Here is a 54,977-nt window from a genome sequence, read left to right as displayed (position 1 = left end):
GGGCGACCGCGCCCAGGCCGTCCGCAGCTGGGAACGCGCCCTGGCGCACGGCACGGACTGCCGGCCCCTCTACTGCCTCGCCGTCGCCGAGGAGACCGCCGGTGAGACGGAGCGCGCGGCACAGCGCTTCGCGGAGGCGCTGGCCTGCGTACCCGACGACGGCCCCGCGGACGCGGACGCCACGGAAGACCTCGCGCCCCTCCTCCCGGCCCTGGTGCGCGCCGCCGTCCCCGCCCTGCTCGCCGCCGGCCGCGCCGACGAGGCCGCGGCCGCTCTCGCCCGCCTGCCCGAGGCCACCCGCACCGACGGCCGCTTCGCCCTGCTGACCGCCCAGGTGTCCCTCGCCCGCGGCGACGCGGCGGCGGCCCGCGCCGTCTTCGACCGCGGCTTCGAGGTCCCCGACCTCCGGGAGGGCGACGAAATCCTCAGCGACACCTGGTACGCCATCGCCGAGGCCCTGGTCGCCGGCGCCGGTGCCGGCACCGATCCGGTCACGCCGGCCGTCCGGGCGAGAGCCCGTGCGGAGCATCCGCTTCCGGAGCGTTACGAGTTCCGGATGCGGGAGGTGTGAGGGGAGGGCGCCGCTGGGAGCCGCGTCGCTGATCCGCCGTGGCGCCCCGGCGGGCGGTGAGGCGGTCAGGCGGCGAGGTAGTCGTGGACCGGCTCGGCGGGGGCGAGGGTGAGGTCGGTCAGGATGTGGGTGGCGTCGACGACCTCGTGCACGGGCAGGTCGGCCAGGGGTGCCATGACGTGCTCGAAGAGCTGGAGGCGGGCCGGGCCGCGCCACGCCTCCTTCACGGTGACGTCGGTGATCTTCGTCCGCACCAGGTCGCAGACGCGAGGCCGGAAGTCGTAGCCCGGGACCGTCTTGACGGCGAAGGTGGGCACCGTGATCCGGTCGCGGGCCTCTTCCGGGGCGAGCGGCTGCCACTTGTAGGCCATGGTGGCGGTGGCGACGCGCTCGCTGCCGTAGGCGAGGGTGCCGATGAGGGCGCCGCGCTCGTGGCGCAGCGCGGGCTCGCCGGCGACCTTCGGATAGGCGCTCAGTTCCCGGCCGGCGGCGGTGGCGCCGAAGGAGTCGAGGTACATGGCGTGCAGGTACTCGCCGTGCTCGGCTCCGTGGCGTACCGGGATCACCTGGCCGCACTCCGTGTACGGGCCGTAACCGTCCACCTCGCCCATGCGCATGACCTCGAAGCGCACCAGCGGCTCGTCGATCTCCAGCGGTTCCGGGACCACCGCGCGCAGGGCGTCCGGATCGGTCCGGTACACGACGTTGAAGTACTCGCGGTCGGTGAAGCGGGTGGGGCGCGGCGGGTAGAGCGGGACGGTCAGGGGGGTGGTCACTGCGGCGGTCACCTGGTCGGCGCGCATGGGTTTCCTCCTCGGCAAGGGGGCGACGGGCGCCCGGTGGGCGTGCCCCTTCACTTGCATACACGGTGTATCGGATACACGCTGTATCGAGAAGTTGAGTGGTACATCCACTCGCCCCCGGCCCCGCTCCCGCTCGCCCCGCGGGGCCACGAGACAGGAGCAGTCATGGCCTTCACCCCTCCCTCCGACCACCAGGACCGGCCGGTCGCCGTCATCGGCGCGGGCACGCTCGGCCGCCGTATCGCCTTGATGTTCGCCACCCGGGGCGGCCTGGTCCGTATCTACGACCCCGCCGCGGAAGCGGGCGCGGCGGCCCGCGCCTACGTGGCCCGTGAACTGCCCGAGGTGGTGCGGACCATCGACGGCGGCCGGCCCGGCACCGTCGAGGCCGTGACCGACCTGTCGCGCGCCCTCGCGGACGCCTGGCTGGTCATCGAGGCGGTACCCGAGCGCCTGGAGCTGAAGAAGCGGATCTTCGCGGAGCTGGACGCGCTCGCCGCGCCGGACGCCGTCCTGGCCAGCAACTCCTCGTCGTACGCGACGAGTCACCTGGTCGACAGCGTGCGCACGCCCGAGCGCCTGCTGAACCTGCACTTCTACATGCCGCCCCGGCAGAACGCCGCCGACGTGATGTCCTGCGGCCGCACCGACCCCGGCGTCGTCGCGCTGCTGCTCGAGGTGCTGCCCGCTTACGGCATCCACCCGTTCGAGGCCCGCCGGGAGAGCACCGGCTTCATCTTCAACCGCGTCTGGGCCGCCATCAAGCGGGAGAGCCTCGCCGTGGTCGCCGAGGGCGTCTCCACGCCGGCCGACATCGACCGGATGTGGCAGGTCAACACGGACGCCCCGGCAGGACCGTTCCGCCTGATGGACGCCGTCGGCCTGGACGTCGTCCTGGACATCGAGAACCACTACGCGGCCGAGCGCCCCGGGCTGCCCGAAGGCCCCCGTGAGCTGCTGCGGAAGTACGTGGACGCGGGCCGTCTCGGCGTCAAGACGGGAGCCGGCTTCTACGACGATTACCAGCGCCAGGACTGAGGGCGGGCCCGGCGCGGGCGGGCACGTACCCTTCGGGAGGAACCATCACCTCCAGGGAGCGGTACGTGCCCAAGTCACCCACCAAACGCCGGCCGGCCACGGTCGCCGCGCTCACCGACAGCGCGCTCGCCCTCTTCGCCGAGCGCGGCTTCCACGCCACGTCGATCAGTGACATCGTCCAGCAGGCCGGGCTGACCCGCGGAGCCTTCTACTCCAACTTCCGGGACAAGGAAGAACTCTTCCTCGCCCTGTACGACGCGCACACCGACCGGCTCCTGGCCGACCTGCGGCACCAGGTTGAGGCCTTCACCGACGACGCCGACCCGGTGGCACGCGTCTTCGACCTCCTGGCCACGCACGACGCGCGGGAGCGCTCCTGGTTCCTGGTCTCCATGGAGTTCACCCTGCACGCGGCGCGCCACCCGGCCGTCGCGCGCGCCCTGGCCGAACACGAAGAGCGCCTCAACACCGGCCTGGCGGAGATCCTGGACCGCTGTCTCCAGTCGTCCGGAGACGCCCCGGACGTCTCCGCCGCCGCCCTCGCCCGCCTGGTCGTGGCTCTCTACGAAGGCCTCACCGCCATGCGCGTCACCCACCCCGCCGCCGACACCGACCCCACCCCACTGGCCCGCCGCGCCCTTCCCCACCTCGTGCGGGCCCTCGGCGCACCGCGGGACTGACGGCGACCGCGGCTCGGCCGCGGACCGTCCCGGTGCACGCCGCGGCCGATAACGCGTTGTCGCGCTCAGCTGGTCCGCGAGAACATCCAGCGCATGGAAGAGCCTGCCGAAAGCATCCGTTCCGGCCAGGTCGTCGTACGCCGGTGGCGGCCGGGCGATCTCGACGCGCTGGAGCGGGCGATCCGCGAATCCCTGGACCACCTGGTGCCGTGGATGCCCTGGGCAGCCGATCCCGGCCGCCGGCAGACCGCCGAATACCTCGCCCGGAGCGAGGAGGAGTGGGAGACCCGGCAGGCTTTCGGTTACGCGATCACATCGGGCGCCGCGGTGATCGGCAGCTGCGGCCTGATGCGCCGCATCGGAACGGGCGGCCTCGACATCGGTTACTGGCTCCACCCGCACTGGACCGGCCGGGGCCTGGCCACGACGGCCGCGGGGGCGCTCGTCCGTGAGGGCTTCCGGCTCACGGGCACCGACCGCATCGAGATCCATCACGACGCCGCCAACCCTGCCAGCGGCGCCGTCGCCCGCCGCCTGGGCTTCACCGAGGTCGAGCGCGTGCCGGCACCTGAAGGGCCCGCCGCTCCCGGTGAGGTGGGCATCCATGTCATCTGGCGGATGACGGCGGAGCGATGGAGGCAGACGACACAGGAGCGGTTCCGGCGGACGGACTGAGTGGCGGCGGCCCCGACTGACGGGGGGCACCCGCCTGCTTGCGGCCGCTGCGTCCGTGGGCTTCTGGCGGTGCTGACGGACGGCTGATGCCGGCACGCGGGCCACGCGGACATCCTCCGGGAACTGATCGACGGCTCGACCGGCCGCTGACCGCCCCTCCGGCGCGGGCGCCGGACCGTACCCGGCCGCGTCGCCGGGTGCCGCGAGCCCGCGCCGCCCGGTCCTCGTGTGCCGAAGAGGCCGCTCTACGTGGGGATTACGTAAGGCGCTACGTAGATCACTTGCGGACGGCGCCAACCGGCCGGGCCCGGACGTACCGTCGACGACGGCAGAGAAAAAACCTCTGCGCGGAACTCGGCTCCCACTCAAGAAACGAGCAAGGATGTGCGTATGACGTCATGGCGCACCCGCGTCGCTCTCGGTCTCGCCGTCGGCGCCGCGGCGCTCACGGTCCCGCTGACCGCCACCCCGCTGCCGCCGCAGACTGGAAGGTCGCGGGCGGCGGAAGGTACTCCTCGGAGCAGGCCCGCGAAAGCGAGGCGCGCCAGGATTACGTCGACAGCGGCCAGTACAGCGAGGTCGACTGCGTGAACAAGGGCGTCTCCTTCTACGGGATCTGGGTGCGTTGATACCCGGCCGGGAAACCCGGCGCTGTTCCCGTGGTGAAGTGTGCAGCCGCGGTGCCCATTGCCCGGCCGTGGGGGGGGCGGGCGGCGGGCGCCGCGGCGCTGCGGTCGGTGCGTACGCACGGGAACTCCCGGCTCGGAAACACCCGGATCCGCACCGCCGGCCGCAGACCTGGAGCCGCCGTGAGCTTACAGACAGCGATCACCGCTGAGCCGATCCCTTCCCATGTGTCCGCACTCGATTACGTCATCGGCCCGGCCCGCGCACAGGGCCACGATGTCACGCTCCATGCCCCCCTCATGTTCCGTCACGAAGCCCGGCGGCGAGGAGTGACATTCCACAAGGCCGGAACGGACTCGACCTGTGATCCGGCCGTACAGCGGAAAGCGAGCACGGTCTGGGCCGAAAAGGGAAACACGTCTTTCAACCGGTACGTCTTCGGCCGGCCGTCCGGACCGCTCGTCCTCCCCGCGCCCTCTGGTCTACGCGAGCCTCGGCACCCTGACCACCGCCATGTCAGGGCTGCGTACGGCGGTCACGGACCTGTACCGGGAGATCATGGCCGCGCTCTCCGCCCTCGGCTGCGACGCGATCGTGTCCGCGGGCAGCCTCGCGGAGCGGTTGCGCGGTACGGACCCCCGCGTCACTGTCGTCGAGCACGTCCCGCAGCCCGCGCTCCTGTGCCGGGCCGACCTGTTCGTTACGCACGGCGGCCGGGCTTCCCTGCTCGACGCGGTGCAGGCCGCAACGCCCGTGCTGGGGCTCGGCATTCTCGCCGACCAGCCCGGCAATGCCGCCGCGTTCGCGCGGCGTGGTCTCGGCCGTGCGCTGCAATGGACGGCGACACATCAGGAGACCGCCGACGCCATGACGGCCGTCCCCGGCAATTCCGGCTACAAGGGCGCCATGGCCGGCGCCGGCGCCGAGCTGGCCCGGCTGCCACCACTCGACATCAGGGACTCGACATCAGGGAACTGATGACGCAACCCACGGGCCAATTCACCCCTCTGTAGGAGTGGCAAGGCCCAGTTGCCTGATGAAGCAACTCTGTTGACGGCCCGTCACCTTTCGCGTGTGCGAAAAAATGACCCGTGGTGCCACGCGACATGCACAGGAAAGGGAAATCCATGACCAGGACGATGAAGACCGGGACGGGGAACGAGAGGAGGACCGGGACGAAGAGGTCCAGCCGGCGGCGCGTGGCCGTGACCGGTGGGCTGGGGGTGGCCTTGCTGGCACTGGCCGCCGTGCCCGCGCAGGCCAAGGGCTCCCTGGACCTCACGGCGCCGCGCACGGCCACGGTCGGCAAGGCGTTCACCGTCACCGCGCAGGGGAACGACGACGCCGCCCCCTACCAGCGGATATGCCTGGAGGACCGCAACGGTGCGCAGGCATGGCGCCAGCTGGCCTGCGGCACCACGGTGGCCAGGGAGGACGGCGGGGACGTGCAGGCCACGGCTCAGGTCAAGGCCGCGCAGCGCGGCCCGCTGCAGCTCCGTGCGGTGCTGTACGGGATGACCGGCCCGAGCGACCAGCACCCCGTGCGCTACCGGGCCTCGGACGTGGCGACGGTACAGGTCCGCTGACGGGATTCCGCTGAGATTTCCCGAGCGGTATCCGTGACGCGGGGGCGCGTGGCCGGCCGCATTCGGTGTGCCGCGCGCCCTTCAGGAAACACCGTGGCCACCGGCGGTGCCGGCACGGGATTCCGCACGGAAGAACCGGAAAGTGCTGACAACTGCTCCGGCGGGCGAGTCGCCGCTCGGCCGTGGAGCAGGCAGGATCGTTCTGCGGCCCTCTCATTCAGGAGACGTCATCATGAAGGCAGTCATCACGCACAGCTACGGCGACCCCGAACAGCTGACCTACAGCGACCAGCCCGATCCCAAGGTGGCGCCGGACGCGGTGCTGGTGCGGGTGAAGGCGGTCGGGGTCAATCCGGTCGACTGGAAGGTCCTCGCGGGCTATCTCGACCCGCTGATGCAGGTGCACTTTCCGCTGATCCCCGGCTGGGACGTGGCCGGGGTGGTCGAGCGGAACGGTGTGGACGCGACCGAATTCGCCGTCGGTGACGAGGTCATCGGGTACGTCCGCAAGGACGAGGTCCAGCACGGCACGTTCGCCGAACTGGTCTCCGCTCCGGTACGGACCCTGGCGCGCAAGCCCGCCGCGCTCAGCTGGCAGCAGGCCGCCGGACTGCCGCTCGCCGGCCTCACCGCCCTCCAGGCCATGGACCGGATCGGCGTGACCAAGGGCGACACGGTCCTGGTGCACGCCGCGGCGGGCGGCGTCGGCTCGCTCGGTGTGCAGATCGCGGTGGCCCGAGGCGCCCGCGTCATCGGTACGGCCGGCGAGCACAACCACGATTTCCTGCGCTCCCTGGGCGCCGAGCCGGTGACCTACGGCGACGGTCTGGCCGGCCGGGTGCGTGAGCTGGCGCCCGACGGGGTGGACGCGGCCCTGGACTTCGTCGGCAACGGCGTCATCGACGTCTCGCAGGAACTGCTGCGCGACCGCTCACGGGTCGCCTCCATCGCCGACGACGACGTCAAGGAGAAGGGCGGGCACCTCGTATGGGTGCGCCCGGACAGCGCAGGCCTGGCCACGCTGGGCGACCTCGCCGACGCCGGGAAGCTCACCGTGCACGTCGACACGGTGCTGCCGCTGTCGCAGGCGGCCGAGGCGTTCCGCCGCAGCCAGGAGGGCCGGACGCGCGGGAAGATCGTGCTGGAGGTCTCCTGAAACGGCGGTTCGCGCTGCCCGGGAACGTCAGGCCGCTTTCCGGTCGACGTACTCGAAGACCGAGCCGTCCGGATGGCGGGCGACGAGGTTGCGGCCGATCGGGGTCGGCAGCGGGCCCGCGATGATCTGCGCGCCGACCGCCGTCAGATCGGCCACCGCGTCGTCCACGTCCTTGACGGCGAGCGTCGCGGTGATCTTCCGCAGGACGGACAGCTGCGCCTCCGGGCCGCTCATCAGGAAGAAACAGCCGACGGCCGCGACCGAGACGCCGCCGTGCTCGAAGCGCATCGCCTCGGCCCCGGTCAGCCGTTCGTACACACCGATCGCGGCGTCGAGGTCGGTCACGCACACGCGCAAAGAGGTCCCCAGAATGTCCATGGGACGAGCGTAGTTGGGGCGCCTCGCCGTACGCGATCAGTTGCGGAATCCGGTGCGGACCGGGGTGCCGGGCCGCCGTCCCGGCCGGCCGTGCGCCCGCCCCGGCGCCGTCAACCCGTCATCGTCAGCCCGTCGTCGGCCGCGCCCCGCGAGAGGACCACGTCGCGCACGGCGTCGCGGGCGCGGGCGTGTGCCGAGCCGCCGGGAGCGCCGGCGGTCAGCGGGACGACGCGGAACGCGTGGTCGACGTCGGTGAGTTGCGGGGTGAACTCCGCCTTGGTCACGGTCCAGCGCCGGCCCGCCGCGCCGGGCGGAGCGAAGGTGAAGCGGGCCATCGAGCTCTGGTTGCCGCGGGGGTCGACCGCGCCCCGCGGGTTGTACATGTAGCCGGCCAGCTGATCGCCCATCCCGTAGACGACCCAGGTGCCGTTGACCTTCTCGTACGCCTGTGGGACATGGGCGTGGGTGCCGAGGATCAGGTCGATGTCGGTGCGGTCGCCGGTGCGGGCGGCGGTGAGGGCGTGGGCGAGGGTGCGCTGCTGCTCGTCGGGCTCCTGCTGCCATTCGGTGCCCCAGTGCAGGCTCACCACGACCACGTCGGCGCCCGCGCGCCGGGCGGCCCGCGCGTCGGCGAGGATGCGGTCCCGGTCGATGAGGTTGACCGACCAGGGCTGCCCTTCGGGTACGGCGATGCCGTTGGTGCCGTACGCGTACGCGAGCTGCGCGACCTTCGCCGGGCCGGCCGTGAGGAGGGTGGGGCGGGCGGCCTCGCCGGCGGTGCGGGCCGAGCCGGCGTGCCGTACGCCGGCCGCGTCCAGGGCGTTCAGGGTGCGCCGGATCCCGGCGGGACCGTCGTCGAGGGTGTGGTTGGAGGCGGTGGAGCAGGAGTCGTACCCGGTGGCCTTGAGGGCGGCGGCGACCTGCGGGGGTGCCTTGAACGCGGGATAGCCGGTGAACGGCCCACCGTCCTCGCCGTACACCGTCTCCATGTGGCAGATCGCCAGGTCGGCGCCGGAGACCAGGGGCCGGACGCCGGCGAGCATGGGGCCGAAGTCGTGGCCGCGGCCGTGCGCGTCCTTGCGGGCCTGCTCGATGATCTCGGTGTGCGGCAGCACGTCGCCGGTGGCCAGGAGGGTGAAGCCGCCGGGGGCCGCGGCGGTCGCGGGCTGTCCCGGGGTGGTGCGGTGGCGTCCCGCGGCGGGCTGCTGGGGGCCGCAGCCCGCCGCCAGGAGTGCCAGGGCCAGGAGGGCGGCCGGTCCGTACGTACGTCTCACGGAATCTTCATACCGCCCGGGACGGGATAGTTCGCGCCGGCCGTGGCGGTCGGGGCACCGGCAGGCCGCAGTGGGCCGCGCCCGGCCGGGGCGTGGCGCGGTCCCTCACACCCGGCACCGGATCTCGCCGTGCAGCACGCCGAACCAGGCGTCCTCCCGCGCGCCCCACGCCCGCCACGCCCGGGCGATCCGCTCCAGTTCGGCCGGGGTTGCGTGGCCGCCGTCGACCGCGAGCCGGGCGTACGCGGAGGCGACCGTCCGGTCCGCCCACAGGCCGCTCCACCAGGAACGTTCCTCCGGGGTCGCGTAGCTCCACGCGCTCGCCGTCGAGGTGATCGCGGCATCGGCGAACCCGGCCTCCAGGGCCCAGGCGCGCAGCCGCCGTCCCGCGTCCGGCTCGCCGCCGTTGGCGCGGGCCACCCGGCGGTACAGGTCCAGCCAGCCGTCCATGCCCTCGACCGCCGGGTACCAGGTCATGGCCGCGTAGTCCGCGTCCCGTACGGCCACGACGCCGCCCGGCCGGGTGACGCGGCGCATCTCGCGCAGCGCCCGGACCGGGTCGCCCACGTGCTGGAGGACCTGGTGGGCGTGGGTGACGCAGAAGGAGTCGTCGGGGAAGTCCAGTGCGTGGACGTCGCCGGTCACGAAGCGGACGTTGGTCAGGCCGCGTCCCTCGGCGGTGGCCCGCGCCTGCTCCAGTACGTCCGGTGCGTGCTCCAGCCCGGTGACCCGGCCGTCCGGCACCAGCGCGGCCAGGTCGGCCGTGATGGTGCCGGGGCCGCAGCCGATGTCCAGGATGTCCATGCGCGGCCGGAGCGCGTCCAGCAGGTACGCCGCCGAGTTGGCGGCGGTGCGCCAGGTGTGCGAGCGCAGCACGGACTCGTGGTGCCCGTGGGTGTACACGGCGGACTCGCGGTGGTGGTGCGGGCGGTCGGCGGACGTGCGGCTCTGGGCGTGGACGGCGGACTTGTGCGGCATGGCGGACGGCTCCTTCGCGCTCCCGGTCGGCAGGTGTGAGCACCGTACGCCGGGCGACCGCATCATGAGAACGCCGTCTCGCTATTCGGGCAGCAGGCGGTATACGGTCAGCGCCTCGTTCTCCTTGCAGATCGTCAACTCACGCGGCGCCGGGCTCACTTCACCGTCGTACGCCAGCACACCGCCCTCCGCGAGACCGCCGATCCGCACCGAGCGCAACCGGGACTCGCTCAGCACGGGGGAGTGCCGCAGCGCGCCCGTCAGAGCCGCGGTCAGCAGCCGCGTACGGGCCAGCCGCCCGCCGTGCACCACGCGCACGTCCAGCACCCCGTCCGCCAGGTCGTGCCGGCGCACCGGCGCCAGGCCCAGCCCCCGGTACGCGCAGTTGCCCGCGAACAGCAGCCACACCTCCCGCCGCTTCCCGTTGACCTCCACCGTCACCGGGTCGGCCGTACGCAGCACCTTCCAGGCGGCCAGCACCCCGGCCGGCCAGGCGCCGATCCGGCCCGCCCACTCCTCCCGCACGCGCACCAGCTCCGGGTACGCGCCGATGGAGAAGGTGTTGAGGTAGTACGTGGGGTCCTGGCCCGGCGCGGTACGGAACCCGGCCAGGTCCACCGCGACCGCCTCACCGCTCTCCACCGCCCGCCCGGCGTCCGCGAGCGTCTCGATGCCCAGGTCGTACGCGAAGTGGTTGCGGGTGCCGCCGGGCAGCACCGCCAGCGGCAGACCGTGCCGTACGGCGACCGCCGCCGCGGCGCAGACGGTACCGTCCCCGCCCAGCACCCCCAGCGCGCCACCGGCCTGCTTCGCCTGCTCGGCGGCCTCCTCCAGGGCCTTGTCCAGCGGCGGCGACTCCGGATCGCCGCACAGCACCACCTCGGCCTCCGGCAGCACGCCGCGCACCTCCTGCACCCGGTCGGGGCGCGGGCCGGTGCGCTGCCCGGAGGCGTGGTTGGCCACCACGAACAGCCCGCGTCCCCGCGGCAGCGAGGGCGCGTCGGCCGCCGGCCGCGCCGGGGGCGCCAGCTGCGCCCGGGTCGGCGCGAGCCCGCGCACGGCGAGCGCCGCGCCCACCCCGAGCGCGGCCCCCGCCAGGACGTCACCCGGGTAGTGCACGCCCGTGTAGACGCGGGAGAACGCCACGGAGGCGGCGACCGGCGCCAACGCCAGGCCCCACCACTTGTTCTCGAACGCGACGCCGGTGGCGAAGGCCGCGGCCGAGGCCGCGTGGCCGGAGGGGAACGACGTGGTGAACGGCTGCCGGTGCAGCTGCCGTATCACCGGCACCGCGTCCAGCAGCGGCCGGTTGCGCCGCACCGAGCGCTTGCCCAGCGTGTTGACCGTCGCCGACGCCGCCGCCAGTGAGGCCACCCCGCGCAGCGCGGCCCGGCGCATCGGCCGCCCGCCGAGCGCGGCCGCGCCCGCCGCGATGCCCATCCACAGCAGCCCGTGGTCGGCGGTGCGGGTCAGTTTCGGCAGGACGCGCTGTGCGCCCGGCCAGTGCCGTGACGCGACGCTGTCGAAGATCGCCCGGTCCCAGGTACTCAGCAGCTTTCGCATGGGCCACCTGTACCCCGAAGAACGGGGCGCAGACAGCGGCCCCACGGTTCCCCGCGCCGTCCGTCGCATCCGCGGCCGTTCCCGTCGGTCGGACCGGTGGGCCGGGACCGGCGGACCGGCGGACCGGCGGACCGTGGCGTCCGCCCCGGACCCGGCCGGGCCTCAGGCCGGTCCAGGGCCCGGGTGCCCGCCGTCCGGCCAGCTGTCCGGGGCGGCCCGGCTGATGTCCGCGAGCGCCGAGTCCGGTTCCTGCGCACGGGCCAGGTCACCGATGCTGACCACGCCCACCGGTGTCCCGTTCTCGACCACTGGCAGCCGCCGTACCGCGTTCGTCCGCATCAGCGTGACCGCCTCGCTGATGTGGTCGTCGGGGCCGACACAGACCGGCTCGGGGGTGCACACCGAGCGGCAGGACACGGCGAGCGGGTCGACCCCGTCGGCCACTGCCCGCAGCGTGATGTCGCGGTCGGTCACCACCCCCAGCAGCACACCGTCCTGCGTCACCAGCACGTCCCCGATGTCCTGCGCACGCATCAGCTGCGCCGCCTCGACGAGCGAGGCGTCCGGCAGGACCGCCGCGACGTCCGGGGTCATGACGTCCCTCACGAACTGTGCCATGGCTGTTCGCCTTCTCTCGGTCGGGCCGGCGCGCAACGGGAGAGCCGCGCGGGGCCGGGCCCCGGGGCAGGGGAGCGCCCGGGGCCCGTCACCCCGGGGCGTCGTGGAGCGCGCCGGCGGCACCGGTCACGTGGGGGCGGCGCCGGTCGCCGCGCCGAGCCTGAGCGGTCCTCGTACGATCGAAGGAGGCGACCGGGCGGACCGGGTGGTCCGAGGTGCCGGAACGGCCCGCGGAGCCGGGGCCCGGCCTGGTAGTGAGTGGGGTGAGGAATCCGAGTTCCATGCCTGCCTCCGGGGCTCGCAGCGAGCCTGCCGCCGGACGTGTCCGGGTGGTTGTGCGAGCGGGTACCCGAAGGGACGCACCCGACACGGAGGGAGAAACCCCGATGCCGTCCCACGACACGCCCACCGACGTCCCGCAGCCCGCGGGGACGGAGGCCGCCACGCCGGTCTCCGCCACGTTGGGGATCCCGCCCGCCCGGCTCGACGAGCAGCAGCTGCTGCGCGAGCTGGAGACCATCCACCGCACCCGGCACGACACCCTCCTGCACGGCTCCACCGACGCGCTCGCCACCCACAACGCGCGCATGGCGGAGCTGGAGGGCGAGTACCTGCGCCGCCACCCGCGCCGCTGGGTCGCCTCCGGCCGGACCCGCTCCGGGGCCCGCGCCCGCACCGGCTGACCACGTCGCGGCCACCGGCCGGTGAGATCGGTACGTTTGACCTGGCGCCGCCCAGGTACCCGGTGACCGGCCGAGCGGCCACGGAGAAGCCCCGAACGGCAGGGGAAGGGGCAGTGGGGAGAAACGCCCGGGCGCGGAATGTGGGGTTCCGCGCCTGGGCCACTCCTGCGCCACCGGCAGCACATCCCACGGCCCGCCGCTCCACGGCACCCGGTACCTCACAGCACCCGGTATGGCGTCGCCTCCTCATGGTGGAACCGCAGGCCGTGGCCCGGCAGTTGCTTCGCGCCGGGGCGGATCGTGCCGCCGGACGGGTCGAGGCCGCCGTCGAAGAACATCGACTCGATGCGTACGTGGTCGTGGAACCACTCGATGTGCCGCAGGTTCGGTACGCACGCGGCCGGATGGGCGTGGACGTGCGGGGCACAGTGCGCGGAGACCTCCAGGCCGTGTGCCTCGGCGAGGGCCGCGGCGCGCAGCCAGACCGTCAGACCGCCGCACCGGGTGGCGTCGATCTGGAGGCAGTCCACGACCGGGGCCAGCCGGGCGAAGTACGGCAGGTCGTAGCCGTACTCACCGGCCGTCACGTCACACACCACCAGGTCGCGGACGACCCGCAGGCCCTCCAGGTCGTCGGAGGAGACCGGCTCCTCGAACCAGCCGACGCCCTGGTCGGCGAGTTCCCGGCCGACCCGTACGGCCTGCTTGCGGGTGTAGGCGCCGTTGGCGTCCACGTACAGTTCGGCGCGCGGTCCGATGGCCTTACGGGCGTTGCGTACGCGGGACAGGTCGCGCTCGACGGCCCGGCCCCACTCCTCACCGATCTTGATCTTGACCCGTTCGATGCCCTGCCCGTGCACCCACCCGTTCAGCTGCGTCGCCAGGTGGGTGTCGTGGTACGTGGTGAAGCCGCCCGAGCCGTAGACCGGCACCGCGCTGCGCACCGCGCCGATCAGATGCAGCAGCGGCAGGTCCAGCAGCCGCGCCTTGAGGTCCCACAGGGCGATGTCCACCGCGGACAGCGCGCAGGCGACCAGCCCGGGCCGGCCGGCGTTGCGCACCGCGCGGCTCATGGCCTCGTAGGCGCCCTGGACGTCCAGCGCGCTGCGGCCCAGGACCGGGCGGGTGAGCAGGTCGCGGACGACCGAGCCGGTGTCGGCGGCGGCGTAGGTCCAGCCCAGGCCGGTGGTCGTACCGGAGCGGGCCTCGACGACGATGACGGTGGTGGTGTCCCAGGCGAGCGTGCCGTCGGCTTCCGGCGCGTCGGTGGGGACGGTGTAAGCGGTGACGTCCAGCCGCTCGACTCTCATGTGACCAGGGGCTCCTCTTCGGTCTCGGTGCGGACCCGGGGCTCGTGCCCACGTCCTGCCGCGCCCGCCGCTCGCAGGGCTCCCGGCCGGTGCGCGTGCGGCGCCGGCCGGCCGGACCGCACGTCCGGCCGGTGACGGGGGGTCAGCGATCCGTCCCGCACGGGTTACCTGACCCGCGGGCCGGAAACCTCCCGGGGCGGTGCCCGCCGCGCCCGATTCGCCCCGGGAGGCGTTTACCGGGAAAGGCTCCGGGCACGCGATCCGTGTGCTTCGGACCGGAGGCACGCCCGTGGGAGTGAACTGTTCCGCGAGCGTGCTCTCCGGCTGCGCTCCCACGGAGGACCCCAGTCCACCGATCAGGGAGCCGAGACCATGCCCTCTGTACGCACACCCCATTCCGCGAACACCCAGCGCGCCCGGCCCGCCGAACGTCCGACGGTCGTCCGCCGCACCCAGAAGAAGCACCCGCACGACGACGCGCCGGACACCGGCGCCGACTTCCGCAAGCTGATGGCGCTGCCCGACGGGCCGGAGCGGGACGCGCTGCGCCAGAGCATCGTCTGCGCCTGGCTGCCGATGGCCGAACGTCTCGCGCGCCAGTTCCGCAACCGCGGCGAGACCACCGAGGACCTGACCCAGGTCGCCTCGCTCGGCCTGGTCAAGGCCGTGGACCGGTACGACCCGGACCGCGGCTGCGCCTTCGAGAGCTTCGCCGTGCCGACCATCGTCGGCGAGATCAAGCGGCACTTCCGCGACCACATGTGGGGCCTGCACGTGCCCCGGCGCGTCCAGGAACTGCGCAACCGCGTCCGTACGGCCACGCTGGAGCTCACCCACGCGCCCGACGACCACCGCCCCGCCGCCCAGGACATCGCCCGCCACACCGGCATGACGCTGGAGGAGGTGCTGCTCGGCATGGAGGCCCTGGAGAGCTACGCGACGCTCTCCCTGGACGCCGAACTGCCCGGCGCCGACGACGGGTACGCCCTGGTGGACACCCTCGGCGGCCCGGAGCCCGGCTTCGACCTCGTCGTCGACCGCGAGGCGGTCCGGCCCAAGCTCCAGATGCTGCCCGAACGCGAGCGGCAGATCCTCTACCTCCGGTTCTTCTGCGACATGACGCAGAGCCGGATCGCCGACCGGCTCGGCATCTCACAGATGCACGTCTCCCGGCTCATCAACCGCACCTGCACCCGCCTGTGCGACCAGGTGGGCGGACGCCGAGCGGCCTGAGATCGGTGACGGGGCCACGGGGGAACAGGGGCGACGGTGCGGTGTCGCAGGGCGCAGTGCCCCAGGGCCGCGGCGTCTCAGGGGCGCAGCGCGTGCCCCAGGTGGCGGGCCATCCGGTCGACGGTACCCGCCTCCGCCAGGCTGAAGGCCCGCCGCCCGCCCGTGCGCAACAGCGTCAGGACGCCCCGCACGGGCCCCGCTTTCGCCCGCAGCGGCACGCACAGCAGCGAGGTCACCTCGGCGCGGGCCAGGATCGGCGCTCCCGCGGCGTCGTGACCGAACGCGCCGAGGTCCTCCGGGCGCACCTGGAGGTGGGCGTTGCCCGCGCGGGCCGCCTCGACCACGACCGGGCAGTCCCCGGGGGGCTGGGCGGCGAGGGTGGCCGTCAGGCTGTCCGGGGCGGGCGGGCCGCCGGTGGTGCCGCGCGGGCCCGTCGCGGTGTCCGCCGCCGTGCCGTACGCCTCGTCCCCGGCGTACGGCACGGGTCTCTCGGCCCCGTGGACCGCCACCCGCACCAACGGCCCACCGCCCCGGGTCACCAGATCGGCCGTCACCCAGTCGGCGAAGCGGCCGCGCAGCACCCGGCAGGCCCGGTCGAGCACGGCGGTGGGCTCGCGCGGCGACTCCAGCAGCGCCATGGTCATGTCGTCGAGGAGATCCATCAGTTCGGTGTTGCGGGTCACCTCGGACAGGCCGGGCCGCGCGGTGCCCGCACCGCCCGCGTCCTGCGTACGGTCCGCATCCCCCGTACGGTCCGCGTCGCCGGTGCCCTCCGCCGTGCCGGGCCGGTCCGCCGCCAGCGCGTCCGGACCGGTGAGGAAGACCGTGAGCACGGACGTGTTCGGCTCGCCCTGGGGCCGCAGCGCGGTCATCGTGGCCCGTGACGCATCGCCCGCGCGCCGGACCCCGTCCGGCGGCGGCAGCAGCCGTACGACCAGGCTGCGGTCGCCCTCGTTACGGGAGACCGCAGCCACCTGGGAGCGGAAGGCGGCCCGCTCCTCGGGGACGAGCGAGGCGGTCAGCGGGCGGCCCGCCGCGTACCCGGCACGCATCCCGAACAGCCGGGTGCCGGCGAAGTTCAGCCGCCGTATCACCGCGTCCGGATCCAGCAGCACCACCGGGAACGGCATCCGCTGGAACAGCGCGCGCAGCAGCTGCTGTTCGTCGGCGGCCCGCCGCACGCCGTTGTCCCGCTCCGCCGGCAGGCCCCGTTCCAGGCGGGGCAGGAGCACGTCGACCACGTGCTGGAGCTCGAAGAGAGCGGCGTCCAGGACGGACAGCCGCTCGGTGGAGGGCAGGGCGCGGGCGGCGCGCAGCTCTTCGACTCGTCTGCGGAAATCCGCGAGTTCCGCGGCGACGCGCTCGACCTCGGCCATGCTCACACGCTATCCGGTGCGCCGTCGGACCGTACCCGTGTGGCGGCAAGCCGACCGGCCGGCGGCCCCGGGCATCCCAACTCGACGGGAATCCGGCGTTTTCCACCGTACGCACCGGGCAGCCGAACTGGTGCGGGGTCCTCGACTTCCGTCTACGGACCCGAAGGGACTGACCACACAGTGGACGTGACAACGCCGACCCGCACCCGTTTCGAGACCGGGGCGTCCGACCTCACCGCTGGGCCGTCCGCCCGCGACCTCGCCCACCTCGCCGAACAGGCCGCCTGGTGCACCCCGGACAGCTGCGGCGCCGCCGCGACGGTGAGCACCGGCGACGGCACCGCCGAAGGACCGACCGCGGTGACCCACCCCGACCTGTCCGCCCTGGTCAGCGTGCAGTGGGAGTCCGGAGAAGGGCCCATCCCCGCGGCCCTGGACACCGGCCGGGCCACCGGCGCGGACGACCTGCTGCACGAGAGCCGCTGGCCCGAGTACCGCGCCAAGGCACTGGAGGCCGGGGTACGTTCCAGCGCCACCCTCCCGTACCGCCGCGACGGCATCACCCTCACCCTCACCGTCTACGGCTTCCGGCCGGGCCTGACGGTCGAGAAGGGCTGTACGGCGACGGACGTGCTCGGTGAGCTGGCCGCGACCGGACTGGCGCGGGAGCGCCGCTACCGCGAGGCGCTCGTCGAGGTGGACCAGCTCGACACCGCCCTGCGCACCCGGCCGGTGGTCGACCAGGCATGCGGCATCCTCATGTACGTGCTGGGCTGTGACGCGGACACCGCCTTCGACACGCTGCGCCGGCTGTCCCAGCGCACCAACCGCAAACTGTCCGACCTCGCCGGCGCCCTGGTCCGCACCCGCGGGCACGGGCTGGAGGCGGAGCTGCGGTGCCTGGGGAGAAGACCCGGCGCCCGCACCGCACGGCCGCCCGGGGCCGGCGCACGGACGGCGCCGACCCCGCCGCGCCGGACGCCGGCCACGTGCCGTAGGGCGGACGGAACCGCTTCCTCCCAGGGCCCCGCGCCCGGTTCCCGCCGCGCCCGGACACCGGCACTCGGCCGACCGGCGACGTGTCGCCCCGCCTCCCGGCCCCGGTGATCTGCAAAGGTGGTCGGGGCCCGCACTCATGTGATGGGCCCACGATCGACCTGCCGTGGAGTGTGGAGGTACGGATGCAGCGGACCGCCCTGGATCCGGATCCGGCCCCGGAGCCGGATCCGCCGGCGGGGCTGCCGGTCCTCCCGGAACTCGCCGCGCACCTCGCCGCCGCCGCGGACCGCACGGAACCCGAGCCGCCCGGCGGCTCCCGGCCGCTGCGCGCCGCCGCCTGCGACTACTGGGCGCGCCGCGGCCTGCCGACCGCGCCGGAGCGGGTGCTGGCCGCGCCGGGCGCGCCCGCCCTGCTCCTCGCGCTGCTCGCCGCGGCCGGCGGCGACGTGCTGCTGCCGCGCCCCTGCGCCGAGTGGTACGCGCCGGCCGCCGGGCTGCTCGGCCGGGCGGTGCACCGGATCCCCGTACCGGCCGAATCCGGCGGCGTACCGGACGCGTTCACGCTGCTGGAAGCCGTACGCCGGGCCCGGCTGACCGGCGCGGGGCCGCGGGTCCTGCTGATCTCCGTCGCCGACGACCCCAGCGGCACCTGCCCGCCGCCCGAGCTGGTGCACGAGGTGTGCGAGGCGGCAGCGGCGGACGGACTGTGGGTCGTCAGCGACGAGACCGGCCGCGACCTGCTGCACGACCCGCACGACACGGTCGTCCTGAGCCCGGCCGAGATGCTGCCGGACGACGTCGTCGTCCTGGCCGACCTGCGGGCCACCCTCGTACCGGCCTCCTGGCCCGCCGCGCTGGCCCGGTTCCCGGACACCGCGCGCGGCACCGCGCTGCGCGCCGCGGTCCTGGAGCGGCTGGCGGCGCTGCGCACACCGATGGCCGGGCCGGTCGCGAACACCGTCGCCCACGCGCTCACCGAACCGGAGCCCGTACGGGCCCGCACCGCCATGGCCGCCCGGGCGCACGGCGCCCTCGCCAGGGCCCTGCACCGCGCCCTCACCGCAGGGGGCGCCGTCTGCCGCCCGCCGCACGCGGGCAGCCACGTCTACGCCGACTTCGACCCGCTGCGCCCGGCGCTGGCCGCCCGGGGCATCACCGGCCCGGAGCAATTGGAGCGCGCCCTCGCGCCCTGGGCGGCGCGCGGCGGGCACCGCTTCGGTGACGATCCGCGCGCGCTGCGCGTACGGCTGAGCACCGAGGCGCTGCTCGGCCCTGACGCCGCCCGCCGCCGGCAGGTCCTCGACGCCCCTGACGCGCTGCGACTCCCGCACGTGGATGAGGCGTTGAGCGCGCTGTCCGCCACGCTCGCCACGCTCGCGGACACCGCGCCGTCGTAGCGGTGTGGCTCCGTCGCCGTCCGGGCGGCCCCATCGCCCCCCTGCGCCCGTCCGCCTCCTCCGCCTTCTCCGCCTCCTCCGCCTTCTCCGCCTTCTTCGTCCCGTCAGTCCTCCTCCGGCCTTCGTCCCCGGCCTCCGCCCGTACCCCGGTGGCCGCCCCGACCGGCAGCACGGCCGGTCACGCCCACCGAATGGAGCCCCTCGATGACCGAACAGACCGAACGTTCCCTCACCGAGCCGCTGCCGCCCGCCGCCGGCCCGCACCCGACCGGTGCCGGACCCGCTCCGCTCCGTCCGCCGAACGAGGTCCGCAGCTGGCCCCGCGACTTCACCGACCGGCTCACCGCCCCGCTGCCCGGCGTACGCGCCCTCGCCCGGATCGCCCGCGAAGGCAAGCTGCGGCCGTCCGCCCAGGCCCTCCTGGACATCCCGGATCTCCCCTTCGAACCGGGCCCGATGCCCCGGCCCGGCCCCCGGGACATCGCCGTCACCTGGGCGGGCCACGCCAGCTGGGTGCTGCGCATCGGCGGCCTGACCGTACTGACCGACCCCGTGTGGTCCCGCAAGATCCTGGGCACCCCGCCGCGCGTCACCCCGGTGGGCGTCCGCTGGCAGGACCTGCCGCCCGTCGACGCCGTCGTCATCAGCCACAACCACTACGACCACCTCGACCTGCCCACCCTCAAACGGCTGCCGCCGCACACCCCGCTCCTGGTGCCCGCCGGCCTCGCCCGCTGGGCCCGCCGGCGCCGCTTCACCCACGTCACGGACCTGGACTGGTGGGAGGCCGTGGAACTGCCGGGGCCCGCCGGACCGGTCCGCTTCGACTTCGTCCCCGCCCACCACTGGAGCAAGCGCACCCTGACCGACACCTGCCGCTCCCTGTGGGGCGGCTGGGTGCTGACGGCACCGGACGGGCGGCGGGTGTACTTCGCCGGGGACACCGGGTACGGCCACTGGTTCGAGGAGATCGGCGCCCGCTACCCGGGCATCGACCTGGCGCTGCTGCCGATCGGCGCGTACGACCCGCGCTGGATGCTGCGGCCGGTGCACACCGACCCCGAGGAAGCGGTCCGCGCCTGTCAGGACGTGGGCGCCCGCGCGATGGCCCCGATGCACTGGTCGACGTTCCTGCTGTCCGCCGAAGCGCCCCTGGAGCCGCTGCACCGCGTACGCGCCGCCTGGGAGGCCGCCGGGCGCCCGCGCGCCGACCTCTGGGACCTGGCGGTGGGCGGGTCACGGGTGCTGGAGGCCCAGCCGGGGACGCGGCCGGAGGCCGGGGGAGGCGGGGTGGGGGAGCGGTCGGAGGTGGGGTGAGGCGGGGTGTCGGAGGGGCGGTCGGAGGATGGGTGAGGCGGGTGGTCGGAGGTCGGGTGAGGTCGGCCGTCGGAGGGCGGGTGGAGCGGGTGGGCGCGTGGCCGCGTGGCCGTGTGCGGCCGGTCAGGCGGCTCTGCCGTGGCGCAGCCGCCGCCACACCGCGGGCGCCCCGCTGAGCACCAGCGTCAGTCCGACCGCCGCGGCCACGCCCTGCCACGGCTCGCTGAACAGGGAGCCGCCCAGCAGGCCGATGAGCTGGTACGTCACCGCCCAGGCCAGACACGCCGGCAGGTCACCGCGGGCGAAGCGCCGCAACGGCATCCGGGACAGCAGGCACGCCAGCATCACCGGCACCCGTCCGGCCGGCACCAGCCGCGACAGCACGAGCACCAGCACGCCGTGCTCGCGCAGTCTGGTCCGGGCCCGGGCCAGACGTTCCGGCGCCGCGCGGTCGCGCAGCCGCTCCAGCCAGCGCGATCCGTTGCGGGACCGTACGCCGCGCTGTCCGAGCCAGTACAGCCCCAGGTCCCCGAGGAAGGCGGCGAGCGCGGCCACCCCGAAGACGACCGGCAGCGCCCAGGGCGACCCCTGGTGGAAGGCCACCACCGCGGCGGAGCTGACCACCGCGCCCGTCGGCACCACCGGCACCAGCGACCCCAGCACCACCAGCAGGAACAGCGACGGGTAGCCCACCACCTGCTGCGTCGACTCGGCGGGCACCCCGGCCGCCAGCCCGCCGATCACCGCGCCGCCGCCAGCCGTACGGACTCGCCGTGCGCGAGCCGGTGCACCGCCACCCCGGGCGCCAGCCGCCCGGCCAGCCGCGCGAACTCGTCACCGGGGGAGTGGAACTCGTGCGGGCGCACCGCGTCCAGGCCGATCGGCCAGTACGTGCCGTAGTGCACCGGGACCGCGCCGGCCGGCGCCAGCCGGGCCGCGGCCTCGGCCGCCCGCCGCGCGTCCAGATGCCCGTGCCCGAGGAACGGGCCCCAGCCGCCCACCGGCAGCAGCGCCACGTCACAGGCGCCGACCTCCTCGGCCATGGTGTCGAAGAGCCCGGTGTCGCCCGCGAAGTACGTCACCGCCGCGCCGTGCACCACGTAGCCGAGCGCGGGCACCCGGTGCGGCCCGTACGGCAGCCGGCGCCCGTCGTGCGCCGCGTGCACCGCGCGGACGGTCACCTCCGCGGCGCCGTGCCCCTCGCGGGCCGCGCGGACCGCGACCGTGTCACCGGGCCGCACCTCGGTGACCAGCAGCCCGCGTGCCGCCGCCACCCGCCGCAGCCCCGGCACCGCGGCGACGGCGCCGCGCGGGACCACCACCCGGGTGCCCGGTGAGAGGCGGGCCAGTGAGGCGGGGTGCAGGTGGTCGGCGTGCAGATGGGAGACGAGTACGGCGTCGGCGCGGGCCGCGGCAGGGGGCGGGAGCGCGCCCCGGCGGCGCCGCAGATGGGCCAGCCGCCGCGTGAACAGCGGGTCCGTCAGTACCCGTACGCCCGAATCGGCGACCGTTACGGTGGCATGTCCCCACCAGGTGACCTCCACCGCCACACCGACCTCCCGACCGGAACACCACCAATTGCCCCGGGCCGCCCGGCGCGCGCCGCCGTACGCCCCACCCTTCGATCCTGCCTCATCGCCCTTCCGGCCGGGTGGGCCGGTGGGGCGGCTCGTCGGGCCGGGTGGGTCGGTGGGGCGGCTCGTCGGGTCCGGTGTGCCGACGGGGCGGCTCCCCGGAAGTGCCTGGTGGTGTTCCGGCCGGGTGTCGTCGCGCGTCCCCGACCCCGTACCGCCCGTCTACTTCGGCGGGTCCTCGGCAGCGGCGGGGAGGTCGCGGCGCCCTTCAGCGATGTGTACCTGACCTGGGGCGAACCGCCCGGGCACGTGGCCGGGAAGATCGAGTGGATACGGAAGCCGGCCGCCGACGCCGGGCGCACCGTGCGCTTCGGCATCCGGCTGCACGTGATCACGCGGGACACCGCGGACCAGGTGTGGGCCGAGGCGCGCCGCCTGCTGGACGGCTTCTCGCCGGAGGCGGGGCTCTGGAGCCGGCCGGGGGACGGCGGGGTCGCGGGGGCCGTGCCGGACGTGCAGGTTCCGTTCGCCGGGCGGGCGTGAGGCGGTGCCGGGCGGGCGTGGGGCGGCGCGGCCCGGGCGTGAGGCGGGAGCGGGGCGGGCGTGAGGCGGTGTGGCCCGTGCGTGGGGCGGCGCGGCCCGGGCGTGAGGCGGGAGCGGGGCGGGCGTGAGGCGGTGTGGCCCGTGCGTGGGGCGGCGTCGTCCGGCCGGGGGCCGTCGGTGCCGTCGTCCGGCCGCGCTGTCAGTGGGCTGTGACACGCTGTACGCGTGACGCCCGGACCGGGTGTCCGAGCGTGACGAGCGGCGGGAGGGAGGTGCGGGCGCGATGCGGCAGCCCCGGTGGCGGACGGCGGGCGGCGCCCTGCTGCGGGTGACCGCGGTCTGGGTGGTCTCCTCGCTGACGCTGCTCGTGCTCGCCGCCCTGCTGCCCGACTTCCGCCTCCAGTCCGCGAGCGGCGACAGCCTCACCCGTACGTTCCTCACCGCCGCCTTCGGTGCCGGGGCGTTCGGCCTGCTCAGCGCCCTGGTCTGGCCGCTGCTGGTGCGCGCCCTGCTGCTGGTGCCCGCCCTCGTCCTCGGTCTGCTGGTCTTCTTCCTGAACGGCTCCCTGCTGCTGGTCGCCCTCGGCCTGATCCCCGAGGGACGCGGCCAGGCCGCGCCCGAGACGGCCGTGATCGTCGCCGCCGTGATGTCCGCGACTTCGTCCGCCACCTCCACCTTCCTCGCGGTGCGGGACGACGAGGCGTACCGCAGACGCCTGGTGCGGCTGGCCGGCCGCCGGCACGGCCGCCGCCGCGGCGCCCCCGGCGACCCGGGCCCCATAGCACCCGGCACGGTCTTCCTCCAGCTCGACGGCCTCGGCCACGACGTGCTGCGGGAGGCGACGAGCGGGCAGCGGCCGCTGATGCCGACGCTCGCCGGCTGGCTCGGCGGCACCCACCGGCTGACGCCGTGGCGTACGGACTGGTCCAGCCAGACGGGCGCCAGCCAGCTCGGCATCCTGCACGGCAGCAACCACGACCTGCCCGCCTTCCGGTGGTACGAGAAGGAGACCGGCCGGCTGATCGTCAGCAACCGGCCCAGCGGCGCGGCCGAACTCCAGCAGCGCGCGGTGGCCCGCACCGGCGACGCCGGGCTGCTCAGCTTCGACGGCGCGAGCCGCGGCAACCTCTTCAGCGGCGGCGCCGACCAGCTCGCCCTGGTGATGTCGGTGGCGGCCCGGCGCGGCCGGCACAACCGCTCCCGCGCGGGCTATTTCGCGTACTTCTCCGACCCGGCCAACGCGACCCGTACGGCCGTCTCCTTCGTCGCCGAGATCTTCCGTGAGATCGGCCAATCCCTGCGGTCCCGGTTCCGCCGGGAGACGCCGCGCGTCAAACGCGGCGGCCTCTACCCCTTCATCCGGGCCTTCGCGACCGTCGTGGAGCGGGACGTGGTGGTCGCCGCCGTGATCGGCGACCTGCTCGCCGGCCGGACGGCCGTCTACGCCGACCTGGTCGCGTACGACGAGGTCGCGCACCACTCCGGCCCCCGGCACCGCGACACCCACCAGGTGCTGCGCCGCCTGGACCGCGCCGTCGGGCTGATCGCCGACGCCGCGCAGTACGCCCCCCGCCGCTACCGCGTCGTGCTCCTCTCCGACCACGGCCAGAGCCCCGGCGCGACCTTCCTGGACAGCTACGGCCTCGGCCTGGAGGACCTGGTGCGGGCCGGCTGCGGCCTGCCGGTCTCCCGCCGCGCCGGGCGGACCGCGAGCGGCGCCGAGGCACGCGAGGCGGCCCGCGCCGCGCTGCACCGCCCGGAGGGCGCGGACGGCTGCGGCCCGTCCGACCCCGTCGTGCTGGCCTCCGGCAACCTGGGCCTGGTGTCCTTCCCCGACCTGCCGGGCCGGGTCACCCGCGAGGAGATCGAGCGCCGCCACCCGGCGCTGCTGGCCACCCTCGCCAACCACCCCGGCATCGGCTTCCTGCTCGTCCGCTCCGCCGCGGACGGGGCCGTGGTGCTGGGCCCCGGCGGTGCCGAGCACCACCTCGACACCGGCCGCGTCGTCGGTTCCGACCCCCTGGACGGCTTCGGCCCGGCCGCGGTGGACGCCGTCCGGCGCACGGACGGCTTCCCGCACACCGCGGACATCATGGTCAATTCCTCCTGCGACCCGGCCACCGGCGCGGTGCACGCCTTCGAGGAGCAGATCGGCTCGCACGGCGGGCTGGGCGGCGAGCAGAGCCGGCCCTTCCTGCTGTGGCCCGCCGAGCTGACCCCGCCCACCGCCGACGGCGCGGAGCCGGCCGGCGCGGAGCGGATCCACGCCGTCCTGCGGCGCTGGCTGCGCGAGGTGGACGGCCCGCAGATACCCCTCGGGGGCCCGGCGGACGAACTGCGGCCGGGAGGGCCCGCGCCCGAAGTATTTTCACCGGCCGACGGTGCCGTGCGGGACAAAACCCGCTGATTTTGTGCAACGTTGCAGGTCGAAGACCATGAGCAGGCGCCCGGCACCTCCGGGCCCGCACAGCACGACGAGAGGCTCACCACAGCCATGCACGACCGGCACACCCGCCGCTTCGGTCTCGGAACCGCAACCTGCCTAGTGATGGGCAACATCATCGGCGGCGGCATCTTCCTGCTGCCGGCCTCGGTGGCCCCTTTCGGCACCGTGAGCCTGGTCGCTTTCGGTGTCCTGACGGTCGGCGCCATCGCGCTGGCCCTGGTCTTCGGACGGCTGGCCGAGCGCCACCCGGACACCGGCGGCCCCTACGTCTACGCCCGCGAGGCGTTCGGCGACTTCGCCGGCTTCCTGTCGGCCTGGTCCTACTGGACCATGACGTGGGTCAGCAACGCGGCCCTCGCGGTCGCCGCCGTCGGCTACGTCCACGTGCTCTTCCCCGGGCACGACTCCAAGGGCATGGACCTGCTGGTGGCGCTGGTCGCGCTCTGGCTCCCGGCGCTCTCCAACTTCGCCGGCACCCGCTACGTCGGCGCGGTCCAGCTGGTCTCCACGGTCCTGAAGTTCGTCCCGCTGCTGTTCATCGCGGTCGTCGGGCTGTTCTTCTTCGACCCGGACAAGCTGGGCTCGTTCAACGAGGGCAGCGGCAGCGCGATCGGCGGCATGTCGGCCGCGGCGGCCATCCTGCTCTACAGCTACGTGGGCGTGGAGTCCGCGGCGATGAGCGCCGGCGAGGTGCGCGACCCCGAGCGCAACGTGGGCCGCGCCACCGTCCTCGGCACGATCGGCGCCGCCGTCGTCTACCTCCTCGGCACGGTCTCGGTCTTCGGCACGGTCGCGCACGACAAGCTGGTGGAGTCCAAGGCGCCGTTCTCCGACGCGGTCAACGCCATGTTCGGCGGCCAGTGGGGCGGCACCGTCATCGCGGTCGCCGCGGTCATCTCGATCGTCGGCGCGCTGAACGGCTGGACGCTGATGAGCGCCCAGTCGCCGTACGCCGCCGCCAAGGACGGGCTCTTCCCGGCCGCTTTCCTGAAGAAGCAGCGCGGGGTGCCGACCTTCGGCGTGCTGGCCGCCTCGGTGCTGGCCACCGCGCTGACCGTGATCAACTACCTGATCGGCGCGGGCGGCGTCTTCGAGATCCTCGTCCTGATCACGACGTTCTCGGCGACCGTGCCCTATCTGCTCGCTGCGGGCGCCCAGATCTACTTCCTGCTCACCGGCGAGCGCGACAAGGTCCGCCCGGCCCGCTTCGCCCGGGACCTGACGCTCGCGCTGGTCGCCTTCGGCTTCACCTTCTGGCTGGTGGCCGGCGCCGGGTACGCGGCGATCTACCAGGGCGTGCTGTTCCTGTTCGCCGGCATCCTCGTCTACGCCTGGATGGCGGCGCGCCGCACGGGCCGCCGCCGGCGCGCGGAGGAGGAGGCGGCCGGCCCGGCCGCCGGTGAGCCGGCACAGCTCAGGCGGTGACGCCGCCGTCCACCACCAGTTCGGCGCCCACGGTGAACGCCGCCGCGTCGGACGCCAGGTGGAGCACCGCCGCCGCGATCTCGGCGGTGGCGGCCGAGCGGCCCGCCGGCACCTCGCGCCGCATCCGCTCGGCCTTCTGATCCGCGGTCTCGCCCGGCAGCGTCGACATGGGAGTGTCGACCTTGCCGGGCGAGACCGCGTTGATGCGTATGCCGTCCTTGATGTGGTCGAGCGCGGCGTTACGGGTCAGGGCGCTCACGGCGGCCTTCGCCGCGACGTACGCGCTGATCCCGGGGCGGCGCAGGGACGCGCCCAGGTTGGACGCGATGTTGACGATCGCGCCGCCGCCGTGCGCCCGCATATGGCCGATCTCGTGCTTCATCGACAGGAACGTGCCGGTGAGGTTGGTGTCCAGGGCGCGCCGCCAGTCCTCCTCAGGGATGTCGGCGGTCGGTGCCGGGGGCACGAACACCCCGACGTTGTTGACGGCCACGTCCAGCCCGCCGAAGCGGCGCACGGTCTCCGCGACCAGCGCGGCCACGTCCTCGCCCCGGGTCACGTCGGCGGTCACGGCCGCCGCCCGGCCCCCCGCGGCCTCCACGAGCGCGACGGTCTCCTTCAGCGGCGCTTCCGTACGCCCGGCGACGACGACACGCGCGCCCTCCTCCGCGAACGCGAGGGCGACCGCCCGGCCGATGCCGGTGCCGCCGCCGGTGACGAGGACGGTCTTGCCGGTGAAACGTGCGGTGGTGGTCATGGGGTGAGCCTTTCTTCGGGTGGGTCGAGTGCTGCCAGGCGGGTGCCTGGAGGTGGCGCGTACAAGAACGATCAGTCTCGAATGAGGGCGTGAAGAGCCGAAGAGTCGAAGAGCCGAAGATGCGGAAGTGCGGGGGGCGACCGCGGTGCGCGGAGGCGGGGGAGGCGCGAGGCCCCGCCCCGGCCCTCAGTCCAGCAGCGTCAGCGCCTGTTCCGCCGCGTCGCGCAGGCGGCCCGGCTCCTGGCCGGACTTGCCCATCAGCCGCAGCCCCTGCATCAGGACGAGCAGCATCCGGGCCAGTGCCCGCGGATCCCGGTCGGCGGGCAGCTCGTCCTGAGCCTGGGCCCGGGTGAGTGCCGAGGTCAGCGCGGTCTCCAGGACGGCCCAGCTCGCCTCCACCTGCCGGGCGGCGTGCCGGTCGTGCGCCGCCAGCTCAGCGGCCGTGTTCGTCACGAAGCAGCCGCGCCCCAGGTCGTCGCGGGCGGCCTCCTCCGCGAACCGGGTGACCAGCGCCCGTACGGCGGGCAGCGCGGGCCCCGGCTGCGACAGCTCCGCGATCAGTCCCGGGTCCGAGAGCCGGCTGTAGCGCTCCAGGGCCTTGAGGTAGAGGTCGTGCTTGCTGCCGAACGTCGCGTAGAGGCTGGCGCGGGCGATGCCGAGGTGGTCGACGAGGTCGGTCATCGACGTGGCCTCGTAGCCGCGCTGCCAGAACAGTTCGAGGGCTGCCTGGAGTGCGGCGTCCGGATCGAATGCCTTGGTCCGTGCCATGACAGGAACCCTAGGCTTTCGAGACCGACCGGTCAATAATGAACCGCGTCGGCCGACGCGCCGTCAGCAGCCCAGGGCCTCCGCCACGTACCGGTCCAGCTCCTCGCGCAGCAGCGAGCACTCGCGTACCGGGTCCTCGGTCGGGCACGTCAGCAAGTGCTCCAGGCGGTGCTGCGCGGCCCGGAGGGCGGCCACGCGTTCCTCGATGAGCTGGATGGCACCGGTCAGCACGGCGCGCCCCGCGGGCCGCCGGTGACCGTCCGGCCCGCGTTCGCCGAGCGCGGCGGCCGTGTCGGCGAGGCTCAGCATGCCGCCCTGGTGCAGGTGCTGGATGAGCGCGAGCCGGCGCAGTTCCCGGCGGCCGTAGTGCCGTACGTTCCCCCGGCGCCCGGCGGGCGGCAGCAGGCCCAGCGCGTCGTAGTACCGCAGCGTGGACACCGGCAGGCCGAAGCAGCGGGCCACCTCACTGATCGAACGCAGCTCGTCGTCACCGTCGTCGGCCACGGCCCCATCTTGCGCTCAAGTCGGCTTGAGCGTCCAGGCTGGGCGGACCGAGCCCGGCGACGGACCGGACCGGGCCGGGCCGGGCCCGGAGACAAGGACGGTGTGCTGTGCGCATACGCGATACGAAGACGGAAGCGGAAGCGGCGCCCGGAACGACGGGCACGGAAGCAGCGGGTGAGCGGCCGGCGGTGGGTGAGCGGCCGACGACGGGTGAGCGGCTTGGGGCGCGGGAGCGGCCGACGGCGGGGCGGCCGCTGCCCGCGAGCGTCCCCGTGCTCGTGGCCGGCGCCGGACCGGTCGGCCTGGCCACGGCGATGTTCCTGGCCCGGCGCGGCGTGCCCGCCCTCGTGGTGGACAAGCGAGATCCGTTCACGGGCCCGCCACGGGCGATGAGCAGCATCCGCACGCTCGAACTGCTGCGGGCGGCGGGCCTCCAGGAGGCCGTGGAGCGGACCGGCTGGTACGGCCCCGAGCCGTTCCAGGCCGTGTTCAAGGACAGCGCGCTGGGCGGTGAACGGCAGCATGTGGCGCCCCCCGAGCCGTACGTGCGGTGGCTGCGGACCTGTAGCCCGGTCGACAGCCGGCTGGCGCTCAACCACCTTCAGGTGCAGCGGCTGGCCTACGACGAGCTGCTGCGGTGCGGTGGTGCCGCGCGGTTCGGCGTCGGCCTGACCGGACTCGGGCAGGACGCGGACGGCGTACGGGTGCGGCTCGCCGATGCCGGGACCGGCGCGGAATACGGCGTCACCGCGCGGTACGTGATCGGTGCCGACGGGGCACACAGCACCGTACGGCGACTGCTGGGCATCACCGTGCCCGACCGCGAGGTGGTCGCCCGGCTGCACACCGCCTTCTACCGTGCGGACCTGCCGGCCGGCACGGACGCCCTGCGCGAGCTGTGCTTCGTACGGAACCCGGACGTCTACGCGACGGTCTTCTCCGTGAACGGCCGTGACCAGTGGGTCTCCCACCTCATGGACTATCCGGGCCGGCCGGACGACGAGGACCGCATCGCACCGCTTCCGGAGGACCGCGCCCTGGCCCTGCTGCGGTCCGCCGTCGGCGACCCGGACCTGTCCGTCGACCTGATGGCGGTGAACGCCTGGGAGGCGGCGGTGGGCACGGCGTCGGCCTTCCGGCGCGGCCGGGTCTTCCTCGCCGGTGACTCCGCGCACGTACAGAGTTCGGCCGGTGGCCTCGGCATGAACACCGGGATCCAGGACGGTCACAACCTCGCCTGGAAACTCGCCGCCGTCCTGCGCGGACAGGCCGCCGGACGGCTGCTGGACACCTACGAACCGGAGCGCCGCGCGGCGGTACGGGCCTCCCTCGCGCTCTCCCGCACCATGCACCAGGGTTACCGGTCCCTCGGCGGAGACGACCCCAACGGCCTGTACGAGCTGGCGGCAGCGGACTACATCCGGGCCATGATGCGCTACGCGTACCCGTCGGGCGCCGTCGACCCGGACGCTGCGGACATCACGGACGCCCCGAACGGCCACGGCGCCACCACCCCCGACTTGCTCTCCGACCACGTCCGCCCAGGACACCGGCTTCCGCACCGCTTCGTGGACGTCCCGAAGGACGGTCCGGAAGGCGGCCGGGTCTCCACCCTCGACCTCGCCGGTGCCGACTGGTCCCTGCTCACCGGGCCGCGGGGCGCGCCCTGGCAGGCCGCCGCCACGCAGTCGGCCGCCGCCCTCGGCATCCCCCTCGAAGCGCACCGCGTCCCCGACGGCGCCCTCCCCGGACTCGCGCCCGACGGAGCCGTACTCGTGCGCCCCGACCACTTCGTCGCCTGGCGCGCGGACCACCTCACCGCCGACCCGGGCACCGCCGTCGAGCGGGCGCTCACCGCCCTGCTCGGCCAGGACGGCGAACCGCCCCGCCCCGCCGCCTGACGGCCCCCGCACCCGGCACCGCGCCACCGGCCCCGGTCCCGGCCCATTACCTGCCACGTAATCGACCCACCCGCCGCGCCCCGGCATCTTTGAGGCACCGGTTCACGGGCCGGCGCACTCCGGCCCGCGAGCCGGCCCTACCGGGGGCCGCGCGAGACGCGGCCCCCACCACGTGACCACACACGGGAGTTCGGACATGACCCAGACCCAGCACACGGAGTCCCCGTCCCAGCAGGCCGGCGCGGACCGCTACGCCGACGCGGTCACCCGGTACCTCGCGGCCTGGAACGCCGCCGGGGACGGCACGGCCGAAGCCGTCGCCGCGGCGTTCACCGAGGACGCCACCTACACCGACCCGCTCGCCGACACCGCCGGACACGACCAGCTCGCCGCCGTCATCGCCGCCGTCCACGCCCAGTTCCCCGGCTTCGTCTTCCGGCCGCTGGGCACCCCGGACGGGCACCACGACCTGGTGCGGTTCGGCTGGGAGCTGGTGGCGCCGGACGGTTCGGCCCCGGTCGCCGGGTTCGACGTGGCCGCCCTCGCGGCGGACGGCCGGATCCGCTCGGTCTCCGGCTTTCTGGACCGTGTACCCGCCATGTGAGTCCGTGCCGCCCGCCACGGGGGAGCGGGCGCTACTCCAGCCAGGTGCGCAGCTGTCCGGCCGTCTCCGGGTCCGCCGGGAGGAAGGTCTCCAGGGCGAGTTCGGAGACGGTCACGTCCATCGGGGTGTTGAAGGTGGCGATCGTGGAGATGAAGGACAGCACCCGGCCGTCGTGTTCGATCACCATCGGCAGCGCGTACGGCGCGTGCCCGCCGCCCGCGGCCGTCTCCCGGCCGCCTTCGGGCAGCGGGTAGCCGCTCACCTCCTCGTAGAGCGCGCGCAGCGGCGCGGACCGCATGACCGCCAACTGCCGCTGCATCTGGGCGAGCAGGTGCTCCCGCCACTCCAGGAAGTTGCGGATGCGTGGGGCGAGCCCGTCGGGGTGCAGGGTGATGCGCATGGCGTTCAGCGGCGGCCGGAGCAGCTGCTCGTCGACGCCCGCCAGCAGCGCCTGGATGCCCCGGTTCGCGGCGACGACCTGGTACGTGGCGTCGACGACCAGGGCGGGGAACGGCTCGTAACCGGTCAGCAGCCGTTCCATGCCGGTCCGCAGCGCGTCCATCGACGGGTCGTCCAACGGGGTCTCCGGGAACTCGGGCGCGTGACCCGCCGCGATCAGCAGCACGTTGCGTTCCCGTACGGGCACGTCGAGGTGCTCGGCCAGCCGCAGCACCATCTCCTGGCTGGGCCGGGCGCGCCCGGTCTCGATGAAGCTGATGTGCCGGGCGGAGGAGTCGGCGCGCAGGGCCAGGTCGAGCTGGCTGACGCGGCGCCGCACCCGCCACTCGCGCAGCAGCGCGCCGACACCCGTCGTCGGGCCGGACGCCGTCTTCGGGGAGACCGCAGCAGTCGTCATGGCGGAACCGTAACCGATTCCGTACGTCTGTACGGATATGCCGTCCGTCCGGATACGCTGCGGGCCCTGGCCGCCGGTCCCTGGGGTCCGCGGTGCGCCGCCGAAAAAATACCCGGAAAAAAATCGGCGGGTCCGTCGATCCGGCGGTCTCCCGTTCGACGCAGGGGTGAGAGGCGGGGAGAGGCCCCGCCCGGACGACCGAGGAGTCACCGTGCCGCGCTTCCTGACGCTGATCCGTATCGACGAGAACGACGTGCCCGAGGGCGGCCCCAGCCCCGAACTCAAGGAGCGCATGGGCGCGCTGCTGGAGGAGATCACCAAGGCCGGGGTGATGCTGGACACCGCCGGACTCGTGCCGACCTCCCAGGGCACCCGGGTCACCTGGTCCGGCGGCAAGCTCACCTCGACCGACGGGCCCTTCACCGAGACCAAGGAGGTCGTCGGGGGCTACTTGTTGATCCAGGCCAAGGACAAGGCCGAAGCGCTGGAGTGGGCCGGCCGGTTCCTGCGCGTCCACGAGGAGCACTGGACCGTCACCGCCGAGGTCCGCGAGATCGCCGAAGACTGCTGATCCGGCCGCGCTTGCCGCCTTTCCGTACGGCTGGTCTGATGTGGCCGTGACGGCAGCGAGCGCGACCGCGACGGTCGAGACGGTGTTCAGGATCGAGTCCGCGCGGATCATCGCCGGTGTCACCCGCATCGTGCGGGACGTGGGCATCGCCGAGGAACTCGCGCAGGACGCCCTGGTCGCCGCGCTGGAACGGTGGCCGGAGTCAGGGGTGCCGGACAATCCGGGCGCCTGGCTCATGGCCACCGCCAAGCACCGCGCCGTCGATCTCGTGCGCCGCAAGGAGACCTACGCCCGCAAACTGGCCGAGGTCGGGCGGGCGTTGACGGACGTGCCGCCGCCCGGACCGGCGGACGCCGACGACATCGACGACGACCTGCTGCGGCTGATCTTCACCGCCTGCCACCCCGTGCTGCCCGCACCGGCCCGCATCGCGCTCACCCTGCGGCTCCTGGGCGGGCTGACGACGCCGGAGATCGCCCGGGCCTTTCTCGTCGCGGAGGCCACGGTGGCGCAGCGGATCGTGCGCGCCAAGCGGACGCTCGCCGAGGCCCGGGTGCCCTTCGAAGTCCCGTACGGCACCGAACGGTCGGCCCGCCTCTCCTCCGTCCTCGAAGTGATCTACCTCGTGTTCAACGAGGGGTACACCGCGACGGCCGGTGACGACCTGGTGCGCCCGGCCCTGTGCGAGGACGCGCTGCGCCTCGTCCGCGTCCTGGCGAACCTGATACCGGACGAGCCCGAAGTGCACGGCCTGGCCGCGCTGCTGGAGTTCCAGGCGTCGCGCATCCCCGCCCGTACGGGGCCTGACGGCGAGCCGGTGCTGCTCGCCGACCAGCACCGCGCCAAGTGGAACCGTATGCTCATCCGGCGCGGCGTCGACGCCCTGCACCGTGCCGGGCACGGCCCGTACTCGCTGCAGGCCGCGATCGCCGCGCACCACGCGGTGGCCTTCCGCTACGAGGAGACGGACTGGGCCGCCATCGCCGCCCTCTACGACCGGCTCCTCGCCCGGACCCCGTCTCCCGTGGTCGAGTTGAACCGGGCCGTCGCCGTCTCGATGGCCGAAGGACCCGCCGCCGCCCTGGAACTGGTGGACGCCCTGGCCGCCGACCCCGCCCTGAAGGGCTACCACCTGCTGCCGAGCGTCCGGGGCGACCTGCTGGAGCGCCTGGGGCGGGCGGCCGAGGCGCGCGAGGAGTTCGAACGGGCGGCGGCCCTGGCCCGGAACGTACGGGAGCGGGACCTGCTCCTGGAGAAGGCGGCTCGCACCGTTCAGCCCCCCGCACCACCCCGGTAATGCCTCCCGCACCACCCCAGTAGCGCCCCGCCCCCCACCTCACCCCAGGTCGAAGGCGTTACGCAGCCCGAGCCGGTGCCGCGTCTCGTCGTGCCGTCTGAGCGCCGCGAACTCCGGCGCGCGGTACAGCGGAATCACCGCACACCGCTCGGCGTCGGAACCGGCCGCGTCCAGCAGCGCGTTCACGGCCTGCCGGGCGGACGCGTTGGCGCCCTCCATCGTCGCCAGGTCGATGTCGACGGCCACGTAGTCCCCGGCGAGGAAGAGATTGGGGATCGCGGTGCGGGACGTGGGCCGGTTCAGCCAGGAGCCGGTGGGGTGGATCAGCAGCTGCTCGTCGTTGGTCGGGTGCGGCGTGCCGAGCCCGTCGACGGCCGGGTCCAGGAACCAGGAGTGCAGCGTTGCGTCCCGCAGCACGGCCTTGCCGGTGTCGTTGAGGCCCGCCTTCATCTGCGCCCAGACCTCCCGCGCGACCTCCTCACGCGTGCACTGCTTGGCCGTCTTCCCGTACAGGATGCCCGGCCGGTCCCACTCCGAGATGTCCACCGACAGGCAGTCGGCGGCCAGCCCGTCCCCGTAGTCCGCCGGGAAGTTCCGGCTCTTCCAGTACTGCGCCTGGCCGACCGCGGTCAGTGACCACGGTGAGTCGATGTGGTTGACGTGCCCGTGGATGACGGGTGTCGGCTCGGTCAGATAGAACTGGATGCCCGTCATCCAGTCGGTCGCCAGCTCGTCGCAGCGCGCGAGCTGCGGGTCGGCGGCCCGTACGGCGGCGTTCCAGGTCGTACGGGCGTGCTCGACCGGCATGGCCTGCACGAAGTGGTCAGCGGCGACGGACTGCCGCGCGCCCTGCGGGTCGGTGACGATCGCCTCCGCGATCCGGCCGCCGGACAGCCGCAGGTCCCGTACGGTCCACCCGACCCGGAAGCGCACGCCCAGCGACCGCAGGTGGGTCACCCACGGGTCGATCCACGCCTCGTTGGTGGGCAGGTTCAGCACCCGGTCGGGCTGCCCGTCCGCGCCCCGGCCCAGCAGGTTGAAGACGAACGCCTCGGCGCAGGTCGCGACGGTCCGGGTGGAGGCGATCTCCGCCTTGGTCGCGACGATGTTGCGGGTCAGGCCGACGGCCAGCAGCCGCTGGTAGTCCGGCGACATCGACGCGGCCCGCACGTAGCGCCACCACGGGGTGTGCTCCCAGACGTCCAGCCGGCGCCGGTCGCAGCTGGTCAGGAAGACCAGCAGCCGGTTGGCGAAGTACGCGATCTCGTGGGCGGGCAGCCGGGTGGCGGTCCCCAGCAGCCCGGTCAGCATGCGCAGGAACGCGTCGGGGGTCAGGACGGGCGGGGGAGTGCCGACGACGGAGAACGGGATGCGGATGTCCTCCCGGCCGCCGGTGCGGGCGAACAGCACCTCGGTGGAGGCGACGAGGTTGTCGTGGCAGCCGTGGGCGTTGCCGGGGAACGGGATGCGGCGCAGGGTGTCCGGCAGGTTGTGGTAGATGCCGGGGATGAAGCGGAAGCCGTGTTCGCCGGGCAGCGGCCTGCGTCCGCCGCGCGCGCTGTCCGGTACGTCCATACTGCGGGCCTTGCCGCCGAGGCCCCGGGGCTTGCGTTCGTAGACGGTGACACCGAAGCCGCGTTCGGCCAGTTCGTGCGCGGCGGTCAGCCCGGCCACCCCGCCGCCGAGGACGGCGACGGTCCGGCCCGCGGCGCGGCGCCGGCCGGCGGCGGGCGCGGGCGCGGCGGCCGCCGTACCGCCGGTCCCCAGGGCGAGCGCGCCGCCCACGGCCGCCGCCCCGCCCAGGAAGGTCCGCCGGGGCTGTCCGCCGCCGGCTCTGTGCAGGTGCTCCGTACGGTCCACGGTGTCCACGGCTGCTCCCTACTACCCCCGGTAACGGACGGCCCGTCAGGCGCAGGAGCATAGGAGCGGCCCCCCGGCCCCGGAAGCCCGCGGCGTGCCCGTGCGCACATTGGCGGGAAAGCGTCCTCGGCGTGCCACGCTGGAACTGCTGCAATCGACAGGGCACGGACGGCCCGGTGGTACGGGCGGTACGTACGGCCACGCGCTGTGACGGAGAGGCGGAACGACATGGACGCATCGGTGGACCCGCTGACGGACAAGGAGATCGAGGACCGCCTCGCGGAGCTGCCCGGCTGGTCGGTCGCGGACGGCAGCCTGACCCGCACCTACACGTTCGACCGGCACCTGCCGGCCGCCGCGATGGTCGTCCACGTCGCCCAGATCCAGGAGGAGCTGAACCACCACTCCGAACTGACCCTCGGCTACGCCACACTGACCCTCGCCGTGAACACCCACAGCGCCGGCCACGCGGTCACCGCGCTCGACTTCGCCCTGGCCCACCGGGTCGAGGAGATCGCCACCGGCCACGGGGCGCGCTGAGCGGCGCGCTCAGCCCTTCTTGCCGTCCCCGCTGCCGTCCGCGTCGCCCGTAGCCGCGTCGGCCTTCTCCATACGGGCCAGTTCGGCGTTGAACTGGGCGCCGCTCAGCAGGGACAGGTGGGAGAACCACAGCCATATCAGGAAGACGACCGGCCCGGCGAGCGACCCGTACAGCCGGTTGAAGGTGCCCACGTACGAGGCGTAGAACGTGAAGCCCGCCGAGGCCACCAGCCACATCAGCACCGCGACCACCCCGCCGGGCACCGCCCGCCGCCCGCGCGAACGGGCCGGGCCCGTACGGAAGAGCACCATCACCAGCACCACGGCCAGCAGCAACAGCAGCGGCCACTGCAACAGGTTCCACACCGCGGCGCTGCCCTCGCCGAACCCCAGGCGACGCCCGACCGCGTGCGCGACCGGCCCGCTGACCAGCAGGGCCACCGCGCTGCTGATCAGCAGTGCCATCAGCAGCAGCGCCGTCGCCAGGATGCGCGGCGCCTTGCGCCACGGCGGCCGGTCGTCCTTGACGCGGTACATGGCGTGCAGGGCGCGCCGGAACACCGCCAGGTAGCTGCACGAGGACCACAGGGCGCTGACCATCGCGCCGCCGACCAGCATCCACACCGCGGTCCGCTGCTGCGCCATGGTGACCAGGGCCCGGCGCACGGTTCCGCCCGAACCGGCCGGGGCGAGAGCGCTGATGTGGTTGATCAGCTCCTCGGTGGACGCCGGGTTGGCCAGGCCGACGAGCGAGATGGTGACGATCACCGACGGCAGCAGGGCCAGCACCGAGTAGTACGTCAGGCTGGCCGCCCAGTCGGACACGTCGTCGTTCCAGATGGAGACCGGGGTGCGGCGGGCCGCGGTCCGGATCCGGGGCCAGCTGGGCAGCGCGGCGCTCCGTTCGCGCGGCCTGCCGGTGCCGGCCGTGAGCCCCGGTCGGTGCAGCCCGCGGTCCGTACCGCTCCCGCCCATGTGTGTCCGTCCTCTCCTCGTGCCGTGCGCGCCGGGCGCCCGTTCCGTCTGCCCGTTTGCGCAGGGTACAAGCGTGCGCGCAGCACTCTGTCCGGCGGTGCGCCGTGGTAGGCGTCTTCCTGCGGGCCGGATCCGGGAACGGACGGGAAACACCAGCGACTCCCGTAACACCCGAGGCCGTACAGAAGGCGCAAATTCCCCGTCTCCGGTCACGATGGAAGAGGAAGGAAGGAGCCGGTGCGTGCCCGAACCCAGCGACGCCCTGCTGGCCGTCCGTGCCGGGGAGGGGGACGAGGGGGCCTTCGAGGTGCTCGTACGCCGCCACAGCGCCCAGCTCCTGCGCCTCGCGACCCGGCTGCTCGGCAGCCGCACCGACGCGGAGGACGCCGTGCAGGACGCCTTCGTGAGCGCCTGGCGCCGGATCCCGGAGTTCCGCGGCGACGCCGCGTTCGCGACCTGGATGTACCGCATCGTCACCAACCGGTGCCTCAACCTGCTGCGGGCCCGCAGACCCACCCAGGACCTGGACTCGGTGCCGGAGCCGAGCGCACCCGAACACGCGTCATCACCCGTACGGGCGGCCGAGTCGGCCGCCGCCGTCGAGGCGCTGATGCGGGCGATGGACGGACTCACCCCGGAACAGCGCGCCTGCTGGGTACTGCGCGAGCTGCACGCCCTGCCGTACGAGGAGATCGCCACGGTGGTGGGCATCAGCCTCCAGGCGGTCCGTGGCAGGGTCTTCCGAGCACGCCGCTATCTGACGGAGGCGATGGGCGCATGGCGCTAGGTGAGCACGACGACCCGACCCTGCCGTGCGGCCGCGCGCTGTCGTCCGTGTGGGAGGAACACGAGACGGACACCGCCGGCCGCCCGGACGGGGACGGTGACCCGCACGCCGCGCAGTGCCCGTACTGCCAGGAGGCGCTGACGGGCCTCGGCGTCCTCGACAGCTACGTACGCGAAGCCCGGCAGGCCGCCGAGGCGGCAGCCGGCAGCGGTGCGGAGGACCGGCGCACCGAACGTTTCACCGCCCGGGTGATGGACCTGGTCAGGACCGAACTCCGGCCGGGCCGGACGCTGCCGCTGGGCGGCCCCGAGGACGACGCGTGGATCACCGAGGCCGCGGCGGCCAAGTCCTTCCGCGCCGCCGCCGAGACCCTGCCGGACGTGCAGGCGGGCAGCTGCCGCGTCACGCTGCTCGCGCCGCGGGGCCCGGTGAAGGTGACGCTGGAACTGGCGGCCGGGTACGCGTGGCCGTTGCCCGGCCTGGCCGACCGGGTACGGGAACGGGTGCGCGCGGCGGCACGGGACGACGTGGGCCTGGAGGTCGGGGAGATCGACGTCACGGTCGTCGATCTCGTGGAGGATGAGCCGGGCGGCTCCGGCGGGGCCCCCGGGGCCGGAGAGGGCGGCAGGTCATGAGCCACGTCAGGAACGGCGACGCCCAGCAGCACGCCACCGTCCTGCGGGCCGCGGCCGACGCCGCCAAGGACACGCCCGGCGTCGCCTTCCTGCGGCCCGGCCTGGGCGACCTCCTCCGGGGCACGGTGGCGCGGACGGCCGCGACCGGCCCCCGCCGTTCCGGCCCGGCCGCGCGGGACAGCCGCGTGACCGGCGTACGGGCCGACCGCGGCCCCGGCCCCGGACCGTGGCGGATCCGCGTCCACCTGGCGGTCCGGCGCGGCCACCGGGCCCTGGACGTGGCCCGCGCGGTCCGGCCGCGCATCACGGCGGCGGTCCAGGAGGCGCTGGGTACGGCGGGCGAGGCCGCGCCGGAGGTCGCCGTGACGGTGACCGTCACGGACATCACCTGACAGCGCGCCTCGGCCGGACGAGGAACAGCCCCGGCCGGGCAGGACGGGCCCCACCCGACAGTGAAACAGCCCCGGTCGAACGGTCCCGACCGGGACAGTCCCGGGCGGACAGCCCCGGCCGGACAAGCGACGGCCGGACAAGCGACGGGCCCGGCCGCACGAACGGCGAACCCGTCAGGCGAACGGCAGGTTCGCCCACGGCGAGGCCGGATCCTGCCCGAGCACCCGGTGGATGTGCACCGCCTCCTGGTACGCCGTACCGAACCAGCCGTTGTCGAAGGCCAGCACCCGGCCCAGCGCGTACCCCGCCGAGAACTCCGGCCAGGAGCCGTACGCCGCGCGCGCCAGCTCACCGACGCGCAGCACGGCCTGCTCGGCCTCGGGCGGCGCGCAGAAACGGGCTCCGAGGCCCTGGCGGACGAGCGCCACGGCGTGCGCGTAGTCCAGGGCGACGAGCGACTTCACCCGCCCGTCCGCGGGCAGCAGCCCCTCCGTACGGAAGCGCTCCTCGTACTTCTCCACCAGCTCCGGCACGTCGCCGGCCCCGTCCTCTCCGTCCTCCCCGTCCGCGTCGCGGGCGCGCAGCGCCGCTTCCGTCCCGGCCGGCACGAACCCGGCGCCGAGCAGCTGGTCGAGGCGCTGCTGCCAGGACGCCGGGTCGGTGACCGACCACTGCTCGTGCAGCTGCTGGGCGTCGGCCGCGTAGTCGAGGAAGGCGGTGCCCAGCTCGTTCCACGGCACGCTGTGGTGCACGGCGACCGGGGCGCCGCAGGCGAGCGCCTGGGCGAGCGGCCCGTGCAGCGGGCCGCCGAGGTGGGTGGTGAGCAGCCCGCCGGGCCGGACGCCGTACTGGGCGCGGATGCGCGTCCAGGCGGCGCGGTGCGCGGGGGAAGCCGGCAGGTACGCGGCGCACGGCGTACCCGGGTTGACCGCCAGCTTCCACTTGTCGTTCGGCCAGTCCTGCGCCAGTTCTTCCACCGAGACCCGGTCGAAGAGCTGCTGGGGGTGCCACGGCGGCAGCATGCCGCGGGTCGTGACGGGGATGCACGTACCGCCGCCGGCCGGGTCCTCGTAGACCGGCAGCGGGTCCTGGCCCTGCTGGGGCACCAGCAGATACAGGTCTTCCCCGGCCACCGCCGCGACCTGGCCTTCCCAGTCGCCCCGCGCACCGGCCTCACACAGCCGCCGTTCCGTCTCGGTCGGCGGTATCCATCCTGGAGTTCCCACGGAGCAGAACCTTACGGTGGGCGGCCCGGCGGGCCGGGAGCCGGGGTCCTTTGCCGGACCGGCAAGGATGTTTGCCTTACGACGCGCCCTGCCGGACGCTCGCACCATGACGGACCACCACCACGACACCACCGCCCCGGCCCGCGGCCACGACCACGGCCAGGGCCACGGACACGGACACCACCACGACAACGCGCACATGGACTGGGAAGCCCTCGCCACCCACCTCGAAGGCGAGGCCGAACTCCAGACACCGCTCCTCGAACAGGCCACCACCTGGCTGCGGGACCTGCTGACCCGGTCGCCCGGCCCCGGCCCCGACGAGATCGCCCGGGTGCTGGACATCGGCAGCGGCCCCGGCGTCACCAGCTGCCTGCTCGCCCAGGCCTTCCCGCAGGCCGAGATCGTGGCGGTGGACCCGACCGAGGCGCTCCTCGAACGGGCCCGGGACCGCGCCGCCCGGCTGGGCCTCGGCGACCGGTTCCGTACCCAGACCGCCGAACTGCCCGACCACATCGACGGCATCGGGGAAGCGGACCTCATCTGGTCCAGCAAGGCCCTGCACCACGTCGGCGACCAGGAGGCCGCCGTGGCCGCCCTGGCCCGCCGGCTGCGCCCGGGCGGACTGCTCGCCGTCTGCGAAGGCGGCCTCACGCCCCGCTTCCTGCCCCGTGACTTCGGCATCGGCCGCCCCGGCTTCCAGGCCCGGCTCGACGCGCTGCAGGACGGCTGGTTCGCCGAGATGCGCGCCGCACTGCCCGGCGCCCGGGCCGTCGTCGAGGACTGGCCCGCCATGCTGACCGCCACGGGCCTGCGGTCCCCGCTCAGCCGCAGCTTCCTGCTCGACCTGCCCGCCCCGCTGGCCCCCGAAGGCCGGGCCCAGATCACCCGGCAGCTCTCCCGCTTCGCCGAGATCCACGGCGACGGCCTGGACGAGGAGGACCGCACCACCCTCACCCGCCTCCTCGACCCGGACGACCCGGCCGGCATCGCCCGCCGCCCGGACCTCTTCTGGCTCTCCGCCCAGACCTGCCACACGGCACGCGCGGCCTGACCGCACGGCCGGCGGCGCGCGTACCGGCCCGGGGCCGGCACCGCCGGCGTTTCCGACCGGCCCATCGGGGACACCTGGTGCGGGAGGTGATCGCATGGTCTGGAGCGGACTCGCTGAAGATGCATCAGGTGGTACTGGACAGCACCGACGCCCGGGGGCTCGCGGAGTTCTACCGGGCCCTGCTCGGCCTGGAGTACGCCCCGGGAGACGAGCCGCCCGAGGCAGGCGAGCCCGACGAGCGGGGCCGGGACTGGCTGGTGCTCCGTAGCGCCGACGCCACGCCCCTGCTCGCCTTCCAGCACGTCGACCGGCTGACGCGGCCGACGTGGCCCGAAGGGCCGGTGCCGCAACAGCTCCACCTGGACCTGAGCGTCCCGTCGGTCCAGGAGTTGCGGGCGCAGCACGAGCGGGTCCTGAGCCTCGGCGGCCGCCTGCTGTCCGACAACGAACAGGGGCCCGACGAGCCCTTCCGGGTCTACGCCGACCCCGCGGGCCACCCCTTCTGCGTCTTCGTCGCCTGAGCGTCCCGCCCTGGGAGGGACGGGACGCGCGACGGCACCGGCCGGCCGCCGCCCCCCGTAAGGCCACGTCCGTGCCCTCCGCGCACGCCCCCGTCGGCGTGCCCGTGCGCGGTGGGCGGGCCGTGGTCGAGCGGCGGCCGGCCGGTACCGGGCGGGACGGTGGCCCTCCCGGGCCGGGAAGACCCCCCACCGTCCCGCCGTGTGGTCAGCTCGCCGGCCCGGCGTGCGGGCGTGTGGTCGGGCCGGCGAGCTGAGTCTCAGCAGTCCAGGTAGGCGGTGTGGATCCACACGCCGGTACGGCCGCCCCACAGGTCACCCATGACCCAGGAGCCTTCGCGGCCCTTCGCGTTCATCTTCTGGCCCTTGTTCACCTGGCCGAGGACCGGATAGCCGGTGCCCGGGCCGCCGCGGTAGTTGACGCCGTTGTCGTTGACCGTGCACACGACGGCCTGGACCGCGGGTGCGGCGGCGGACTGCCGGGCGGGGGCCGCGGCGGTGGCGGCGGTGGCCGCCGCGCTGCCGGCGAGGGCGAACGCGGCCGCGGTGGCCGCGAGAGCGGCGGCGCGAGGGAAGCGGATCATGTGAGTCTCCTCCGTTGTGTTTCTCGGTGCCCCGGGGCCGTCGACTGCCCGGACCCGGCACCCCTGACCTTCGTCCCGCGCCGTGCGGCGGGCCAAGGGGTTTCCCGTCCCCCGCGGACCGCGGGAAACCGGGAAACCGGGGGTGAACTGGGAGGAGAGAGAGGGGGTGGGGGAGAAGAGGGAGGCCGGTCCGGAGCATGACGGCGCCGCCGCCCCGGGACGGGACGGCGGCGCCGGACGGTGGTGCACCGGACCGGGGTCCGGGCGCGGCGTCAGCTGTTCATGGTGTCCGGGTCCGGGCCCAGGCGCTTGCCCGAGTCCAGGGCCGCGAGGGCCGCCATGTCGGCGTCGTCCAGCTCGAAGCCGAAGACGTCGATGTTCTCCTTGATCCGGGACGGGGTCACGGACTTCGGGATGACGACGTTGCCGAGCTGGAGGTGCCAGCGGAGCACGATCTGCGCGGGGGTGCGCTCGTACTTCCCGGCCAGCTCGGTGACGGTCGCGTCCTTCAGGAGGTCCTTGCCCTGGCCCAGCGGCGACCAGGCCTCGGTCGCGATGCCGTGCCCGCGGTGGAAGCCGCGGGCCTCGGCCTGCTGGAACTGCGGGTGCAGCTCGATCTGGTTGACGGCGGGCACGACCGAGGTCTCGCCCAGCAGCCGCTCCAGGTGGGCGGGCTGGAAGTTGGAGACGCCGATGGCCTTGGCCCGGCCGTCCGCGTAGATCTTCTCGAACGCCCGGTACGTGTCCACGTACGTGTCCTTGGCGGGCATCGGCCAGTGGATCAGGTACAGATCCACGTACTCCAGGCCCAGCTTGGCGAGGGACGTGTCGAAGGCGCGCAGGGTCGAGTCGTAACCCTGCTCGCTGTTCCAGAGCTTCGTCGTCACGAAGAGTTCGTCACGAGCGATGCCGGAGGCGGCGAGCGCCTTCCCCGTGCCCTCTTCGTTGCCGTAGATCGCGGCGGTGTCGATGCTGCGGTACCCGGCTTCCAGGGCGGTGCCGACGGCCGTGGCGGCCTCGTCGTCCGGCACCTGCCAGACGCCGTAGCCGAGCTGCGGCATGGCGACGCCGTTGTTGAGGGTGATGTGGGGGACCTTGCTCACGAGCGATTCGATCCTTAGGTCGGCGTACATGTTCTCCAACGTCAACGATCATCCGGTACGGAGCATTCCCGCGCACCTTCAGGACGGATGCGGGCCGGGACGGACGCGGGCCGCCTCCGCGGCGAGCGTGAGCGCGCCGAGACAGAGCACGACCAGCCCCGCGGCCAGCTCCAGGGCGCCCAACAGGCCGGGCAGGCCGCGGGCGGGCGAGGCGCCGCCGGTCAGGGCATCGGCCGCGAGCCACGCCAGCCACACCGTCGCGCCCCACGCGAACACCGCGGCGGACCCCAGCCAGGCCAGCGCGAGCGGCACCCGCGTACGCAGCCGCCGCCAGACGCCCCGGCGGGGGAAGAGCAGGGCGGCCAGCCCGGCCGCGCCGGCCAGTGACAGCAGCCCCTGGACGATGTCGGACGCGGCCGTGACGGCGGTCCGCGCGGGCAGGGCCGCCGCCCCGCCGCCCGTCGGCATGCCCAGGCCCCACAGCACGTCGACGACACCGATGACGGCCAGGAGCAGCGCCGCGGGCACGCCGAGCAGCCGGCGGACCGCCCGTACCTCAGGCGCGGGTACGGGCACGGACTCCAGCCGCCGGCGCAGCAGCGCGCCCCAGCGCCGGTGCGCGTACACCGCGAAGGCGGCCATGAGGCTGACCCCCTCGACGATGAAGGCGCCGTAGACGAGGACGAAGACCCAGGGCTGGAGGAAGTCGCCGGACGTGACCGGGTTCGCGGTTCCGGTGACGGTGGCGACGGCGGAACCGGCGGGCACCGCGAGCATCAGGGGAGTGAGCAGCCCGGTCGCCATCCACAGGGGCAGGGCGAGCAGCCAGGCGGGTGCGCGGAGGCCGGACGGGCGGGTGAGCGTGTACGCGACGGCGGCGGCGACCGCGTCCATCAGGAAGGTGACCACGTTGGCCGCGATCCAGGTGCCCCGGCCGATGCCGTGGAGGTCCACCACGCCGATGTCGTAGCCCAGGATCCACACCAGTTTGAGCAGGAGGTACGGGGCGCAGGCCGCGACGGCGATCCGGCCGAGGAGGACCGGGCGGCCCGTGCGCTTGACGGTGTTCATGAGATACGAGCCTCCCGGCGGCCCGGGCCCGGCACCTCCGGCCACGGGATGAACCGCCTCCGCCGCGCGGGGGAGCACCCCTCCGGGCGGGCCGCCGTCTCACGACCGGTACAGCGCCTCCACCTCCGTCGCGTACGCCGCCTCGACGGCCTTGCGCTTCAGCTTGAGCGACGGCGTCAGCAGGCCGTGCTCCTCGCTGAACTGGTGCGCCAGTATCCGGAACGTCCGGATCGACTCGGCCTGCGAGACCAGCGTGTTAGCGGCGACGACGGCCCGCCGGATCTCGGTCTCCAGGTCGGGGTCGTGCACCAGGTCCGTCGGCGGCAGCTCCGGCTTGCCGCGCATCCTGAGCCAGTGCGCGACCGCCTCCGGATCGAGCGTCACCAGCGCGGCCACGAACGGGCGGTCGTTGCCGACGACGATGCACTGGGCGACCAGGGGATGGGCCCGTACCCGCTCCTCCAGGACGACCGGGGAGAGGGTCTTGCCACCGGAGGTGACCAGGATCTCCTTCTTCCGGCCGGTGATCGTCAGATAGCCGTCCTCGTCGAGCGCGCCGAGGTCGCCGGTGGCCAGCCAGCCGTCGCGCAGGACGGCGTCGGTGGCCCGGGCGTCGTTCAGGTAGCCCTGGAAGATCTGGCCGCCGTGCAGCCAGATCTCGCCGTCCTCGGCGATGTGCACGGTCGTGCCGGGCACCGGGGAGCCGACCGTGCCGAAGCGGGTGCGCTCGGGCGGGTTGGCGGTGGCGGCCGCGGTGGACTCCGTCAGGCCGTACCCCTCGTAGATCGTCACCCCGGCGCCGGCGAAGAACAGCCCCAGCCGGCGCTCCATCGCGGAGCCGCCCGACATCGCGTGCCGCACCCGCCCGCCCAGCGCCTCCCGCACCTTGCTGTACACCAGCTTGTCGAAGAGCTGGTGCTGCACGCGCAGCGGGGCGCCGGGCCCGGAGGCGGTGCCGAACGCCTTGTGCTCCAGTGCCTCGGCGTAGTGGACCGCCACGTCGACGGCCTTTTCGAACGGGCCGAGCCGGCCTTCCGCCTCGGCCTTGCGCCGGGCCGCCGCGAAGACCTTCTCGAAGATGTACGGCACGGCGAGGACGAAGCTGGGCCGGAACGACTGGAGGTCCGGCAGCAGCGCGGTGGCGGACAGGTCGGGCTGGTGGCCCAGCTTGACCCGGCCGCGTACCGCAGCGACCTGCACCATCCGCCCGAAGACATGCGCGAGCGGCAGGAACAGCAGGGTGGACGCCTCGTCACCGGGCTTGGAGTGGAAGACCGTCTCGTAGCGCTGGACGACGTTGTCGGCCTCCGCCATGAAGTTCGCGTGGCTGATGACGCAGCCCTTGGGGCGGCCGGTGGTGCCGGAGGTGTAGATGACGGTCGCGGTCGCGTCCGGGGTCACCGCCATACGGTGGCGGTGCACCACGTCGTCCTCCAGGTGCGCGCCCGCCGCCGTCAGCTCGGCCACCGGGTCGGCGTCCAGCTGCCACAGCCGGCGCAGCTGCGGCAGCCGGTCGATGACCGAGCCGATGGTCATCGCGTGGTCCTCGTGCTCGACCATGCAGGCGGTGACGCCCGCGTCGTGCAGCATCCAGTAGACCTGCTCGGCGGACGAGGTCGGGTACAGCGGCACGGACTGGGCGCCCACGGACCACAGGGCGAAGTCGAACAGCGTCCACTCGTAGCGGGTACGGGACATGATCCCGACCCGGTCGCCGAAGCGGACGCCCTGCGCGAGCAGCCCCTTGGCCAGCGCCAGCACCTCGTCGCGGAACCGCGCGGAGCTCACGTCCCGCCACTGGCCGGCGGCGTCCTTACGCGCCAGCGCGGCCCGGCCGGGATCCGAGTCGGCATGGTCGAAGACAGCGTCCGCCAACCCGCCGACGCGGGGCGCCGTCGCCAAAGGTGGGACGGTGAACTCGCGCAATGACCCAGCTCCTCGTGCTGCTTCTCACAGGGCCGAGACCGTACCCCAACAGGACGGCCCGCGGGAGGGGCGTCCGGTCCGGCGGACCGATGGCGTAGTCGCTGGTCATGCGGCGAAAACGGGCTACTCCGGAGAAGGCGGGACATCGCCGGTGGCGGCACGCGCACGACGATCACGAGGCCGGGACCGGATCTGCACCAAATCTCTCCGAACGCGGCTGAGCGCGGCCGAGCGCGCCCGAGCAGCAGGAACGGCTGTCGTCGCGCGGGGCTACGGGTGTCCCGCGTGTGCCTGCGGCAGTTGCCACGCGTTTCCCTACGGCAGCTCAACGCCTGCCCCTACGGCAGCTGCAACCGGTCGCCGCCCGCCAGTATCGCGTCGGCCAGGGCGTCGGCCGGGCCGCGGGCCGCGCCGTCCCGCTCGGCGCCGTGCAGCAGGACGAAATCCACCCCGCCCAGGTCCGGCAGCCCGGCCCGGGACGGCACGCGGACCAGGCCGGGCGGGATCATGCCGAGACTGTGCGCCATCACGCCCAGGCCCGCCCGGGTCGCCGCGATCAGGCCGTTGAGGCTGCCGCTCGTACAGGCGATGCGCCAGTCGCGGCCCTGCCGCTCCAGCGCCTCCAGTGCGCGGGCCCGGGTCACCGCGGGCGGCGGGAACACCACCAGCGGGACCGGCCGCCGGGCGTCCAGCCGCAGCCGGTCCGTGCCGATCCACACCAGCCGGTCCCGCCAGACGAGCCGGCCGGTGGGTGCCTCGGCCCGGCCGCGCGCCGGGCCCGGGCGGCGCTTGGCCAGGACGAGGTCGAGCCGGCCGGCTGCCAGGAGTTCGTGCAGCGTGCCGGAGAGTTCGACCGTCAGCTCCAGGTCCACCTCGGGGTGGTCGCGCCGGAACTCCTCCAGCACCTCCGGCATCCGGGTCAGGACGAAGTCCTCCGAGGCCCCGAACCGCAGCCGGCCGCGCAGCCGGGTGCCCGTGAAGAACCCCGCGGCCCGCTCGTTGGCCTCCAGGATGGTGCGGGCGAAGCCGAGCATCGCCTCGCCGTCCTCGGTGAGGTCCACGGCGTGGGTGTCCCGGGCGAACAGCCGCCGCCCGGCCGCGTCCTCCAGCTTGCGTACGTGCTGGCTGACGGTGGACTGGCGCAGGCCGAGCCGGTGCGCGGCCTGCGTGAAGCTCAGCGTCTGCGCCACCGCGAGGAACGTGCGCAACTGCACGGGATCGAACATCGCCCCACCCTAGCCGCCCATCACGTTCCATGATGACAGTCACCACGGTAAGAGGGTTTCCCGATGGGTGCGGAGCCAGGCAGGCTGGAGGGCGCCGTCCGCGGCGCCCGGCACAGCGCCGTCCGCCCGCCCCGTACCGACCCGCGAAGAGAGACCATGCGCCGCCCTCAGCTCCGAATCCCCTCCTGGCTCCCCGTGGACGGATTCATCCTGGCCCTCGTCGGCACCGTCGGCCTCGCGGCGCTGCTCCCCGCCCGGGGCGCGGCCGCCACCGTCGCCGGTGACGCGTCGACCGGCGCCGTCGCGCTGCTCTTCTTCCTCTACGGCGCCCGGCTCTCCACTCGCGAGGCACTGGACGGAATGCGTCAGTGGCGGCTGCACCTGACGGTGCTGGCCTGCACGTTCGTGGTCTTCCCGGTGCTCGGGCTGGCCGCCCGCGGCCTCGTCCCGTACGTCCTGACCCAGCCCCTCCACACCGGCCTGCTCTTCCTGTGCCTGGTGCCCTCCACCGTCCAGTCGTCGATCGCCTTCACCTCCATCGCGCGCGGCAACGTCGCGGCGGCGATCTGCGCGGGCTCCTTCTCCAGCCTCGTCGGCATCGTCGTGACGCCGCTGCTGGCGGCGCTCCTCCTGGGCGGCGACGGCGGCGGCTTCTCGGCGCACTCGCTGGTCTCGATCGTGCTCCAGCTGCTCGCGCCGTTCCTCGCCGGCCAGCTGCTGCGCCGCTGGACCGTCGGCTTCATCACCCGCCACAAGAAGATCCTCGGCCTGGTCGACCGCGGCTCGATACTCCTCGTCGTCTACACCGCCTTCAGCACGGGCATGGTCGAGGGCATCTGGCACCAGGTCTCGCCGTGGCGCCTGCTGAGCCTACTGGCCGTCGAAGCCGTCCTGCTGGCCCTGATGCTGACGATCACGTCCTACGGCTCCAGGAAGGCCGGTTTCGCCCGCGGCGACCGGATCGCCATCACCTTCGCGGGCTCGAAGAAGAGCCTGGCCGCCGGGCTGCCCATGGCCAGTGTCCTGTTCGGCGCCCAGGCCGGGCTGGCCGTGCTGCCGCTGATGCTCTTCCACCAGATGCAGCTGATGGTCTGCGCGGTCCTCGCGAAGCGGTACGCGGCACAGGCCCCCGGCGAGCCGGGGGCCGGGCCGGGGCCGGGCGGCGGGCGCCGTCAGGTGCCGTCGTCCACGCGGTCCAGCGGCAGCCGCAGCACGACGGGCCCCGGGACGCGCGCGTTGTCCTCGCGTACGCGGTCCAGTTCCCCGTCGCTCAACGCGCGCCCGTAGACCCGTACCTCGTCCAGGTCGCCGGAGAGCTGGGAGCGGCTGTCCACCTTCTGCCCCGCGTGGACACCGAAGACCGAGTTCCGGCTCACCGAACCGGGCACGTCGGGGACCGTACGGGTCTCGGCGCCGTCGACGGTGAGCGTCAGCCGGCCGTCCGCGCGCCGCAGGGCCAGGTGGTGCCAGGCGCCGTCGTTGTACGCGGTCGTGGTGGCGGCCTCGGCGGTGGCGGGCGGCCGGGCGCCGTCGACCGCGGTGACCGAGGCGCTGACCCGGTTGCGGGCGGGGTCGCCGCGCAGCGCCACCTGCGGGCTGCGGCTGCCCACCCCGCCCATCCACAGGAAGGGCTGCTCACCGGTGGTGGCGCGGTGGCGGAACCAGAGGCTGCACGTGAAGTCGCCGTCGCCCAGGGGCAGCGAGCGGCGGAAGGGCAGCCGTACGGCGTCGTCCCGGCCGTCGAAGGCGAGCCCGTCGCCGAAGCGGCCCGGGACCGTACGGGCGCCGCCCAGGACCAGGGCGGGCCGGGCGTGCCGTGCGCGGTCGGGGGTCGTCGGGTCGGGGGCGCGGCGCGGGCCGAGCCAGCCGTCGGTGAAGCGCGCGAAGCGGATCTCGTCACGGGCGTCGACCGCGCCGCCCTCGTACAGCAGACCGGTCAGGCCCGGGGCGACGGACACCAGGTCCGAGTAGCCGGACCAGTCGGTGGTGACCCGGGCGCCCCGGTCCACGCCTTCCCAGGTGCGGCCTTCGTCGTAGGAGGAGCGGAGGGTCATGGTGCGGCGGCGGTCGGGGTCGGCGGGCGCGGCGAACAGCGTACGGACGGGACTGCCGGGGCTCCGCCGAGGCAGCCGCAGCACCGAGCCCTGCACCATGGGCGCGTACAGGTCGGGCAGCGCGCGGAAGGGGCGGGCGAAGGACTCACCGCCGTCGTGGCTGACGGCCGCGGTGCGGTGGCCGAGGTCGGTGCCGTCCTGCTCGCGCCCGTTGACGTACACCGAGCCGTCGGAGCGTTCCAGCAGGCTCATCTCGGACGGCTTCTGGCGGAAGGTGCCGTCGGCGGCGGTCGGGTAACTGTCCACGGCGCCGACCCGCCAGTTGTCACCGCCGTCGTCGCTGAGCATCAGCGCCGCGTGGTTGGCCGTTATCCGGCCGCCCGCGTAACTCTCGGCGTTGACGGTGAAGACCAGCCGTCCGGCGTGCCGCCCGCGGGCGAGCTGGATGCCGTGCACGGGGCCGGTGGCGTACCAGGAGTTCCAGCCGGCGGGGCGCAGTTCGGCGGTCAGGTCGCGCGGCGCGGACCAGGTGGCGCCGTCGTCGTCGCTGTACTGGAGGTGCGGGGTGCGGTCGCAGGGCACGTCACAGGCCCCGGCGTCGGGGCGGCCCTTGTTGTAGGTCTCCGCGAGCAGGACGCGGCCGGTCGCGCGGTCGACGACCGGGGCCGGGTTGCCGTGGGTGTCCCCGCCGCCCTCGTTGACGACCTGGAGCGGACCCCACGTACGGCCGCCGTCGGTGGAGCGTTTCAGTACGAGGTCTATGTCGCCGGCGTCACCGCAGTCGCGTACCCGGCCCTCGGCGAAGGCCAGCAGCGTGCCGGCGGTGGACCGGACAATCGCCGGGATACGGAAGCACGCGTAACCGTGCTCCTGGGCTCCTTTGAACAGCACCTGCTGTTCGAAGCCCGGGGCGGGGGCGGCGCCGGGGGGTGCGGGACGGGCCTGGGCGGTGGCCACCGGGGCCAGGGCGGCGGCGGCCATGGCGAGCGCGGCCAGGGTACGGCGGAATGGTGACGTCATGGTCCGACCTGCCCTTCGGGGCGTCGAGGAGGCGTCGAGGCGGCTTCAAGGAGGCGTGGGGGGAGGAGAGGAGGTCGAGAACAGGGCATGTCAGGGGACATTCCACGTCCTACGTGGGATGTCCCAGGTCCTACGTGGGATGTCCCAGGTCCCACGTGGGATGTCCCGGGTTCCACGCCCGTGCTCTCGCGTCCGTGCTCCGGTGCGCAGGAAGCTACTGGCCCCCCGCTACCGCCACAAGCCACGCGCGGCGCTTCTTCGCACCCGGCCGGATTTCCCCCGTCCGGAGCACACCGGGGCGCCGGGCAGATCCGTACGGGCCTTCGCTCCACGGGCGGAGCAGCGGTCAGGGCAGCAGGACGACCTTGCCGAGGTTGGCGCGGGCCTCGATGATCTCGTGCGCGCGGGCGGCCTCCGCCAGCGGGATCCGCGCGTGCACGGCGGCCCGCAGGCGGCCGGCGAAGAAGTGCTCCCACAGCTCGGTGCCGTGCCGTTCGTACAGCTCCGGCCGGGTGGCGGCGAAGCGCGCCATGGTGAGCCCGGTGATCGTCTTCGAGCCCGCGAGGAGGTCGTAGGCCGGGACCGTGCCGCCGCCCGAGTTGAAGAACACCAGCCGCCCGCCCGGCGCGAGCGCCGCCACCGCGCGCGGCAGCAGATCCCCGCCGACGCCGTCCAGGACGATGTCGACGGGCGCGCCCCAGGACTCGTCCTCGTACGTCACCACCTCGTCGGCGCCCAGCCCGTACAGGAAGTCCGCCTTGGCGGCGGAGCCGACGGCCGCCACCACCCGCGGCACCCCCCGCAACCTGGCCAGCTGCACCGCGAGATGTCCGGTGGCACTGGCGGCGCCGGTGATCAGGACCGACTCGGTGCCGGTGGGGGCCGCGGTGGCCAGCACGGCGAGGGCGACCTGGCCGCCGCGGACCAGCGCGACGGCGTCCACGCCGGTCGCCCCGTCCGGTATCCGCGCGGCGAGCGCCGCGGGCACGGTGGTCAGGTCGGCGTACGAACCGGTGAAGGAGAGCCCGGTGACCCGGTCGCCGACCGCGAATCCGGTGACGTCCGGGCCCAGGGCGGCGACCTCGCCGGCCACCTCACCGCCGAGCACGGCGGGCAGCGGCACCCCGCCGCCCTGGCCGTCGCCGTGCGTCCGGCGCACGGACGGCAGGCTCACGCCGACGGCCTCCGTACGGACGAGCAGTTCGCCGGGGCCCGGAACGGGGGCCTCGGCCTCCTCGACGCGCAGGACTTCGGGACCGCCGTACGCATGGAAACGGACTCGCCGCATGGGTACCTCCGGGGAAGCGGGCGCGGCGGGATGCTCGCGCGGGGACGGGTTCCCGGACGTATGCGGACGCACATGAGGCACGTGGACGCACATTACGTACGTGACGTACGTGACGTACGTGACGTACGTGACGTACATGGATGTACATGGATGTACATGACGCACGTGAACGCGCCGGGGAACCATTGGGTGGCCCAACGATACAGGGTTCGTTGGGGTGCCCAATGGTTTTCTCGTAAGGTGGTTCCATGGCAGAGACCCCGTACGCCCCTTCCCGTATCCGCGCCCTCCCCAGCTGGCTGCTCGGCCGGGCGGCCGCACGCGGCCACCGTCTCGTCGCGGAAGCGCTCGCCGAGGAGGGGATGCGGATGATGCACCACGCGGTGCTCTCGGCCGTCGGTGAGCTGGGGCCCGTCTCCCAGGCGGAGCTGGGCCGCAGTGTGGGCATCGACCCGAAGGACATGGTCGCGGTCGTCAACGACTTGCAGGCCGACGGGCTGGTGACCCGCACACCCGACCCCAGGGACCGGCGCAAGAACGCCATCGAGATCTCCGCGGCGGGGGAGCGCAGGCTGCGCCGTACGGAGGCGCTGGGCGACCGGGCCAACGCGGAGCTGACCGCACGCCTCACCCCGGCCGAACGCGAGCAGCTGATGGAACTGCTGGCCCGGGTGGCGGAGTTGGACGCCGGTAGCCGGAAGTAGCCGGAAGTAGCCGGAAGTAGCCGGAAGTAGCCGGAAGTAGCTGGAAGCGGACGGAAGTAGCCGGAAGTAGCTGGAAGCGGACGGAAGTGGCCGGGGCCGGACGGAGTGGGCGCGCGGTCCGCGTCCGCCTGCTCGGCGCGCGGCCCGTCTGCCGGCCGCTCTCAGCCCCGCCCCGCCGCCGCGCCCAGCGCGATCCGCTCCTCGCCCGCGTACACGTTCATCGACGTGCCCCGCAGGAACCCCACCAGCGTCAGGCCGCTCTCGACGGCCAGGTCGACGGCCAGGGAGGACGGCGCCGAGACGGCGGCGAGAGCGGGGATGCCCGCCATGACCGCCTTCTGGACCAGCTCGAACGACGCCCGGCCCGACACCATCAGCACGGTGTCGCGCAACGGCAGCCTGCCCTCCTGGAGAGCGCGGCCGACGACCTTGTCGACGGCGTTGTGGCGGCCCACGTCCTCGCGTACGTCGAGGAGTTCACCGTCGGAGTCGAAGAGCGCGGCGGCGTGCAGCCCGCCGGTCCGGTCGAACACGCGTTGCGCGGCCCGCAGCCGGCCGGGGAGGTCGGCCAGCGTACCGGGCGTGATACGGGCCGCCGCGTCGGCGGGCGGGTCCAGGGGCCAGCGGGTGGTCGTGCGGACCGCGTCCAGGCTCGCCTTGCCGCACACGCCGCAGGACGACGACGTGTAGACGTTGCGTTCCAGGGAGACGTCAGGGACGGGGACGCCGGGGGCGAGCTGGACGTCCACCACGTTGTAGGTGTTCGACCCGTCCTCGGTGGCGCCCGCGCAGTACACGACGTTCGCCAGCTCCCCGGCGCTGCCCAGCACACCCTCGCTGACGAGGAAGCCCGCGGCCAGTGCGAAGTCGTCGCCCGGCGTGCGCATCGTGACGGCGAGCGGCCTGCCGCCGAGGCGGATCTCCAGCGGCTCCTCGCCGACGAGGGTGTCCGGGCGCGTGCTCACGGCTCCGTCGCGGATGCGGATGACGCGGCGTCGCTCGGTGACCCGTCCCATGTCTGATCAGTCCCGTCCGTCCTGGTGCGCCGGCCCGTGGCAGCGGGCCGGTCTGGCGGTTCCATTGTCCGGTACCCGGATGGGCGGGAGTGCCCGGTACCCGGATGTGCGGGAGCGTCCGGTCCCCGGTTGCGCGAGTGCGTCCGGTCCCCGGACGTGCGGGACGGGTGCCCCGGAAACGCGGCCGCTACCGCTCCGTGACGCGCGGGGCCGCGTCGCGCGCGCCCGGCAGTTCGCGCCCGCCGAACGCGGCCGCGCCCGCCCCGGCCCACAGGGCGTCCAGCTGCGCCTGGCCGACCGGCCGCCAGTCCGGACTCCGCAGCACGAGGGCATCGCCGAGGCGGCGGCCGAGTTCCATCATCGACACCCCGACGGGCCCGCGCGCGGCATCGTACGCGGCGGACACCTCGGACCAGGTGTTCGCGGCGGAGCACGCCGCCTCCAGGGCGGTGGCGTCCTGGAGCGCCTTGACCGCACCGCTGCCGGTGTGCGGGCGGGCGACCGTCGCCGCGTCGCCGGTGAGCAGCAGGCGGTCCACGGCGTAGTGGGGCGCCGTGACGTCGTACATCGGCTGGATGAACAGCTCCTCGGGCTGGGTGAGCTGGAGCAGGCTGCCCCAGTACGGCGGCAGGAGGGTGCCGGTGACCTGCGCGAAGCAGGCGTGCAGCGCCGCGCCGAGGGTGCCGGGCGGCAGGCTGGTGGGGATGTCCAGACCGAGGTCGAGTTCCGGCGGGGGGACGGCGTACAGCACCCAGTTGGCGCGGTGGCCGCCGACGCCGTCCGGGATGCGGTAGATGACGGCGTGGCCGCCGGTGAACACGGCGAAGACGCAGTCCTCGACCGGCCACGCGTCGTCCGGGTCGGACCCGAGCGTGGCCAGCCGCTCGGCGGGGAACGCGCCGCGCCAGGCGAGATACCCGGCGTACGCGGGCCGTACGTCGGGGAAGGCAGCGCCGCGGACCACGGAGCGGTACCCGTCCGCGCCGATGACCAGATCGGCGTGGTGGACGGTGCCGTCGGCGAGGTGCACCGCCGCGCCGCCGGGTGAGGTCTCGACCGTACGGACCGGGCTGTGCCCCTGGAACACGGCGGCCCCGGGCATCCGGTCGCGCAGCCCGCGCCAGAGCGGCCCCCAGTTGTACGTACGGAACGGGAAGGGCAGTTCCCCCACCGCCCGGCCGAGCGGCCGCGCGCCGTCACGTGTGTACCAGCGGCGCCGGCGGAGCTGTAGCGACGGGATGCCGGCGTCCAGGTAGCCCGCCGACGCGAGTTCCGTGTACCGGGTGTTGTGCACCGCCAGTCCGGCGCCGCGGTCCGCCAGCCCGCCGGTGGCGCGTTCGAGGACCGTGACCTCCGCCGCGCCGCCCCGGTGCACGGCGAGTGCGGCGGCGCATCCGGCGATGCTCCCGCCCACGACGACGACCTTGCCTCCGCGCATCGGCAACCTGCTTCTCTCGGCGGCTCCGCGGGGAACCGAGGTGGTTCGAGG

The 54,977-nt window shown here is 74.2% G+C and carries 52 protein-coding genes and 2 pseudogenes (1 of these 54 cut by a window edge); 28 read left to right on the top strand and 26 right to left on the bottom strand.

All coding sequences use genetic code 11. The features are described from left to right. A protein-coding gene (locus AB0L45_RS12295) for a DUF5107 domain-containing protein (RefSeq protein ID WP_365838809.1) crosses the window boundary here: on the top strand, nucleotides 1–571 show its 3' end. 1,469 nt of this gene lie to the left of the window's left edge; the window shows 571 of its 2,040 coding nt (coding positions 1,470–2,040); the start codon falls outside the window, past its left edge; the stop codon is at nucleotides 569–571. Between the two features lie 65 nt (nucleotides 572–636). Here AB0L45_RS12295 and AB0L45_RS12290 read toward each other — a convergent pair whose 3' ends face one another. Further along, nucleotides 637–1,374, bottom strand: a complete 738-nt coding sequence (locus tag AB0L45_RS12290) for an acetoacetate decarboxylase (protein WP_365838807.1) — start codon at nucleotides 1,372–1,374, stop codon at nucleotides 637–639. 165 nt (nucleotides 1,375–1,539) lie between these two features. Between AB0L45_RS12290 and AB0L45_RS12285 the strand changes: the two genes are divergently transcribed. The 7 genes and pseudogenes from AB0L45_RS12285 (at nucleotide 1,540) to AB0L45_RS12255 (ending at nucleotide 7,136) form a co-directional block, all read left to right on the top strand. After that, nucleotides 1,540–2,412, top strand: coding sequence for a 3-hydroxyacyl-CoA dehydrogenase NAD-binding domain-containing protein (locus AB0L45_RS12285; RefSeq protein ID WP_365838805.1), 873 nt, complete (start codon nucleotides 1,540–1,542; stop codon nucleotides 2,410–2,412). Between the two features lie 65 nt (nucleotides 2,413–2,477). After that, a complete protein-coding gene (locus tag AB0L45_RS12280; protein ID WP_365838803.1) occupies nucleotides 2,478–3,092 on the top strand; it encodes a TetR/AcrR family transcriptional regulator in 615 nt (204 codons plus the stop codon). A 93-nt stretch (nucleotides 3,093–3,185) separates the two neighbouring features. Then, nucleotides 3,186–3,767, top strand: coding sequence for a GNAT family N-acetyltransferase (locus tag AB0L45_RS12275; RefSeq protein ID WP_365838801.1), 582 nt, complete (start codon nucleotides 3,186–3,188; stop codon nucleotides 3,765–3,767). Nucleotides 3,768–3,854: 87 nt separating this feature from the next. Continuing rightward, a pseudogene (locus AB0L45_RS12270) lies at nucleotides 3,855–3,917 on the top strand (DUF664 domain-containing protein); the annotation flags it as partial. Between the two features lie 990 nt (nucleotides 3,918–4,907). Continuing rightward, nucleotides 4,908–5,372 carry a nucleotide disphospho-sugar-binding domain-containing protein gene (locus AB0L45_RS12265; RefSeq protein ID WP_365838799.1) on the top strand — a complete coding sequence of 155 codons (465 nt, stop codon included), beginning with the start codon at nucleotides 4,908–4,910 and terminating at the stop codon, nucleotides 5,370–5,372. A 149-nt stretch (nucleotides 5,373–5,521) separates the two neighbouring features. Beyond that, a complete protein-coding gene (locus tag AB0L45_RS12260) occupies nucleotides 5,522–5,980 on the top strand; it encodes a hypothetical protein (RefSeq protein ID WP_365838797.1) in 459 nt (152 codons plus the stop codon). A 232-nt stretch (nucleotides 5,981–6,212) separates the two neighbouring features. Further along, nucleotides 6,213–7,136, top strand: a complete 924-nt coding sequence (locus AB0L45_RS12255) for an NADP-dependent oxidoreductase (RefSeq protein WP_365838795.1) — start codon at nucleotides 6,213–6,215, stop codon at nucleotides 7,134–7,136. Nucleotides 7,137–7,163: 27 nt separating this feature from the next. Here the strand turns inward: AB0L45_RS12255 and AB0L45_RS12250 are convergent, their stop codons facing one another. The 5 genes from AB0L45_RS12250 to AB0L45_RS12230 form a co-directional block, all read right to left on the bottom strand. Then, the gene (locus tag AB0L45_RS12250) at nucleotides 7,164–7,514 is read right to left on the bottom strand and encodes a VOC family protein (protein WP_073763570.1); all 351 of its coding nucleotides are present in this window, start codon (nucleotides 7,512–7,514) and stop codon (nucleotides 7,164–7,166) included. Nucleotides 7,515–7,624: 110 nt separating this feature from the next. Then, nucleotides 7,625–8,743, bottom strand: a complete 1,119-nt coding sequence (locus AB0L45_RS12245) for a CapA family protein (protein WP_365839041.1) — start codon at nucleotides 8,741–8,743, stop codon at nucleotides 7,625–7,627. 150 nt (nucleotides 8,744–8,893) lie between these two features. Further along, complete coding sequence (locus tag AB0L45_RS12240; protein WP_365838793.1) at nucleotides 8,894–9,766, bottom strand: class I SAM-dependent methyltransferase; 873 nt, start codon at nucleotides 9,764–9,766, stop codon at nucleotides 8,894–8,896. Between the two features lie 81 nt (nucleotides 9,767–9,847). Then, nucleotides 9,848–11,329: a phosphatase PAP2 family protein gene (locus AB0L45_RS12235; RefSeq protein WP_365838791.1), complete on the bottom strand. Its 1,482-nt coding sequence runs from the start codon at nucleotides 11,327–11,329 to the stop codon at nucleotides 9,848–9,850. A 162-nt stretch (nucleotides 11,330–11,491) separates the two neighbouring features. Beyond that, a complete protein-coding gene (locus AB0L45_RS12230) occupies nucleotides 11,492–11,947 on the bottom strand; it encodes a CBS domain-containing protein (RefSeq protein WP_365838789.1) in 456 nt (151 codons plus the stop codon). A gap of 386 nt (nucleotides 11,948–12,333) precedes the next feature. On the opposite strand from AB0L45_RS12230, the gene AB0L45_RS12225 reads away from it, so the two are divergent. Next, a complete protein-coding gene (locus AB0L45_RS12225) occupies nucleotides 12,334–12,630 on the top strand; it encodes a DUF6158 family protein (protein ID WP_365838787.1) in 297 nt (98 codons plus the stop codon). A 218-nt stretch (nucleotides 12,631–12,848) separates the two neighbouring features. Here AB0L45_RS12225 and AB0L45_RS12220 read toward each other — a convergent pair whose 3' ends face one another. Continuing rightward, nucleotides 12,849–13,940 carry an enolase C-terminal domain-like protein gene (locus AB0L45_RS12220; RefSeq protein WP_365838785.1) on the bottom strand — a complete coding sequence of 364 codons (1,092 nt, stop codon included), beginning with the start codon at nucleotides 13,938–13,940 and terminating at the stop codon, nucleotides 12,849–12,851. A gap of 372 nt (nucleotides 13,941–14,312) precedes the next feature. Between AB0L45_RS12220 and AB0L45_RS12215 the strand changes: the two genes are divergently transcribed. Then, nucleotides 14,313–15,173: a SigB/SigF/SigG family RNA polymerase sigma factor gene (locus AB0L45_RS12215; protein WP_365838783.1), complete on the top strand. Its 861-nt coding sequence runs from the start codon at nucleotides 14,313–14,315 to the stop codon at nucleotides 15,171–15,173. 77 nt (nucleotides 15,174–15,250) lie between these two features. On the opposite strand, the gene AB0L45_RS12210 is transcribed toward AB0L45_RS12215, so the two are convergent. Next, nucleotides 15,251–16,549, bottom strand: a complete 1,299-nt coding sequence (locus AB0L45_RS12210; protein ID WP_365838781.1) for a PAS domain-containing protein — start codon at nucleotides 16,547–16,549, stop codon at nucleotides 15,251–15,253. 186 nt (nucleotides 16,550–16,735) lie between these two features. Between AB0L45_RS12210 and AB0L45_RS12205 the strand changes: the two genes are divergently transcribed. The 3 genes from AB0L45_RS12205 (at nucleotide 16,736) to AB0L45_RS12195 (ending at nucleotide 20,262) form a co-directional block, all read left to right on the top strand. After that, nucleotides 16,736–17,656 carry an ANTAR domain-containing protein gene (locus AB0L45_RS12205; RefSeq protein WP_365838779.1) on the top strand — a complete coding sequence of 307 codons (921 nt, stop codon included), beginning with the start codon at nucleotides 16,736–16,738 and terminating at the stop codon, nucleotides 17,654–17,656. 74 nt (nucleotides 17,657–17,730) lie between these two features. Then, nucleotides 17,731–18,945: an aminotransferase class I/II-fold pyridoxal phosphate-dependent enzyme gene (locus tag AB0L45_RS12200; protein WP_365838777.1), complete on the top strand. Its 1,215-nt coding sequence runs from the start codon at nucleotides 17,731–17,733 to the stop codon at nucleotides 18,943–18,945. A gap of 204 nt (nucleotides 18,946–19,149) precedes the next feature. Continuing rightward, nucleotides 19,150–20,262, top strand: a complete 1,113-nt coding sequence (locus AB0L45_RS12195) for an MBL fold metallo-hydrolase (RefSeq protein ID WP_365838775.1) — start codon at nucleotides 19,150–19,152, stop codon at nucleotides 20,260–20,262. Nucleotides 20,263–20,385: 123 nt separating this feature from the next. On the opposite strand, the gene AB0L45_RS12190 is transcribed toward AB0L45_RS12195, so the two are convergent. Beyond that, a complete protein-coding gene (locus tag AB0L45_RS12190) occupies nucleotides 20,386–21,006 on the bottom strand; it encodes a VTT domain-containing protein (protein WP_365838773.1) in 621 nt (206 codons plus the stop codon). Next, the gene (locus AB0L45_RS12185) at nucleotides 21,003–21,812 is read right to left on the bottom strand and encodes an MBL fold metallo-hydrolase (RefSeq protein WP_365838772.1); all 810 of its coding nucleotides are present in this window, start codon (nucleotides 21,810–21,812) and stop codon (nucleotides 21,003–21,005) included. The genes AB0L45_RS12190 and AB0L45_RS12185 overlap by 4 nt, the downstream gene beginning before the upstream one ends. 217 nt (nucleotides 21,813–22,029) lie before the next feature. Here AB0L45_RS12185 and AB0L45_RS12180 point away from each other — a divergent pair. From AB0L45_RS12180 to AB0L45_RS12170, 3 genes and pseudogenes are all read left to right on the top strand, one after another. Continuing rightward, a pseudogene (locus tag AB0L45_RS12180) lies at nucleotides 22,030–22,295 on the top strand (LLM class flavin-dependent oxidoreductase); the annotation flags it as partial. A gap of 367 nt (nucleotides 22,296–22,662) precedes the next feature. After that, nucleotides 22,663–24,786, top strand: a complete 2,124-nt coding sequence (locus AB0L45_RS12175; RefSeq protein ID WP_365838770.1) for a phage holin family protein — start codon at nucleotides 22,663–22,665, stop codon at nucleotides 24,784–24,786. A gap of 87 nt (nucleotides 24,787–24,873) precedes the next feature. Then, nucleotides 24,874–26,250: an amino acid permease gene (locus AB0L45_RS12170; protein ID WP_365839039.1), complete on the top strand. Its 1,377-nt coding sequence runs from the start codon at nucleotides 24,874–24,876 to the stop codon at nucleotides 26,248–26,250. Here AB0L45_RS12170 and AB0L45_RS12165 read toward each other — a convergent pair. The 3 genes from AB0L45_RS12165 to AB0L45_RS12155 form a co-directional block, all read right to left on the bottom strand. Next, nucleotides 26,240–27,007, bottom strand: coding sequence for a glucose 1-dehydrogenase (locus AB0L45_RS12165; RefSeq protein WP_365838768.1), 768 nt, complete (start codon nucleotides 27,005–27,007; stop codon nucleotides 26,240–26,242). The two genes, AB0L45_RS12170 and AB0L45_RS12165, sit on opposite strands and share 11 nt — an antisense overlap. 186 nt (nucleotides 27,008–27,193) lie before the next feature. Continuing rightward, nucleotides 27,194–27,775, bottom strand: coding sequence for a TetR family transcriptional regulator (locus tag AB0L45_RS12160; RefSeq protein WP_365838766.1), 582 nt, complete (start codon nucleotides 27,773–27,775; stop codon nucleotides 27,194–27,196). A gap of 63 nt (nucleotides 27,776–27,838) precedes the next feature. Further along, nucleotides 27,839–28,279 (bottom strand): MerR family transcriptional regulator, encoded by a 441-nt coding sequence (locus AB0L45_RS12155; RefSeq protein WP_365838764.1) that lies wholly within the window; start codon nucleotides 28,277–28,279, stop codon nucleotides 27,839–27,841. Nucleotides 28,280–28,386: 107 nt separating this feature from the next. Between AB0L45_RS12155 and AB0L45_RS12150 the strand changes: the two genes are divergently transcribed. Both AB0L45_RS12150 and AB0L45_RS12145 read left to right on the top strand, forming a co-directional pair. Next, nucleotides 28,387–30,180, top strand: a complete 1,794-nt coding sequence (locus tag AB0L45_RS12150) for an FAD-dependent monooxygenase (RefSeq protein ID WP_365838762.1) — start codon at nucleotides 28,387–28,389, stop codon at nucleotides 30,178–30,180. Between the two features lie 196 nt (nucleotides 30,181–30,376). After that, nucleotides 30,377–30,784 (top strand): nuclear transport factor 2 family protein, encoded by a 408-nt coding sequence (locus tag AB0L45_RS12145; protein WP_365838760.1) that lies wholly within the window; start codon nucleotides 30,377–30,379, stop codon nucleotides 30,782–30,784. A 31-nt stretch (nucleotides 30,785–30,815) separates the two neighbouring features. On the opposite strand, the gene AB0L45_RS12140 is transcribed toward AB0L45_RS12145, so the two are convergent. Then, entirely contained in the window at nucleotides 30,816–31,640 is an 825-nt protein-coding gene (locus tag AB0L45_RS12140; protein ID WP_365838758.1) for a helix-turn-helix transcriptional regulator, read from the bottom strand. Between the two features lie 211 nt (nucleotides 31,641–31,851). Between AB0L45_RS12140 and AB0L45_RS12135 the strand changes: the two genes are divergently transcribed. Both AB0L45_RS12135 and AB0L45_RS12130 read left to right on the top strand, forming a co-directional pair. Beyond that, complete coding sequence (locus AB0L45_RS12135; RefSeq protein ID WP_365838756.1) at nucleotides 31,852–32,211, top strand: YciI family protein; 360 nt, start codon at nucleotides 31,852–31,854, stop codon at nucleotides 32,209–32,211. Nucleotides 32,212–32,257: 46 nt separating this feature from the next. After that, nucleotides 32,258–33,508 (top strand): DUF6596 domain-containing protein, encoded by a 1,251-nt coding sequence (locus AB0L45_RS12130; RefSeq protein WP_365838754.1) that lies wholly within the window; start codon nucleotides 32,258–32,260, stop codon nucleotides 33,506–33,508. Between the two features lie 39 nt (nucleotides 33,509–33,547). Here AB0L45_RS12130 and AB0L45_RS12125 read toward each other — a convergent pair whose 3' ends face one another. Next, nucleotides 33,548–35,377, bottom strand: a complete 1,830-nt coding sequence (locus AB0L45_RS12125) for an FAD-dependent oxidoreductase (protein WP_365838752.1) — start codon at nucleotides 35,375–35,377, stop codon at nucleotides 33,548–33,550. Nucleotides 35,378–35,596: 219 nt separating this feature from the next. Here AB0L45_RS12125 and AB0L45_RS12120 point away from each other — a divergent pair, with 219 nt between their 5' ends. Beyond that, nucleotides 35,597–35,908: a 4a-hydroxytetrahydrobiopterin dehydratase gene (locus AB0L45_RS12120; RefSeq protein WP_365838750.1), complete on the top strand. Its 312-nt coding sequence runs from the start codon at nucleotides 35,597–35,599 to the stop codon at nucleotides 35,906–35,908. 9 nt (nucleotides 35,909–35,917) lie between these two features. On the opposite strand, the gene AB0L45_RS12115 is transcribed toward AB0L45_RS12120, so the two are convergent. Then, entirely contained in the window at nucleotides 35,918–36,883 is a 966-nt protein-coding gene (locus tag AB0L45_RS12115; protein ID WP_365838748.1) for a YihY/virulence factor BrkB family protein, read from the bottom strand. A 241-nt stretch (nucleotides 36,884–37,124) separates the two neighbouring features. Here AB0L45_RS12115 and AB0L45_RS12110 point away from each other — a divergent pair, with 241 nt between their 5' ends. The 3 genes from AB0L45_RS12110 to AB0L45_RS12100 are packed head-to-tail and all read left to right on the top strand — an operon-like array spanning nucleotide 37,125 to nucleotide 38,697. After that, nucleotides 37,125–37,670, top strand: coding sequence for a sigma-70 family RNA polymerase sigma factor (locus AB0L45_RS12110; protein ID WP_365838743.1), 546 nt, complete (start codon nucleotides 37,125–37,127; stop codon nucleotides 37,668–37,670). After that, a complete protein-coding gene (locus AB0L45_RS12105; RefSeq protein ID WP_365838741.1) occupies nucleotides 37,661–38,305 on the top strand; it encodes an Asp23/Gls24 family envelope stress response protein in 645 nt (214 codons plus the stop codon). The genes AB0L45_RS12110 and AB0L45_RS12105 overlap by 10 nt, the downstream gene beginning before the upstream one ends. Continuing rightward, the gene (locus AB0L45_RS12100) at nucleotides 38,302–38,697 is read left to right on the top strand and encodes a hypothetical protein (protein ID WP_365838739.1); all 396 of its coding nucleotides are present in this window, start codon (nucleotides 38,302–38,304) and stop codon (nucleotides 38,695–38,697) included. Before AB0L45_RS12105 ends, AB0L45_RS12100 begins: the two co-directional genes overlap by 4 nt. Before the next feature lie 174 nt (nucleotides 38,698–38,871). Here AB0L45_RS12100 and AB0L45_RS12095 read toward each other — a convergent pair whose 3' ends face one another. Beyond that, nucleotides 38,872–39,924, bottom strand: coding sequence for a DUF1266 domain-containing protein (locus AB0L45_RS12095; RefSeq protein ID WP_365838737.1), 1,053 nt, complete (start codon nucleotides 39,922–39,924; stop codon nucleotides 38,872–38,874). A 106-nt stretch (nucleotides 39,925–40,030) separates the two neighbouring features. Here AB0L45_RS12095 and AB0L45_RS12090 point away from each other — a divergent pair, with 106 nt between their 5' ends. Next, nucleotides 40,031–40,978, top strand: a complete 948-nt coding sequence (locus tag AB0L45_RS12090) for a methyltransferase (protein ID WP_365838735.1) — start codon at nucleotides 40,031–40,033, stop codon at nucleotides 40,976–40,978. Between the two features lie 119 nt (nucleotides 40,979–41,097). Then, nucleotides 41,098–41,499, top strand: a complete 402-nt coding sequence (locus AB0L45_RS12085) for a VOC family protein (protein ID WP_365838734.1) — start codon at nucleotides 41,098–41,100, stop codon at nucleotides 41,497–41,499. A 257-nt stretch (nucleotides 41,500–41,756) separates the two neighbouring features. On the opposite strand, the gene AB0L45_RS12080 is transcribed toward AB0L45_RS12085, so the two are convergent. The 5 genes from AB0L45_RS12080 to AB0L45_RS12060 all read right to left on the bottom strand — a co-directional run bounded on the left by AB0L45_RS12080 (nucleotide 41,757) and on the right by AB0L45_RS12060 (nucleotide 47,406). After that, nucleotides 41,757–42,080: an SH3 domain-containing protein gene (locus AB0L45_RS12080; protein WP_365838732.1), complete on the bottom strand. Its 324-nt coding sequence runs from the start codon at nucleotides 42,078–42,080 to the stop codon at nucleotides 41,757–41,759. Between the two features lie 272 nt (nucleotides 42,081–42,352). Further along, nucleotides 42,353–43,183 carry an aldo/keto reductase gene (locus tag AB0L45_RS12075; RefSeq protein ID WP_365838730.1) on the bottom strand — a complete coding sequence of 277 codons (831 nt, stop codon included), beginning with the start codon at nucleotides 43,181–43,183 and terminating at the stop codon, nucleotides 42,353–42,355. Nucleotides 43,184–43,261: 78 nt separating this feature from the next. Then, on the bottom strand, nucleotides 43,262–44,254 hold the full coding sequence (locus AB0L45_RS12070; protein ID WP_365838728.1) for a hypothetical protein: 993 nt from the start codon (nucleotides 44,252–44,254) through the stop codon (nucleotides 43,262–43,264). Nucleotides 44,255–44,353: 99 nt separating this feature from the next. Then, nucleotides 44,354–46,156, bottom strand: a complete 1,803-nt coding sequence (locus AB0L45_RS12065; RefSeq protein WP_365838726.1) for a long-chain fatty acid--CoA ligase — start codon at nucleotides 46,154–46,156, stop codon at nucleotides 44,354–44,356. 362 nt (nucleotides 46,157–46,518) lie between these two features. Next, a complete protein-coding gene (locus tag AB0L45_RS12060; RefSeq protein WP_365838725.1) occupies nucleotides 46,519–47,406 on the bottom strand; it encodes a LysR substrate-binding domain-containing protein in 888 nt (295 codons plus the stop codon). Nucleotides 47,407–47,562: 156 nt separating this feature from the next. On the opposite strand from AB0L45_RS12060, the gene AB0L45_RS12055 reads away from it, so the two are divergent. After that, a complete protein-coding gene (locus AB0L45_RS12055) occupies nucleotides 47,563–48,693 on the top strand; it encodes a bile acid:sodium symporter family protein (protein WP_365839037.1) in 1,131 nt (376 codons plus the stop codon). Here AB0L45_RS12055 and AB0L45_RS12050 read toward each other — a convergent pair. Beyond that, complete coding sequence (locus AB0L45_RS12050; RefSeq protein WP_365838723.1) at nucleotides 48,579–50,480, bottom strand: exo-alpha-sialidase; 1,902 nt, start codon at nucleotides 50,478–50,480, stop codon at nucleotides 48,579–48,581. The two genes, AB0L45_RS12055 and AB0L45_RS12050, sit on opposite strands and share 115 nt — an antisense overlap. Before the next feature lie 346 nt (nucleotides 50,481–50,826). Next, nucleotides 50,827–51,768 carry a zinc-binding dehydrogenase gene (locus AB0L45_RS12045; RefSeq protein WP_365838721.1) on the bottom strand — a complete coding sequence of 314 codons (942 nt, stop codon included), beginning with the start codon at nucleotides 51,766–51,768 and terminating at the stop codon, nucleotides 50,827–50,829. 248 nt (nucleotides 51,769–52,016) lie between these two features. On the opposite strand from AB0L45_RS12045, the gene AB0L45_RS12040 reads away from it, so the two are divergent. Then, nucleotides 52,017–52,472, top strand: coding sequence for a MarR family transcriptional regulator (locus tag AB0L45_RS12040; RefSeq protein ID WP_365838719.1), 456 nt, complete (start codon nucleotides 52,017–52,019; stop codon nucleotides 52,470–52,472). A 161-nt stretch (nucleotides 52,473–52,633) separates the two neighbouring features. On the opposite strand, the gene fdhD is transcribed toward AB0L45_RS12040, so the two are convergent. Continuing rightward, complete coding sequence (gene fdhD / locus AB0L45_RS12035) at nucleotides 52,634–53,488, bottom strand: formate dehydrogenase accessory sulfurtransferase FdhD (RefSeq protein ID WP_365838717.1); 855 nt, start codon at nucleotides 53,486–53,488, stop codon at nucleotides 52,634–52,636. A 187-nt stretch (nucleotides 53,489–53,675) separates the two neighbouring features. Then, nucleotides 53,676–54,926: an FAD-dependent monooxygenase gene (locus AB0L45_RS12030; protein WP_365838715.1), complete on the bottom strand. Its 1,251-nt coding sequence runs from the start codon at nucleotides 54,924–54,926 to the stop codon at nucleotides 53,676–53,678. Nucleotides 54,927–54,977 lie beyond the last annotated feature (51 nt).

It is taken from the genome of Streptomyces sp. NPDC052496, from assembly GCF_040679095.1.
Taxonomy (GTDB): domain Bacteria; phylum Actinomycetota; class Actinomycetes; order Streptomycetales; family Streptomycetaceae; genus Streptomyces.
This window is presented reverse-complemented; position numbering and strand designations above follow the sequence as displayed.

What these genes read in the sequence shown, in the direction of transcription:
- AB0L45_RS12030 (WP_365838715.1), bottom strand. Translation starts at nt 54,926, where the DNA reads ATGCGCGGAGGCAAGGTCGTCGTCGTGGGCGGGAGCATCGCCGGATGC.
- AB0L45_RS12225 (WP_365838787.1), top strand. Translation starts at nt 12,334, where the DNA reads ATGCCGTCCCACGACACGCCCACCGACGTCCCGCAGCCCGCGGGGACG.
- AB0L45_RS12145 (WP_365838760.1), top strand. Translation starts at nt 30,377, where the DNA reads ATGACCCAGACCCAGCACACGGAGTCCCCGTCCCAGCAGGCCGGCGCG.
- AB0L45_RS12175 (WP_365838770.1), top strand. Translation starts at nt 22,663, where the DNA reads ATGCGGCAGCCCCGGTGGCGGACGGCGGGCGGCGCCCTGCTGCGGGTG.
- fdhD (WP_365838717.1), bottom strand. Translation starts at nt 53,488, where the DNA reads ATGGGACGGGTCACCGAGCGACGCCGCGTCATCCGCATCCGCGACGGA.
- AB0L45_RS12105 (WP_365838741.1), top strand. Translation starts at nt 37,661, where the DNA reads ATGGCGCTAGGTGAGCACGACGACCCGACCCTGCCGTGCGGCCGCGCG.
- AB0L45_RS12045 (WP_365838721.1), bottom strand. Translation starts at nt 51,768, where the DNA reads ATGCGGCGAGTCCGTTTCCATGCGTACGGCGGTCCCGAAGTCCTGCGC.
- AB0L45_RS12275 (WP_365838801.1), top strand. Translation starts at nt 3,186, where the DNA reads ATGGAAGAGCCTGCCGAAAGCATCCGTTCCGGCCAGGTCGTCGTACGC.
- AB0L45_RS12210 (WP_365838781.1), bottom strand. Translation starts at nt 16,549, where the DNA reads ATGGCCGAGGTCGAGCGCGTCGCCGCGGAACTCGCGGATTTCCGCAGA.
- AB0L45_RS12255 (WP_365838795.1), top strand. Translation starts at nt 6,213, where the DNA reads ATGAAGGCAGTCATCACGCACAGCTACGGCGACCCCGAACAGCTGACC.
- AB0L45_RS12085 (WP_365838734.1), top strand. Translation starts at nt 41,098, where the DNA reads ATGCATCAGGTGGTACTGGACAGCACCGACGCCCGGGGGCTCGCGGAG.
- AB0L45_RS12290 (WP_365838807.1), bottom strand. Translation starts at nt 1,374, where the DNA reads ATGCGCGCCGACCAGGTGACCGCCGCAGTGACCACCCCCCTGACCGTC.
- AB0L45_RS12230 (WP_365838789.1), bottom strand. Translation starts at nt 11,947, where the DNA reads ATGGCACAGTTCGTGAGGGACGTCATGACCCCGGACGTCGCGGCGGTC.
- AB0L45_RS12140 (WP_365838758.1), bottom strand. Translation starts at nt 31,640, where the DNA reads ATGACGACTGCTGCGGTCTCCCCGAAGACGGCGTCCGGCCCGACGACG.
- AB0L45_RS12120 (WP_365838750.1), top strand. Translation starts at nt 35,597, where the DNA reads ATGGACGCATCGGTGGACCCGCTGACGGACAAGGAGATCGAGGACCGC.
- AB0L45_RS12220 (WP_365838785.1), bottom strand. Translation starts at nt 13,940, where the DNA reads ATGAGAGTCGAGCGGCTGGACGTCACCGCTTACACCGTCCCCACCGAC.
- AB0L45_RS12070 (WP_365838728.1), bottom strand. Translation starts at nt 44,254, where the DNA reads ATGAACACCGTCAAGCGCACGGGCCGCCCGGTCCTCCTCGGCCGGATC.
- AB0L45_RS12250 (WP_073763570.1), bottom strand. Translation starts at nt 7,514, where the DNA reads ATGGACATTCTGGGGACCTCTTTGCGCGTGTGCGTGACCGACCTCGAC.
- AB0L45_RS12200 (WP_365838777.1), top strand. Translation starts at nt 17,731, where the DNA reads ATGCAGCGGACCGCCCTGGATCCGGATCCGGCCCCGGAGCCGGATCCG.
- AB0L45_RS12235 (WP_365838791.1), bottom strand. Translation starts at nt 11,329, where the DNA reads ATGCGAAAGCTGCTGAGTACCTGGGACCGGGCGATCTTCGACAGCGTC.
- AB0L45_RS12115 (WP_365838748.1), bottom strand. Translation starts at nt 36,883, where the DNA reads ATGGGCGGGAGCGGTACGGACCGCGGGCTGCACCGACCGGGGCTCACG.
- AB0L45_RS12285 (WP_365838805.1), top strand. Translation starts at nt 1,540, where the DNA reads ATGGCCTTCACCCCTCCCTCCGACCACCAGGACCGGCCGGTCGCCGTC.
- AB0L45_RS12165 (WP_365838768.1), bottom strand. Translation starts at nt 27,007, where the DNA reads ATGACCACCACCGCACGTTTCACCGGCAAGACCGTCCTCGTCACCGGC.
- AB0L45_RS12170 (WP_365839039.1), top strand. Translation starts at nt 24,874, where the DNA reads ATGCACGACCGGCACACCCGCCGCTTCGGTCTCGGAACCGCAACCTGC.
- AB0L45_RS12100 (WP_365838739.1), top strand. Translation starts at nt 38,302, where the DNA reads ATGAGCCACGTCAGGAACGGCGACGCCCAGCAGCACGCCACCGTCCTG.
- AB0L45_RS12260 (WP_365838797.1), top strand. Translation starts at nt 5,522, where the DNA reads ATGACCAGGACGATGAAGACCGGGACGGGGAACGAGAGGAGGACCGGG.
- AB0L45_RS12195 (WP_365838775.1), top strand. Translation starts at nt 19,150, where the DNA reads ATGACCGAACAGACCGAACGTTCCCTCACCGAGCCGCTGCCGCCCGCC.
- AB0L45_RS12240 (WP_365838793.1), bottom strand. Translation starts at nt 9,766, where the DNA reads ATGCCGCACAAGTCCGCCGTCCACGCCCAGAGCCGCACGTCCGCCGAC.
- AB0L45_RS12060 (WP_365838725.1), bottom strand. Translation starts at nt 47,406, where the DNA reads ATGTTCGATCCCGTGCAGTTGCGCACGTTCCTCGCGGTGGCGCAGACG.
- AB0L45_RS12160 (WP_365838766.1), bottom strand. Translation starts at nt 27,775, where the DNA reads ATGGCACGGACCAAGGCATTCGATCCGGACGCCGCACTCCAGGCAGCC.
- AB0L45_RS12265 (WP_365838799.1), top strand. Translation starts at nt 4,908, where the DNA reads ATGTCAGGGCTGCGTACGGCGGTCACGGACCTGTACCGGGAGATCATG.
- AB0L45_RS12055 (WP_365839037.1), top strand. Translation starts at nt 47,563, where the DNA reads ATGCGCCGCCCTCAGCTCCGAATCCCCTCCTGGCTCCCCGTGGACGGA.
- AB0L45_RS12050 (WP_365838723.1), bottom strand. Translation starts at nt 50,480, where the DNA reads ATGACGTCACCATTCCGCCGTACCCTGGCCGCGCTCGCCATGGCCGCC.
- AB0L45_RS12080 (WP_365838732.1), bottom strand. Translation starts at nt 42,080, where the DNA reads ATGATCCGCTTCCCTCGCGCCGCCGCTCTCGCGGCCACCGCGGCCGCG.
- AB0L45_RS12090 (WP_365838735.1), top strand. Translation starts at nt 40,031, where the DNA reads ATGACGGACCACCACCACGACACCACCGCCCCGGCCCGCGGCCACGAC.
- AB0L45_RS12040 (WP_365838719.1), top strand. Translation starts at nt 52,017, where the DNA reads ATGGCAGAGACCCCGTACGCCCCTTCCCGTATCCGCGCCCTCCCCAGC.
- AB0L45_RS12215 (WP_365838783.1), top strand. Translation starts at nt 14,313, where the DNA reads ATGCCCTCTGTACGCACACCCCATTCCGCGAACACCCAGCGCGCCCGG.